Raw genomic sequence first — 57671 nt, forward strand, 5'->3', positions numbered from 1 at the left:
ACGTCTGGCCGTACCGCCTGCCCGTGGGGGTGCCGTGGGACGTGAGCCCGGGTACTCACCGCGTCCGGCGGCCCGCCGGTGCGGTCGCGAGGGCGACCGCACCGGCGGGCGTGGCCACGTCAGCGACGGGCCGGGCGGGGCGGTCCGCTCACCATCCGCGGCACTGGCCGGAGGCCGGGCCGCCGACCGTGTTGGCCACCCCGTCGTCCACCGGCGGCGGTTGGTTGCCCACGCACCGCAGCGGCCCGTCGATCCGGTTGCCGGAGACCACGACCGGCGTGTCACCGGTGCGGCTGTCGACCACGCTGACCGGGCCGGTCACCCGCGTGCCGGCGATCAGGACCCGGCCGGTGACGCCGGTGACCGAGAGCGGGCCGTCGACCCTGCTGCCCGTCAACTCCACCACCGTCGCCCCGGTAGCGGTCACCGGGCCGTCGACGGTGGCGTCGAGCGCGACCAGCGCCGCGCCCTTCGCGACGTTGACCGGTCCGGACACCACGGCGCCCGGCGCGAGGCAGGTCACCCCACCGTTGACCGGCAGCGGACCCCGACGCTCACCGCTGACGACCTGGGCGCAGGTCTGGTCGGTGACCTCCAGCGTCACCGGCAACGTCGTCAGCGGGTTGGACGGGTCGTCGCTGGTGACGCAGAGCTGGGCCCGGTAGGTACCGGCGCCCAGCCCGGTGCTGTCCATCGAGAGCGTCACCTCGGTGGACCGGCCGGCACCGGTGCCGGCCGACGTGCGGGACGCCGTCAGCCACGGCACCTCGTCGGGCGTCACGCACGGCTGCAGGTCGGGCAGCCGGACGTGGGTGATGAACCGGGCAGCACCCTTGTCGTTCTCGACCTCGACCAAGCGGCCGGAGCGGTCGATCTCGTGGACCCCCTTGGAGCTGGTGGTCAGGATGTTGCCGTTACCGAGCGGGTGGACGCCCTGGTATCCGCTTCCGCCGGGCGGCGTGTAGACGCCGATCAGCTTGCCGTCGCGGTCCATCTCCCAGACTCCCGGGGTGGAGCCGCTGCCCCAGCTCGCCGCGAGCACGTTGCCGTTCGGCAGCTCCACGAGCTGGCCGGGCCAGCTCAGCCCCTGGAAGAAGCGGGCATTGGCGGCGGAGCCGTCCTTCTTGAAGCTGTGGATGGCGTCACTGTCGCTGGCCGAGACGAGCACGTCGTCGCCGCGGAACAGGATGCCCCACGGTCCCTTCAACCCGTCGGTCCCTGGCGCGACGAACGTACCCAGGAACTTCCCGTCGGCGTCGAACTCGACCACCGAGTTGGCGTTCGCCTGGGAGGCGACCGTCACCAGCACGGTGCCGCGCGGCGAGAGCGCGATGCCCCGGGTGTTGCCCATGACCGTCGGATCTCCCGCACCGCCGGCGGGGGCGAAGACGCGCCGGAAGCTGCCGTCCAGGCCGTGCTCGGTGACCACCGAGTTGACCTGGTCGGACATGAGGAAGCCGCTGCCGTCCGGCTTGGCGATGACCTGGAACGGCGTGTAGAGGTTGCTGGTCGGGTCGAACTTGAAGTGCGGGATGAACTGCGGGTCGATCTGCTTGCCGGTCTGCGGATCGAACGCCATCACCCCACGGGTCGCGCTGCCCGAGTTGGGGATCAGCAGGACACCGTCACGCAGGAGCTGGATCCGCTCGTCGCTCGGGCCGGCGTCCGGGTCGTCCAGCCGCCAGTCCAGCACGCCGTGCCCGGCGTTGCGTACCGCGAACTTCTGGCTGGTGACCAGCCCGGCCGGCTGCCGCGCGGAGAGCGACTTCGGTGCCACCTCGATCTTCGGTACCGGCACCACCGTCAGTTCCAGCGCGATCGTCGTCGTCGGCTGGTCCTGGTCGTTGCTGGCCAGGCACAGGTCGGCCCGGAACACGCCACCGTCGTCCAGGCCGGTCGAGTCGAGCGTGATCTGGATGTCCTGGCTCTTGAACGCGCCAAGGGTGCCCTGCGCCGGGGTCACCTTGACCCAGGTCGGCCAGGCGCAGTCGGCGCCGTCGCCGGTCGCGCGCCAGGTGAGTTCGGCGCCGCCGGCGTTGCCCACCTTGACGGTGTGGCTCTCGCTCTGCGCGACGTCCATGCTGGAGCTCAGCTCGGTCTTGTCGACCGTCAGGTCCGGGGCCGCGGGAAGGACGGCGACCGGGAAGTGAGCCTGGGCGATCGGCTGCCCGTCCGGCGCGTGCCGGGCGTCGGTGGTCAGGTTGATGGCGCCGAAGAGCCAGTTCTTGCGGGCGGTCCCGGTGACGTCCACGGTGACGGTCAACTGCTGGCTGGCGCCGGGCGCCAGGGTGAACTGCGTCGGCGCAACCGTGATCCGCGCCCCGGTCGGGGCCTGCGGCGCCACCTGGTAGGTCGCGGCCACCTTGGCCACGCTGGACACCGTCCGGGTGAAGGTGCAGACCTTGAGGCAGTGGTGCTCGACGACGGCCGGCAGGTTCAGCGTCTGCGGGTCGCCACCGGCGTCGGGGTTGGCCGCGACGAAGTTCGCGGCGGTCTCGTCGAGCACGATGCCGGTCCGGGCGGCCTGGGCCAGGTTGATCCGGCCGGAACCGATGTCGAACGCGTCGGCCGGCGTGCGGCCGTCCTCCTTGACCACCCCGTCGCGGTCCGCGGTGACCGCCAGCGCGGACCGGATCCGCGTCGGCGACCAGTCGGGGTGGAGCGCCGCCAGCAGCGCGCCGGCGCCGGCGACGTGCGGCGACGACATGGACGTGCCCTGCATGAAGGCGTACGTGGCCGGGTTGTCCTTCGCCGCCATGGTGGCGGCGAGGATGTTGCGGCCCGGGGCCGCCACGGTGGGCGCGAGCATGTCGAACTTGCTGGGTCCGCGCGAGCTGAAGTCGGCCACGACGTCGGTCCAGTCGCCGTCGCGCAGCACCTCGCTGCCGGGGTCGACGCGCACGGTGACGGGGCCGTCGGTGGCCGCCGCGTGGTCGCGCAGCCGCTGCCCGTCGGCGAGGGAGACCATCACGGCGGGGATGGTGGTCCCGGCGAGCGCGCCCATCGTGATCGGCGGGCCGCTGTACTGGTTGTGCACGACCACGCCGGTCGCGCCGGCGGCGGTGGCGTTCTTGACCTTCACGGAGAAGTCGCAGCCGCCCCGGGGCAGCAGGGCGACCTTGCCGCTGAACGCCGCTGCCGGGAACGAAACGCAGGCCTGCACGTTGTTCGCGTCGACGGCGCCGGAGTACCGGATCTCACCCTCGATGGGCGGGTTCGGCGAGTTCTCCCCGATGACGGCGGCGATGCCGGTGAGCGCCGCCGGGACGGGCGTCGGGCCCGTCACGTCGAGCCGGTGGGCGATGACCCGCTCGTGGCTGACCGCGGCCACGGACATGTTCCACGGCGCGGTCTTCGCGACGGTGCTGGCGCCCGGGCCGCTGTTGCCGGCGGAGGCGGCGACGAAGATGCCGGCCGAGTACGCCTCCAGGAACGCCTGGTCGACGAGGTCCTTCCACGGGTCGTCGCGACCGGAGATCGAGTAGTTGAGGACGTCCACGCCGTCGGCGATCGCCTGGTCCACGGCGGCGATCGTCGCCGAGGAGAGGCAACCGAGGGCCATGCAGACCTTGTAGGAGATGACGTTGGCCCGCGGCGCGACCCCGGAAACGGTGATCTTGTGCGTGCTGGTGCCGACTGTCATGGTCGCCTCGTGCCGGTTGCCGGCGGCGGTCGAGGCGGTGTGGCTGCCGTGGCCGTTGTCGTCCCGGGCGTCGGTGCCGACCATCGACCAGGCGCCGATCAGCTTGTCGTTGCAGATCGCCTTGTGCTGGGGATGGGTCGGGGCGCAGACGCCGGTGTACGTGCCCGCGCCGTACGGGTTGGTGTGCCGGTAGCCGCCGCCGTCCACGGCCGCGAACGACGGGTGCTCGGGGTTGATGCCCGAGTCGAGGATCCCCACGATGGCACCCTCGCCACGGGTGCCGACGTTCTCCGCCGTCCTGCCCTCCCACACCGCGGGCGACTGGATCAGCGCGTTGCTGGTGTCGGTCGTCAGCTCCAGGACCTCGTCGGGTACGACCGCGCTGACCCCCGGCAGGCCGGACAGGTGCGCCGCCTCGTCCGCGCTGACCTCGACCGCCAGGCCGTTGACCACGTTGCGGTAGATGTGGGCGACGCGCACGGAGCGCCCCAGGGCGGCCTCCATCTCGTCCACCAGGGTGTCCTGCCGCTGCGCCAGTTCCCTGGCGTAGCGGGTGCTCGCCGCGGACCGGGTGTCGACCCTGCCGGCGCGCGCCCTGGTGCCCCGCGTGGCGGCCACCAACGACGGCTTGTCCATCTTGACCAGCCAGAGCCCGCTCGCCGGCTGCGGCTGGCCGGACGCAGGTCGAGGCGGCGCCTCGGGTGCCTGCCGGCTGGCCGGCAGCGGTGCGCGGGAGGGCGCCGCGGCGGCGGGCACGGGGGCGACGGCGAGCAGCATGGTGCTCGCCGCGGCCGCCGCGACCAGACGGGCCGGTGCCCGCCAACGGGAGGGGAACGTTCTTCGGGCAGGCTGTGCCACGGTGAGCTCCTAGGTCACTTCAGCGGCGCGATGGGGGTCCCGCTGCCTCGCCAGAGCCGGGGAGTGCCTGGTGCGGCTGGATGCGATCGTGTGAAACCTAGGTGATCACGAGGACCGAGGCAATGGTGTACGTCCATCCGTGCACCTCACCGGCGCCGCCGGCCGGTCGTGAGGAACACCCGCCCGGCTGTCGGCTCGCCGGTGTCGGCGTGGCGGGCGCGCCCTCCGATAGGGTCGGGCCGACTCAGTGACGTGGCAGGCCGAGAGTGACGAGCAGGTCTTCGTGCAACTGGAACCAGACGACGTGGTAGGACGCGAGGTCGTCCGTCACGTACTCCGACGCTCCGGACGCCGCGCGGGTGAGGGCGTGGGTGAGGCGGGCTCGGTAGCGCTGGAAGCGCGGCAGCGCCACGGCCAGCCGCACGCAGACGACGTCCGCCCGCCGGTGGAACTCGGTGAGTCGGTCCAGGACCCGGCGGTCGTGGGCGGGATCGGCGTGGTCGTTGGGGATCGCGAGCCCGCCAACGGATCGCATCTGCCAGGCGGTGCAGAGATCGAGCAGCTCGGGGTTGAGCAGCAGAAAATCGTCGTACGCCGTGGCCACGGCGGCGCGGGCGCCGGCGGTGTCCAGCTCGACGGCGACGCGTTCGGCGTCCGCGGCCCGGCCCGCCCCGGTGAGACCCCATCCGCCGAAGTCGCCCGGAACACGCGTGACCAGGCCGGCGACCGCCAGATCGATCAGCTCCGACTCGACATCGGACTCGGACAGCCCGGTCGCCTCGGCCACCCGCCCGGGACTCGCGAACCCGATGCAGCGCAGGGTGTGCAGGACCAGCAGGTCCGTACTGGTCGGATGAGGCAGGCATGGCACCACGACAGGCTACCCGCATGACCTGGATCCACCCGCTGTCGGCGGAGGTCGGCGAGTCAGCCGACGTGCTCGGCGGCAAGGGACACGGCCTCGTCGTCCTGCGACGCCTCGGCCTGCCCGTACCGCCCGGGTTCGTCATCGGCACCGCGGCCTGCCGCGCCTTTCTCCGCGACGGGCGCCTGCCCGACGGCCTCGAGGCCGAGTTGGCCTTCGCCGTCGCCGGTCTGGAGTCCGCCACCGGGCGACACCTCGGCGGGCCGGACCGGCCGTTGGTGGTGTCGGTCCGCTCGGGCGGCGGTGCCCCAATGCCCGGCATGATGAGCACGACGCTGAACCTGGGCCTCACCGCCGCGGCCACGGCGGGGCTGGCGGCCGAGACGGGCGACCCACGGTTCGCGCTCGACTCGCGCCTGCGGTTCCTGTCCAGCTTCGCCTGCACCGTGCTCGGGCTGAGCGCGGAACGGCTGGACGCGGTCGTACGCGAGGCGACCCGCCGCGCGGCCGGCGGTGCGCAGGCGCGTCTCACCGCGGCGATCCGGGGCGTGGAGGCGCTCGTTCGCGAGCAGGCCGACGCGGCGGTCCCGGACGATGCGGCGCGGCAGTTGCGGATGGCCGTCCGGGCCGTCCTCTCGTCCTGGCACACGCCGCGCGCCACGACCTACCGCGACCTGCACGGCATACCGCACGATGCCGGCACGGCCGTCACCGTGCAGGCGATGGTGTTCGGCAACCGCGACGAGAACAGTGGCTCCGGCGTCGCGTTCAGTCGGAATCCCAGCACCGGTGAGCCGGTTCCCTTCGGCGAGGTGCTGTTCGGCCGCCAGGGCGACGACGTCGTCTCGGGGAGGTCGACGACCCGGCCGCTGCCGGACCTGACCGAGCGGGAACCGGCGGTGTGGGCCGACCTCCTGGCGGCCATGACTCGGATCGAGGGGCACCACCGCGATGCCTGTGGGGTGGAGTTCACCTACGAGACAGGCCGGCTGTGGCTCCTCCAGGTGCGCCCCGGTGGCCTCGCCGGACGCGCCGCCGTTCGTGCCGCCGTCGACCTGGCCGACGAGACGGTGATCAGTCGCCGCGAGGCCGTGCTCCGGGTGTCCCCGCAGCATCTCCACCACGCTCGCGCGCCCCGGATCGATCCGACGGACGGGATCGACGTGGTCGTCCGTGGGCTGGGAGCCTGCCCGGGCGTCGCGGTCGGCAGGGTGGTGACCACCTCCGACCGGGCGGTCCGGATGGCTGGCGGCGGCCCGGTCATCCTGATCCGTCCCCACACATCCCCGCTGGACATGCACGGCCTCGCCGCCGCCGCGGGAATCGTCACCGCCCGCGGCGGCCCGGCCAGTCACGCCGCGGTGGTGGCGCGGGCGATGGGCAAACCGGCGGTCGTGGGAGCCACCGGTCTCACGGTCGACGTCGCCGGCGCCTGCGTGCGCGCCGGCGGACGGACCTTCCCGGAAGGCACGCTCGTCACCGTCGACGGGGCCGGCGGAGAGGTGGTCGTCGGCAGCCCTCGTGTCGTCACGGCCCCGGACGTCCACCTGCGCCGCCTGCTCGAATGGGCCGACGAGTGCTCGGGGGACGACTCGGACCGCGACGACACGCAGCGCCTGGCGGCGGCCCATGCCGCCCTTCGGCACGCCTGACCCCGGTTCCGGCGCCACCGGTCCGCCGGCGGCTCCTGACGGCGGGGTCGGTCGGCACCGGAGACTTCCTGGCGGCATCCGCCTCCCTCATGCGACGGTCCGCGCTCCTAGTGAGGGCTCGGCTGTCGGGCCACCTGGTCGCCGCGGCCGACGCCGGCCTCGAGCTCTCTCATTCTGAAGCGGAAGTCCGCCAGGTCGCTGTCGTGGAACCGCCAGAAGAACCAGGACGGCATCCGTGGCTGCTGCCGTCGGATGTGGAACAGCACGTCCTGGATCTGCCGGGCGAACCCGACGAACTCCGGCCCGGACACCGCCGGCGGGGAGCCCGCGTCCGCGCTGACGGCCCGCAGCAGGCCGAGGACGCGGGTGCGCTCGTCGGTGTTCGACATCTGCGCTCGGTAGGTGTCCACGCACAGCAGCAACAGGCCCAGCGAGGGGATCAGCCACCCGCTGATCAGCTGGACGACCGTGCTGCCCTCGGCGATGGCCAGCAGGACTCCGACCGCGCACCAGAGCACCACCACGGCGATCATGAGGTGGGCGAACCGGCGACGCACGCGCGAGCCCCAGGCGAGGTTCTGCTCCAGACAGAACAGGACGTCGAGGGGTGCGGGAAGCGCCGCGACGAGGTAGTAGTCGCGCAGTCGTTCCTCCCGGCCGCGAAACCGGCGGCTGAGCCGACTCACCTCGTCCTCGGACAGCCGGTCGCCGACCGCCACCTGGTTCCACGGCAGGCCGAACAGCCTGACGTCGAACATCTCCTGAAGGGTGGCGCTCGTCCGCAGGTGCCGGCCCGCCCACGGAACGATCGCCGTCGCGTAGACCACCGCCCATGCCGCGCCGACGAGCGCCACCGGCGCGGCGGCGGCCGGGAACGCCACGGTCAGCAGGCCCAGGGCGGCGACCACCGCCGAGAGCACGAGGCTCAGCGCCTGCGCGTGCTGGGTGCTGCGGTGGACCACCGCGATGGCGCGGAGCAGGGTCAGGGACGGCTCGTCGTTCTGCCGTCGCGCGATCGGCCGAGAGACCGACACCTGTCCTCCCCGGAGCCCGACACCGCCTGCGATCTCCGATCCGGCGCGCCGGCGCCGGTCGACGACGAGCCGGGCTCGACGAGCCCCGCACCCATCGCGACCGTCACGGTACCGTCTGTGCGCGAGGGTTGTACATCGTCGCCCTGCGCCGCCGTCGTCGTCCGCGCGGTCGCCGCCTCCGTCGCCCGCGCGCTCAGCCGGCGGGCTTCGGGCGCGTCCTCATCGCCGGGTCAGGTCGGCCAGCCAGCGGTCCAGGGCCGCCGGGGAGCGGAACAGCAGCACCGGCGGTTTGGCCGGGTCGGCCTGCCAGGCGCGCATCCGCCGCCGGGCCCGGCCGAACGCGGTGACGTGCCACACCAGGATCGAGTCCCGGGACAGCACGCTGCCCAGCGACTCGCGGTTGCCGTTGCAGATCTCCTCGCCGCTCAGCAGCCGGTGCACCGTGCGCCGCAGCAGCCGCCAGAAGGAGAGCCAACGCGGATAGTCCAGGCCGACGACCAGGTCGGCGCGGGCCAGCACCACGTCCCGCCACCCGTGGTACGCCCCGTCCAGGATCCAGCGGTCGCGCCGGCAGATCGCCTCGATCCGGCTGTGCTGCTCCGCGACCGGCACCTCGACCCAGCCGGGCTGCCACAGCAGGTCGTCGACCGGATACCACGGCAGCCCGAGCCGCTCGGCCAGCCGTGCGGCCAGGGTGGACTTGCCGGCGCCGTACACCGCGTAGACGAGGATGCGGGCCGGTGCGGTCATCGCGGCAGCGTACGCCGTCGGTTGGTCGGGCGCGCGGCGCGATCCCGCCGGGTGCCCGGTCGTCCGCCGCGGCCCACCGGCACGTGGCCGCACGGCGGGCCGCGGCCGGGCGGCGGGACCCGGGTCATACACTCACCCCCTGGTCACGCGGCCGGACGCGGTCGACGTCGGGGGCGGCGAGCCACCCGAGCGGGGGCGGCCCCGGGGGCGGTCACCGGCGTCCCGGTCGGCCAGGAGTGGGTCGCCGGTTCGCGGACCGGCAGCGGTGCGCCAGAGGGGCGGGCCGGCATCGAAGGGACTGCTGGTGGGGCGACGAGGCAACGGGAGCCGGCGGCTGCGGGTCGCGGCGGGGACGGTCGCCGTCCTGGCCGCCACGACGGCCCCCGGTGCGGCCGCGGCCGATCCGTCACCCGCTCCGGTCCCCGGGACGCCGGTGTGCGAGGTGCGTGGTGGCCGGCTGAGCGAGATCTCCGGGATGGCCACCACGGACCGCGGGTTCGTCATGGTCAACGACGGGGCGGACGACGAGGCCCGCCGCCGGATCTTCTTCCTGGACGACCGGTGCGCCGTCGTCCGGACGGTGTCCTATCCGTCCCGTCCACGCGACACCGAGGATCTCGCCGTCGGCGCGGACGGCACGGTGTGGGTGGCGGACATCGGGGACAACGACCGCTCCCGGCAGACGATCGCGGTGTGGAAGCTCCCCCCGGGAACCGACCGGCCGGTGTTGTACCGCATGGCGTACCCGGACGGCCCGCACGACGCCGAGGCACTGCTCGTGACCGACGACGACCGCCCGGTGGTGGTGACCAAGTACTCGGCCACCCTGTACGCCCCGAGCGCGGCCCTGCGCCCGGGCACGACGGCGCCGCTGGTGAAGGTGGGGCAGGTCCGGCTGCCCGCCTCCACCACGAGCAACCCGTTCGGGGCGCTCGGCCGGACGGCGGTCACCGGCGGCGCCACCGCACCGGACGGCCGCCGGGTGGTCCTGCGCACCTACGCCGACGCGTACGAGTTCGACGTCGCCGACGGCGACGTGGTCGCCGCGCTGACCGGCGGGACCCCCCGGGTCGTCGCGCTGCCCGACGAGCCGCAGGGCGAGTCGGTCACCTACGACCGCGACGGGCGGTCCCTGCTCACCGTCTCCGAGACCGCCGGCCGGCCGCCGGGGACGATGCCCGGGATCCTGCGCTACCCGCTGCCGGCGGCCGTCCCGTCCCCCGCGCCGACCGCCACGCCCGGTCCGACGACCCCCGCCGCCGCCGGCGCCGGGGCCGCCCGCTCCGGCGGCGGGACCTACCTCGTGGCGGCCGGAGCAGTCGGGCTGGCCCTGATCGCCGTGGGACTGGTCGCGCTGGCCCGGGCACGGCGCGCCAGGTCGCGCTGACCCGCGCGCCGGGTCGCCCTGACCGACCGCCGCGCGCCGGGTCGCGCTGACCGTCCCGGCTGCCGGGGACGCGCGCCGGGTCAGGCGCCGTCCCCGGGTGACGGGCCCGCGGCGTGGAGTCCGGTGAGCAGGGCGGCCAGCAGGTCGGTGCGCGCACCGATGCCGGCGGCCGAGACCCACTCCTGCCGGGCGTGCGCGCCCCCACCGGGCGGGGCGAGCCCGTCGATGGTGGGACGGCCGAGCGCACCGGTCGTGTTGGTGTCGGCGGCGCCGTCCGCCGGGCGGCCGGCGAGACGCTGACCGAGGCCGGCGGCGATTCCCACGACACGGTCGAGCAGGTGCGCCCCCGCCTCGTCGGGCCGCCAGGTGGGCCGGTGCGAGAGCAGCCGGGTGGTCAGCCGGGCGCGATCGCGCACCGGTCGCAGCGACTTCAGGCCGGTGAGGACGGCGTCCTCGTTCTCGGGGTCGGTGAAGCGCAGCCCGAGGTCGGCGTGGGCCTCGCCGGCGACCACGTTGGTCCGCCCTCCGCCCGCGACGGTGCCGGCGTTGAGCAGGACCGGCCGGTCCGCGACGAGTGCGCGGACCCGCACGAGCTGGTCGACGAGCTCGTCGATGGCGTTGACGCCGGCGTCGGGGTCGAGCGCGGCGTGTGCCTCGACCCCGGTGACCTCGATGCGGACCCGGGTGCTGCCGCGCCGGCCGGTCTTGAGGTCGCCGCCGGGGTGCGGCGGTTCCAGGCCGAGCACCGCGCGGGCCCGCGCCGCCTCGGCCCGGACCAGCCCGGTGGCGGTGGGCGAGCCGGTCTCCTCGTCGGCGACGACGACGACCCTGATCTCGGGGTGCGGGGCGCCCTGCCGCGCGACGCGGGCCGCCGCCGCGAGCAGTGCGACGATCCCGGCCTTGGTGTCGTACACGCCCGGGCCACGGACGGTGTCTCCCTCGACGGACCACGGCATGGTGGACAGCGTGCCGACCGGCCAGACGGTGTCGTAGTGGGTCAGCAGCAGCACCGGGCCGCCCGGGACCCCCCGCGCCGGAAGGGTCCAGACCAGATGGTCGCCGCCGGGGTGCGACTCCCGGGCGGTGTCGAAGCCGGCGTGCGCGGCGTCCGCGTCGAGCACGTCGGCCAGCGCGGCCAGCGCCCGGCGGTCACCGGTCGGTGACTCGTGCAGCGTGTAGCGGTGCAGCGCGGCGAGCGCGCCATTGAGCTCCGGCGATGAGTACGACACATACGGACACTATGTTCGGCCCGACACCTTGTCAACGAGCGCATAGTGCGGCAGCCTGAGGGACATACGATCGCTATCTTTCGAGGGGTGAGTCGATGGTCGGTGACACCCGCAGGATCGTGGCCCGTGACCTCGCCGGGCTCGCCGAGTGGACGGCGGCATCGGCGCTCTACCGGGCCGTCTTCGGTTACGAGGGCCCCGAGCACGCCGTCAGCCCCCGCCTCCTGGCCGCGCTGCGCGAGAACGCCGGCACCGCGGTCGGCGCGTTCGACGAGGACGGCTCCCTCGTCGGCTTCTGCTACGGCTTCACCGGAGTCGAGCACGGCGAGCTCTACCACTACTCGCAGGCCGCGGTCGTCGACGCGCGGGCGCAGGGGCGCGGCGTCGGCCGCCTGCTCAAGCACGCCCAGGCCGACGCCGCACGGCGCGCGGGCGCGCACACGATGCGGTGGACCTTCGACCCGTACGCGCTGCGCAACGCCCACTTCAACCTGAACGTGCTGGGCGCCGTCGGGATCCGGTTCCTGCCCGACTTCTACGACGACGGCGGCAGCGACCGGGTCCTGGTCCGGTGGGACCTCGACCGGGCCGGGGACGCCAGCCCGACGCCCGCGCCCGCCCCCGGGCACGCGGCTGTGGACTCGCCCGCCGACGACCGTACCGCCGCGCCGGGGCCCGACGACCGCGCGCGGCTGCGCCGGGAGCTGGCCGGCCGGTTCGCCGCGGGCGGGCGGCTCGTCGGCGTAAGGCGGGCGGACACCCCCGGCCGCGTCAGCTACCTGTTCGAACGGGACGAGGCATGACCATGACGAGATCGACGCCCGCGGAGCGCTTCGACCGCAACGTGCAGCGCAGGTCGGCGCAGGTGCTCAAGCAGCGGGTCCTGGAACAGCAACGCGCCGAGTTCGCCAGGGCGCTGGCGTGGGCCGCCGGGCAGGACGCGATCGAACGGGCCGCGGCGCTCATCGTGTCGGCCCGGCGCCGGTACCTGCTCGGCCACGGCAAGTCGCTCGGCTACGCGTCCCTGCTCGCCGCCGACCTCAGCGCCGGGCTCTCCGGCGTCCACCTCGTCGACGACGCGGCGCTGCGCTCCCTCGACGTGCTCGGCGACATCCGGCAGGGCGACCTGCTCGTGGCCGTCTGCATGGCGCGCTACCGGCGCGAGACCATCGACGTCGCCGCCGCGTACGTCCGCCACGGCGGTCGGCTGGTCCTCGTCACCGACGCCGAGGACGCGCCGTTGGCCGACAGCGCCGCCGCCCGCATCGTCATCGGCACCGACAGCGCCTCGTACGCCAACTCCCCCACCTCGGTGGTGCTCGCGCTGCACCTGCTCGCCACCCTGACGATCGCCAGCTCGAAGGGGGCCGGGCGCCGCCTGCGCGAGCGCGACGCCCTCGCCGCCGAACTCGGCCTCTACGCGGAGCAGCCGTGACCGGCCGGAGGCGGATCGAGGTGGTGGAGCTGCGCCGGGTCCGCCTGCCGCTCGTGCACCGGTTCCAGACCAGCTCCCACGCCAAACGCGAGCTGGAGCACGTCCTGGTCACGCTCACCGACACCGAAGGCGCCGTGGGGTGGGGCGAGATCGCGTCGCCGAGCGGCCCGTTCTACGGCGCCGAGACCGTCGAGAGCTGCTGGGCCGTCGCCCGTGACCACCTCGCGCCGCTGGTCCTGCGGACCGCCTGGGAGCACCCGGCGGACCTGGCCGCGGCGCTCGGCCGGATCCGGGGCAACCACTTCGCCCGCGCCGGGTTCGACGTCGCCGCCTGGGCACTCTGGTCGGCCGCCGAGGGCACCTCCCTCGCGCACGCGCTGGGCGGCACGCGCGGCAGCGTCGAGGCGGGCGTCTCCCTGGGCATCGAACCCACCGTCGACGACCTCCTCGCGCAGGTGCGGCTGCGGGTCGACGAGGGCTACCGCAGGATCAAGCTCAAGATCGCGCCCGGCTGGGACGTCGAACCGGTGCGGGCCGTCCGCGCGGCGCACCCGGACGTACCGCTGCACGTCGACGCCAACGGCGCCTACCAGGACGTCCCCGAGCACCGGGCGGTGCTGGCGGAACTCGACGGCCTGGGCCTGCTGATGATCGAGCAGCCGTTCGCCCCCCGGGCCCTCGTCGCGCACGCCGCCCTCCAGGACCGCATCGACACCCCCGTCTGTCTCGACGAGTCCGTGGAGGAGGTGGACGACCTCGTCACCGCGCTCCGCCTGGGCGCCGTACGCGTCCTCAACGTCAAGGTCTCGCGGATGGGTGGGCTGACCCACGCCGTCCGGGCGCACGACCTCGCGCGCGAGCACGGCGTCCCGGTCTGGTGCGGCGGCATGCACGAGTTCGGGATCGGACGGGCCGCCAACGTCGCGCTGAGCGCACTCGCCGGCTTCACGCTCCCCTCGGACGTCTCCGGCTCCGACAAGTACTACGCCCGTGACGTCACCACCCGCCCGATCGTGAGCACCGACGGGCTCGTCGAGGTGCCCACCGCGCCCGGGCTCGGGTGGGACGCCGACCTGACGTACATCGGGGAGAGGACCACCGACCGGCTCGTGCTGCGCGCCGACGGCGCGACGTGACGCTCCCGGCGCGGCGGCCACCCGGGTAGCCTGACCGGCACCATGGACGGTCACCGATTCGCCGTGTCCCGGCTCCTGCCGCCGCCCGGGCTGCCCCGGGCCATCGCGTACCAGTCCGCCATGGTCGCCGTCGGCAGCGGCACCTTCCTCACCGGCAGCATCGTCTTCTTCACCGAGGTCCTCGGGCTCAGCGCGGTGCAGATCGGGGTGGGCTTCTCGATCGCCGGGCTCGCCGGGGTGCTGACCTCGCTGCCGCTGGGCGCGCTGGCCGACCGGATCGGCGGGCAGCGGTCCTGGGCCGTCGGCGCGCTCGGTTCGGCGCTGACGTTCGCCGCCTATCCGCTCGTGACGTCGTTCGCGGGCTTCGTGGTGCTGATGGTGGTGGCCGCCGCCACCGACTCGTTCGCCAACGCCGGACGCACCATCTACACCGCCGACGCCATGCCGGCCGGGGACCGGGTGCGGACGATGGCCTACGCGCGCTCGTACCTCAACGCCGGGTTCACCGCCGGCACCGGGCTCGGCGCCCTCGCGCTGGCGTTCGACTCCGCCGCCGCGCTCGTCGCCATGGTGCTGCTCAACGCGGCGTTGTCACTGCTCAACGCCGGCCTGGTGACCCGGCTCCCGGCCGCCCCGGTGGTGCGCCACGACCGGGCGGCCACCGCCTCGCGGTGGGCGGTCCTCAAGGACCTCCCCTACGTCACGACCGCCGCGCTCCTCGCCGTCATGATGTTCCACGCGGTGATCCTCGTCGAGATCCTGCCGCTCTGGGCGATCACCCACACCGACGCCCCCAAGCCGCTGCTCGGCGCGATGCTGGCCCTCAACACGGTGCTGGTGATCACGTTGCAGGTGCCGGCGGCGCGCGGCGCGGACTCGCTTCCCGGCGCGGCCCGCCTGATCCGCCGGGGCGCCCTGGTCACCGCGGTCGCCTGCCCGGTGGCCGCGCTCGCGGGCCGGACCGGCGGCGCGTGGACCGTCGTCGCGCTCCTCGGCGTCGTGGTGCTGGTGACCACCACCGAGTTGTGGTTCTCGGCGGCGCTCTGGTTCGTCCAGACCAACGTGCCGCCCGCCTCGTCGCGCGGGGTGTACCTCGGCACGGCACAGACGATCAGCTCGACGGCGGACGTCTTCGCGCCGGTCGGCCTGACCCTCCTCGCGATCCAGACCGGCGGCTGGGGCTGGTGGGTCGTCGCGGCGATCTTCGTGGGTTGCGCGCTCGCCGCCGGCCCAGCTGTCGGCTGGGTCGCCCGCACGCCCCGGATCGGCGGGGGCGACGCCGCGCCGCCGGGGGCGTCCACACCGGACTCCGAGCCCGTCGTACGACCCACCTCCGCCTGACGTCGGAAGATCGACCGATCCTTGACACGGAATCGACGTGGCTGAAATCCTTCCCGGCGAAGGGGGTCCGATGAGCGCTGACGACGACACCCGGACGTATGCCGTGGTCGTGAACGACGAGGAACAGTTCTCGATCTGGTGGGACGACCGGGAGCTGCCCGCCGGCTGGCGGCGCGAGGGCTTTACCGGGTCGCGCAGCGAGTGCCTCGCCCGGATCGACGAGGTGTGGACGGACATGCGGCCGCTGTCGTTGCGGCGCTGGATGGACGAAAACGCCGCCACCGGCTGACGCCGCACCGGACGAGGGCGCATGAACGACAGCTTCCAGCGGTATCCGGCCCTCGCCGTGCAACGCGGGATGGTGCTGCAGACCCTCCGGCAGCCCGCCGGCGGGGTGGACGTCCAGCAGGTCACGATGAGGTGGGACGCCCCGCCGGACCGGGACGCCTTCACCGCCGCCTGGCAGGCCGCGACCCGGCGGCACGCGGTGCTGCGCACGGCCTTCGAGGTCGACGGCGACCACGGCGTGGTGCAGGTCGTCCGGCCCACCGTGGCGCCGGACCTGCGGTGGCGGGAGACGGCGCTCGACGACTTCCTCCCCACCGACCGGCACGAGCCCTTCGACGTCGCCCGGGCGCCCCTGCTCCGGGTCACCACGCTGGGCGACCAGCACGTCGTGCTCACCTTCCACCACGCGATCCTCGACGGCCGCTCCACCCGGATGCTGCTCGACGAGGTCCTCGCCGACTACGCCGCGCGGCGCGCCGGCCGGCTGCCGGACCCGCCCCGCCGCCCGCCGTTCGCGGACTTCGTGCGCTGGTGGGGCGGCCGCGACCCGAGCGCCGACGACACCTTCTGGAAGGGATACCTCGCCGGCGCCCCGACGCCCCGGGCGCTCCCGGGCCGCCTCGACGCGGACCCCGGCGCGCGCGGCGTGCCGGCCTCGCACGAGGTCGCCCTGACCCGAGCGGACTCCGACCGGCTCCGCGCCACCGCCGCCGCAGTCGGCGTCGGGGTCGGCGCCGTGGTCCACGCGGCCTGGGCGCTGCTGCGCGGGGGCTACGGCGGGGTCGACGACGTCACCTTCGCGGTCACCAGGTCGTGCCGGTACGACAGCGTCCCGGACGCCGACCGGATCGTCGGGCTGCTGCTCAACACGGTGCCGCTGCGGGTCCGGCTGGATCCGGGGTGGACGGTGCGGCGACTCCTCGCCGACGTGGCCGACCGGATCCGGGGAATCCGCGAGCACCAGCTCACGCCGTTGCACACCATCCTCGACCGGGCGGGCCTCACCTCCGACACGCCGCTGCTGGACAGCCTGCTGGTGTTCGAACGGCAGCGGCTGGCCACCGCCCTGGCCGAGAGTGGGCCGGAGGCGGCCCGGCGCTCGGCGCGGGTGCACCGCATGCCCGGCTACCCGCTGACGGTGCACGCCTTCGACGAACCGGAACTGCGCCTGGGCGTGGTGTGGGACGACACCAGGCTGCTGGACGCGTCGGCGCGGCGGATCCTCGCGCAGTTGCACCACACCGTGCGCGAACTGGCCCAGCGGCCGGACGCCCGCCTGACCGACCTGGATCTCGGCGCCGCCGGGGAGGCGCCGCTGCGTGCCGCCTGGAACGCCACCCGGCGGCCCTACCCCCGCGACGCCTCCGTCCCCGAGGTCTTCGCGGCCCGCGTGGCCCACGACCCGGCTGCCACCGCGCTGGTGGTCGGCGACCGCGCGACCGGGTACGCGGAGCTGGACCGGACGGCCGACCGGCTGGCCTGGACGCTGCGCCGGCACGGCGTGACCGGGGAGGCCCCCGTCGCCGTGCTGCTCCCCCGGGGCGAACCCCTGATCCGGGCCCTGCTGGGCGTGCTCAAGGCCGGCGGGGCCTACCTGCCCGTGGACGCGGCCGCCCCACCGGCCCGGATCGCGGGCCTCCTCGCCGCCAGCGGCGCCCGCCTGCTGCTGACCACCGGCGAGGCCGCCGCCGGCCTGCCCGACCTGGGGCCGGTCCGGGTGCTGGACGTCGACGCGCCGGCCGGGGAACCGGCGCCGCCCGGCCCGCCGCCGGGGCGGATCCACCCGTCGCAGCTCGCCTGCGTCCTGCACACCTCCGGCTCGACCGGCACACCCAAGCGGGTCGGGATCACCCACCGGGGCGTGGTGCGGCTGGTGACCGACCCGGACTTCGCCACCCTCGGCCCCGGCGAGCGGGTGCTCCAGTTCGCCCCGACCGCGTTCGACGCGTCCACCTGGGAGATCTGGGGCGCGCTGCTGACCGGCGCCACGGCGGTGGTCGCGCCGCCGGACCCGGTGGACCTCACCCGACTGACCGCGCTGATCCGCGCCGGCGGGGTCACGGTCGCCTTCCTCACCGCCGGGCTCTTCCGGCAGCTCGCCGAGGAGGACGTCACGGCGCTGGCAGGCGTCCGGCAGCTGCTCACCGGCGGGGACGTGGCCGACCCGGGCGCGGTCCGCGCCGTGCTCGCCGCGCGCGGCGGGCTGCCGCTGGTCAACGCGTACGGGCCGACCGAGAACACGACGCTGACCAGTTGCCACCTGATGAGCGGCCCCGGCCCGGTGGGCGACCGGGTGCCGATCGGCCGCCCCGTGCCGCAGACCACCGTCCACGTGCTCGACGACTGCGGTCGGCCGGTGCCGGTCGGGGTCGCGGGCGAGCTGCACACCGGCGGCGACGGGCTGGCCCGCGGCTACCTCGGTGACCCGGCGGCGACCGCCGGGGCGTTCGTGCCCGATCCGGAGGTGCCCGGCGGGCGCCTCTACCGGACCGGTGACGTCGTCCGCTGGCGCGCGGACGGGGTGCTGGAGTTCCTCGGCCGCCGCGACGACCAGGTGAAGATCCGGGGGTTCCGGGTCGAGCCGGGCGAGGTGGAGGCGGTGCTCAGGGCGCACCCGCAGGTCGCCGCGGCGGCGGTGTGCGTCCGGGGCGACGGGCCGGAGCGACACCTTCTCGGCTACGTCACGCCGGCCGGCGCGGCGGTCCCGACGCCGGCGAGCCTGCGTGACCACGTCGCCGCCCGGCTGCCGGCCCACCTGGTGCCGGCCGCGTTCGCCGTCCTCGACCGGCTGCCGCTGACCGCGTACGGGAAGATCGACCGGGCGGCGCTGCCGGCGCCCGACCCCGCCGAGCGGGATCCGGACGTCGCCGGGCCCGCCTCGCCGACCGAACACCGGCTGGCCGGGCTCTGGGCCCGGCTGCTGCCCGGCGGGCGCCCGCCCGAGAGCATCGGGCGGGAGAGCAGCTTCTTCTCCCTCGGCGGCAACTCGCTGACGGTCACCCGGCTGATGTTCCGGATCCGCGAGGCGTTTGGCGTGGAGCTGGGCGTGGGCCCGTTCTACCAGGCGCCGACCCTGGCCGCGACGGCGGCGGCGATCGACGCGGCGACCGGATCGGCGCCGGGCGGGCGGGCGGCGACCGGGCCGGCCCTGCGCCGCCGCGACCGGGCCGCGCACCGGACCGGGCAGGACCGGCCCGCGCACCTGGCCCGGCTGACCGACGGATGGGCCCTGTGGCGGACCGTCTGCCTGCGGGGCGCGGGACTCCCGGTCGACCTGCTGGCCCCGCTCGGCGACGCGGAACTCGCCGCCGCCGCGGACGGCGTGGTGGCGGCCCGGGCCGCCAGGGACCCGGCCGGCATCGCCCACGCCGAGGCGGCGTACGCGGCGGCGTACCCGGCGGCGGTCGGCCGGCTCGCGGGCGCGCTGCACGCGGTGGCGTCCCACCCCCGGTTCCGCGAGGCGGTGGCCTGGCAGAACCCGCACGCGCTGCGCACCGGCGTCGACGCGCTGCTGCGCCGGGGCCCCGGCGCCCCGACCCGCAACACCAAGCACCGCCAGCACGAGGCGCTGGTCACCAGCTACCTCCAGCGCTACTGCGCGAAGAACGACACGATCGGGTTCTTCGGGCCGGTCGGCTGGGCGCGCATCGAGCCGGGCGCCGGCGTGCGGGTCGACCCGGCGGACCCACCGGCGCTGCTCGCCGGGCGGACGGTCTACCTGGAGGGGTGGGCGGTCGCCGCGGTGCTGGCCCCGTACGCGGTCCGGTTGCGCCCGTGGCTCGTGCCCCGCCTCATGCCCTTCCTGGAGCTGGCCGGGACGACGCTGCGGGTGCCGCTCGCCCCGCCGGTGGCGCTGACCGACGCCGAGGCGGCGGTGCTGCGCGCCTGCGACGAGGTCCGCGACGCGAACGAGGTCGCCAGCGCCGTGCTGGCCGACCCGGGGTCGGGACTGCGCTCGACGCGGGAGGTGCACGAGGTGCTGGAGACGTTGGCCGCGGCCCACCGGATCGCCTGGCAGCCGGAGGTAGCGCCGCACGACACCCGGCCGGAGCGGAGCATGCGGGCCCGGCTGGACCGGGTCACCGACGAGGCCGTACGCGGGCCCGCGCTCGCCGCCCTGGACGAGCTCTGCGCCGCCCGGGACGCGCTCGCCTCGGCGGCCGGCGACCCAGAGCGGCTGACCGGCGCGATGGCCGGCCTGGAGGCCACGTTCACCCGGCTGGCCGGGGTGCCCGCCACCCGGCGCGCCGGCACGATGTACGCCGGGCGGACCCCCGTCTACGAGGAGTGCCTGCGGGCCGGCACGGTCGGCATCGGCGAGGCCGGCCTGGACGGGATCCGCGACGCGCTGGGCCTGGTGCTGGAGAGCGCCCGCTGGTTCACCGCCGCCGGTGCGGCGCTCTACCAGCGCCTCTGCGCGGACATCCACCGACGCCGCGCCGCCGAGCTGGGCACCGACGTCGTCCCGCTGGCCGACTTCTGGCTGCTGGCCGGCGAGGCGCTGTTCCACCCGCCGCAACGGCTGACCGCGCTGCTGACCGCCGCGCTGCACCGGCGCTGGGCCGACGTGCTGGCGCTGCCGGCGGGCCGGCGGCGGATCCGGCTCACGGCGGCGGAGCTGGCCCCGGCGGTGGCCGCCGCCTTCCCGCCGGGACGGCCCGGTTGGCCGACCGCGCGGCAGCACAGCCCGGACCTGATGCGGGCCAGCGACGAGTGGGTCCTCGGTGAGCTGCATCCGGGCGTCAACACCCTGCGGTACGCCACCTGGGTGGCCTACCACCCGGAGGCGGACGCGCTGCGCGCCGCGCTGGCCCGGGACGTGGGCGCCGGGGCGGTCTATCCCGCCGAGACCGGCCAGGAGGGCGGCGTGCCGACCAGGCAGAGCAACGCGTTGACCGGGCCCGACGACATCCGGTTGGTGTTCGCGCACGACTCGTTCGGGCACGACCCCCGCCGGAGCCTGCGCGTCGGCGAGTGCGACCTGGTCGCCACGGCGGGCGGGCTGCGGGTACGGTCGCGCGACGGGCGGTTCGACGTCGACCTGATGCACGTCCTCGGCGACGTGGTCGGCGCCGGGCTGTCCCAGCTCTTCCGCGTCCTGCCCCCGGCGGCGCACCAGCCGAGGGTCACCATCGACTCCCTCGTGGTCAGCCGCGAGGCGTGGACGCTCACCGCCGCCGACCTGGCCTTCGCCGACACCCGCGACGAGGCGCTGCGGTTCCGGCAGGCGCGGGCCTGGGCCGCCGCCCACGGCCTGCCGCGCCACGTGTTCCTGCGCTGCGCGGGCGAGCGGAAGCCGGTCCACGCCGACCTGACCAGTCTCGCCTCGGTCGACCTGGTGTCCCGGTCGGTCCGCCGGGCCCGTCGGCACGCCGGCGACGACGCCACCGTGAGCGTGGTGGAGATGCTGCCGGCGCCGGACCAGCTCTGGCTCACCGGGCCCGACGGCCGGTACACCGCCGAACTGCGGGTCGTCGCGGTCGACGGGCGGGGGCGCTGAGATGGCCGTCTTCGAGTTCCCGACGTCGGCCGCGCAACGGCGGATGTGGCTGCTCGACCAGCTGGACCCGGGCCAGCCGACCTACCACGTCGGATGGGCGGTGTGGCTGGACGGCCCGCTGGACGTGGCCGCGCTCGACGGGGCCTGGGCCGCGGCGGTCGCGCGGCACGAGATCCTGCGCACCACCTTCCGGGCCAACGGCGGGCGACCGATCCAGGTGATCGACGACGACGCCCCCGCGACCGCCCTCGAGGTCGTGCCCCTGGACCGGCTGCCCGAGGCGGACCGGGAGGCGGCGGCGCGCGCCGCGCTGCGGGAGCACGCCCGCACCCCGCTGCCGCTCGACCGTGGCCCGCTGACCCGGGCCACGTTGCTGCGGCTCGCCCCGCAGCGGCACGTCCTGGCGCTGGTGGCGCACCACGCGATCGTCGACGGCTGGTCGTTCCGGCTGCTCTTCGACGAGATCTCCGCCGACTACGAGGCGCTACGCGCCGGCCGGCCGCCCGTCTCGGTCGAGCCGCCCCTGCAGTACGCGGACTTCGCCCTCTGGGAGCGGGAACACACCGACGCGGGCGGCCACGCCGAGGCGGAGGACTTCTGGCCGGCCGAGCTGGCCGGCGCTCCGCCGGAGGTGCCGCTCCCGGTCGACCACCCGTACCCCGAGCGGCTGTCGCCGGCCGCCGCCGAAGTGGCGGTGCCGGTCGACGGGGAGCTGGCCGGGGCGCTGCGCCGCCTGGCCGGGGAGCGGGGCAGCACCCTCTTCGCCGTGCTGCTGACCGCGTACGCGGCCCTGCTGTCCCGGTTGAGCGGCGCGGACGAGGTGCTCATCGGCGTGCCCGTGGCCGGACGCACCCGGATCGAGACCGAGCCGATGCTCGGCCTCTTCGCCAACACCGTCGCGATCCGGGCGGCGCTGCACGGCGACCCGACGCTCGCCGAGCTGCTCGACCGGCTGCACACCGCCACCGCACGCGCCCAGGCCCACCAGGACCTGCCGTTCGCCCGGGTGGTCGAGCTGTGCCGGCCGCAGCGGCACCCGTCCCGGGCGCCGCTGGTGCAGGTGATGTGCACGGTCGAGGAGGCCCTGCCACCGCTGGAGCGGGGGGCGCTGCGCTGGCGGCCGGAGCTGGTGCCCACCGGCACCGGCAAGTTCGAGCTGGAGCTGGCCGCCGTCGCCGGCCCGGACGAGCTGACGGTGCGCCTGCGGTACCTCACCGGCCTCTTCGCCCCGGCCAGCGCGGGCCGGTTCGCCGACGCCCTGGCGGCGATCCTGGCCGCGCTGGCGTCCGCCCCGCGGACCCGCGTCTGCGACGTGGACCTCCTCTCCCCGGCGACGGCGGACCTCGTCACCCGGGTGTGGCCGGCGGCCCGGTCCGGGTCGGTCCCGCCGCCGGGGAGCACCGCGGCGGCGCTCGTGACCGGGATCGACGCCGGCGACCGGGTGGTGATCGCCGGCGACGACGCGACCCTGACCGGCACCGCGCTGCGCGGGCTCGCCGGCCGGATCGCCACCGGGCTGCACGGGCTCGGCGTACGGGCACAGGAGACCGTGGGCATCGTCCTGCCGCGGGGAGCCCGACCGCTCCCGGCGCTGCTGGGCGTCTGGTGGGTCGGGGCGGCGTACCTGCCGCTCGATCCGACCCATCCGCCGGGGCGGCTGCGCGGGATGCTCGCCGACGCCGGGGTGCGGGTGGTCGTCACCGACAGCGGCGCCGTCCCCGCGCCGCTGCTGGCCGAGCTGGCGGCGTCGGTGACCCTTCTCGACCTGGCCGGGCCGGAGCCGACCGGGGCGGAGGCCGAGCCGGCGGTGCCGCCGCCGTGCGCGGTGCCGGCGACGGCGGCGGCGTACGTGCTGTTCACCTCGGGGTCCACGGGCCGGCCGAAGGCGGTCACCGTCACCCAGGGCGCGGTGGCGCACCTGCTGCACGCGTTCCGCGAGATGGTCCCGCTGGGGCCGGCCGACCGGGTGCTCTCGGTGAGCCCGTTCGCGTTCGACATCGCCCTGCTGGACCTGCTTCTGCCGCTGCTGTGCGGGGCGTCGGTCGTGGTCGCGGGCGACGACGACGTGATCGACGGCAACCGGCTGCGACGGCTGCTCACCACGGCCGGGGCCACGATGCTCCAGGCGACGCCGACGACCTGGCGGATGCTGGTCGCGGCCGGCGGGGTGCCGGCGGGGGTGCGGTTGCGCCTCAGCGGCGGGGAGGCGCTGCCCCGGGGCCTCGCCGACGCCCTGGCGGAGCCGGGCGCCCGCCTGTGGAACCTCTACGGCCCGACCGAGACGACCGTCTACTCCACCGGGGCCGAGGTCGAGCCGGGGTCGGCGCCGCCGGACCTGGGCCCCGCCCTCGCCGGCAGCCGGGTCTACGTGCTGGACCGGTGGCTGCGGCCGGTGCCGCCGGGCGTCGTCGGCGAGGTCTGCATCGGCGGCGCGGGGGTCGGCCGGGGCTACGCCGGCGCGCCCGGCTGGACCGCCGACCGGTTCGTGCCCGACCCGTTCACCCCCGGCGGACGGCTCTACCGCAGCGGCGACCTGGGCCGGTGGCTGCCGAGCGGCCGGATCGAGCCGCTGGGGCGGGCCGACCGGCAGGTGAAGGTGCGGGGGTTCCGGGTCGAGACGGCGGAGGTCGAGGCGGTGCTGCGCGGCCACCCGCAGGTCCGCGACGCCGTCGTGACGACCGTGTCCGACGTGGAGCACGACGGCGTGCGGCTGGTCGGGTACGTGGTCACCGACCCGCCCGCGACCGACCCGCCGGCGGGGCTGGCCGAGCACGCGCGCCGGTTCCTGCCCGCGCACATGGTGCCGGCGGTCTTCGTGGCGCTGCCCGAGGTGCCCCGGACCTCCCGCGGCAAGCTGGACCTGCGCGCCCTCCCCCCGCCCGGCAGGGGCTCCGGCTCCGGCGAGGCGCCGGTCGCCCCGCGTACCCCGCTGGAGCGGGAGCTGGCGGGGCTGGTGGCCGACCTGCTGGGCCTGCCCGGCCCGGTCGGGGTCGCCGACAACTTCTTCGTGCTGGGCGGGCACTCCGTGAAGGCCACCCAGCTGATGGCCCGGGTCTGGACGGCGTACGGGGTCGACCTGCCGGTCCGCACGCTCTTCGACGACCCGACCGTGGCCGGGCTGGCCGCAGCGGTCGCCGCCGCCGGGGCGGGAGGGCGCGCGGGGTTCGACGCGAGCCCCGCCGGCGCCGCGCCGCCGGGGGCCGGCGCTCCGGCTCGGCCCGACGGCGCGGGATATCTCGACACGTTGACCGACGCCGACGTCGACGACCTCCTCGCCGGGATGGACCGGCCGTCGAGGTGGGACGGGTGAGCGCTCCGCCGCGGCCACCGGCCTGGCTGGCGGCGGCGCTCGCCGCGCTCGCCGAGGGCCACGACCCGGCCACGCTGGCGGCCTGGCGGCGGCGGGTGGACGGGGAGCTGGACCGGCTCGCCGGCCGGGTGCCGTTCCGGGTGGTGTACGACTGGCACGCGCGCGTGCTCGCCTCGACGCCCGGCGGTGACGCCGGCCGGACGGTGGGCGACCTGCTCCGCCGGGCGCTGGCCGGTGACCCGGCCGGGGCGGACGAGTGGCGCGGCGCGCTCCGGCCCGCCCTGCGCGAGCTGTACCGGGCCGCCTACCCGTACGCCGACGCCCGGGCGGTCGCGTACGCCAACGCCCACGCCTACGCGACCGCCAACGGCTACGGCCCCGACGAGGCGGTCGGGTTCGCCGCGCACTACGCCGACCTCAGCACCGGGGCCAACGCGGAGGCGTTCGCCGACGCCAACGCCATCGCCAACGCCGACGCGCTGGCGGGCGCCCTGGCGCTGGCCGACGCGCCGGCGTACGCCGGGACGCACCCGGCCGCCCTGGTGCGCGCGTACGCCCTGGCGGTGGCGCACCGGGCCGGCGCGGCGGGCGCGCCCCGCGTGCGCCGGGCGGCGTACGGACGGCTCGCCGACGCGCTGGCCGAAAGTCTGAGTCGGGTGTCGGACTGAGGTCCCCGGACCCGTCCGTCGGTCCCTGGTCTCGGCCTGTCGAGTCGTCTACTGTGGATCCACTTCGGCCGATGTCGGGTGGCGGGACTGGCCAGCGGGGAATCGAGGGGGCACACTTGCCGGACGACAACGCGATCCGTGTCCCGGCCCCCGGTCGCGTCCCACCGGCGCGGACATCCGCCGAGGTCGAGCGCCTGCCGGACCGCTCCGGCCTCCTGCCGCTCTCCTTCGCGCAGCGGCGGTTGTGGTTCCTGGAACGCCTCGGCAGGGTCGGTCACGCCTACCACATGCCCCTCGCCCTCCAGCTCGACGGCCGGCTCGACCGGGACGCGCTGCGGGCGGCCCTGGACGCCCTGGTCGCCCGGCACGAAGTCCTGCGTACCCGCATCGTGCCCGACGGCGCGGAGGCGGGCCAACGCATCGACCCGCCCGGGGACGGGTTCCCGCTGCGGCTCGACGACCTGACCGGGCACGCCGATGCCGCCGCCGCCCTGGCCCGGCTTCAGCAGGAGGAGAGCACCGCCCCGTTCGACCTGGCCGCCGGCCCGCTGTTCCGGGGCCGCCTGGTGACCCTCGCCCCGGACCGGCACGTGCTCCTGCTGACGATGCACCACATCGTCTCCGACGGCTGGTCGCTGGGCGTCCTGACCCGTGAGCTGGGGGTGCTGTACGCGGCGCACCACGAGGGCCGGCCCGACCCGCTGCCGCCGCTGCCGGTCCAGTACGCCGACTACGCCGCCTGGCAACGCCGCTGGCTCACCGACGGCACCCTGCAACGCCAGGAAACCCACTGGCGCCACACCCTCGCCGACGCCCCCACCCTGCTCGAACTACCCACCGACCGACCCCGCCCCACCGAACAGGACCACCACGGCGCCCACCTACCCGTCACCCTCGACACCCACCTCACCACCGCCCTCAAAACCCTCACCACCCGCCACGGCGGCACCCTCTACATGACCCTGCTCACCGCCTGGGCCATCGTCCTGTCCCGCCTCTCCGGCCACCACGACCTCATCATCGGCACCCCCACCGCCAACCGCCGCCGCGCCGAACTCGAAAACCTCATCGGCTTCTTCGTCAACACCCTCGCCCTACGCATCGACCTCACCGACAACCCCACCGCCACCCAACTCCTACACCGCGTCCGCGACCTCACCCTCACCACCCTCGACCACCAGGACCTCCCCTTCGAACAAGTCGTCGAAGCCGTCAACCCCACCCGCAACCTCGCCCACACCCCCCTGTTCCAGGTCATGTTCGCCTGGCAGAACAACGAGGACGTGGACCTGGACCTGCCCGGTGTCGAGGTCACCGCCCTGCCCAGCCCGTGGACCAGCGCGAAGTTCGACCTCACCCTCTCCCTGGCCGAGCACGACGGCCGCTTCACGGGCAGCCTCGAGTACGCCACCGCCCTCTTCGACACCGCCACCGCGCAGCGGCACGTCCGCTACCTGCGCCACGTCCTCACCCAACTCGTCGAAGACCCCGACCAGCCGATCGACCAGCTCACCCTGCTCGATCCGGCGGAGCGCCGCGAACTCCTCGCGGCCTGGGACGACGCGACCGCGTACCCGGCCGGGCGGACGATCCCCGCGCTGTTCGCGCAGCGGGTCGCGGCGACACCGGACGCGGTGGCGGTGACCTTCGAGGGGACGTCGCTGACCTACCGCGACCTCGACGCGCGCGCCAACCGGCTGGCCCACCACCTGCGCGAACACGGCGTCGCCTCCGACACCCTCGTCGCGGTCTGCCTGGACCGCTCACCGGAGCTGATCGTCGCGCTGCTGGCCGTCCTCAAGGCCGGCGGCGCGTACGTGCCGCTCGACCCGACCCATCCCGCCGAGCGCCTCACCGAGCTGCTGCGCGACAGCGCCCCGGTCGCCGTCCTCACCCACGGCACGACCCGCGCCACCCTCGACGGCCTGACCACCGCGCCCCTCGTCGACCTCGACGCCGACGCGCACCGCTGGGCGGACCGCCCCACCACCGACCCCGACCCCGGCACCCGACCCGACCACCTCGCCTACGTCATCTACACGTCCGGCTCCACCGGCCGGCCCAAGGGCGTCATGGTCGAGCACGCCAACGTGGTGCGGCTCTTCTCGGCCACGGCCGGGTGGTTCAGCTTCGGTCCGACCGACGTGTGGAGCCTCTTCCACTCCTTCGCGTTCGACTTCTCGGTCTGGGAGATCTGGGGGGCGCTGCTGCACGGCGGCCGGCTGGTGGTCGTCCCTCGGCTGGTCAGCCGCTCCCCCGCCGACTTCCACCGACTCCTCTGCGACGAGGGCGTGACCGTCCTCAACCAGACCCCCAGCGCGTTCCGCAGCCTGATCGCCGCCCAGGCCGACAGCGCGCGGGGCCACCGGCTGCGTACGGTGGTCTTCGGGGGCGAGGCGCTGGACCCGACGATGCTGCGGCCGTGGTACGCGGACGCGCGCAACGGGCGCACCGAACTGGTCAACATGTACGGCATCACCGAGACCACCGTGCACGTGACCTACCGGCCGTTGACCCCGGCCGACGCCGAACGGCCGGGGTCGAGCCCGATCGGGCGCCCCATCGGGGACCTGCGGCTCTACGTGCTCGACGGGCGGCTCGAGCCGGTGCCGCCCGGGGTCGTCGGTGAGCTGCACGTCGGCGGGGCGGGGGTCGCGCGGGGCTACCTCGACCGGCCCGGGCTGACCGCGGCACGCTTCCTGCCCAGCCCGTTCGTCGCCGGCGACCGGCTCTACGCCACCGGCGACCTCGTCCGCCACCGCGCAGACGGCGGTCTCGAGTACCTGGGCCGCAACGACTCCCAGGTGCAGATCCGTGGCTACCGCGTCGAGCTGGGTGAGATCGAGGCTCGGCTGGCCGCCTGTCCCGGCGTACGCGACGCGGTGGTGTCGGTCACGACGGACGCCGCGGGCGAGCCGCGCCTGGTCGGCTACTACACCGCGTCGGTGCGCCGACTGACGGCCGAGGCGCTGCGGACCCGGCTGGCCGGTGTCCTGCCGGAGCACATGGTCCCGGCCGCGTACGTGCGGGTCGCCGAGTGGCCGCTCACGCCCAACGGCAAGCTCGACCACCGGGCGCTGCCCGCACCCGACGGGTCGGCCTTCGCCACCCGGCACTACACCGAGCCGGTCGGTGCGACGGAGACCGCCCTCGCCGCCATCTGGGCCGAGGTGCTCGGCGTCGAGCGGGTCGGCCGGCACGACAACTTCTTCGCGCTGGGCGGGCACTCGCTGCTGGCCCTGCGGGTGCTGGAACGGATGCGCCGCCACGGCCTGTCCGCCGACGTACGCGCGCTCTTCTCCTCGCCGGTCCTGGCCGACCTGGCCCACGCGGTGGGTGCCGGCGCGGACCGGGCCGAGGCGACCCCGGACCCGATCCCGGCCGGCTGCGACCGGATCACCCCGGACCTGCTGCCGCTGGTGGAGCTGAGCCAGCCGGAGATCGACGCGATCGTCGCCACCGTGTCCGGCGGTGCGCCGAACGTGCAGGACATCTACCCCCTGGCCCCGGTGCAGGAGGGGATGCTCTTCCACCACCTGATGGCCCGCGACCGTGACCCCTACCTGGTCACCACCGTCCTCCGCTTCGCCGACCGGGACCGGCTGGACCGCTACCGCGCCGCGCTGGAAGCGGTGATCGCCCGGCACGACGTGCTGCGCACCGCGGTGGTGTGGCACGGGATCAACGAGCCCGTGCAGGTGGTGTGGCGCCGGGCGCACCTGCCGGTGCAGGAGGTCACGCTCGACCCGGCCGGCGACGACCCGGTGCGGCAGCTCCGCGCACACGTCGACCGGCGGTACGGTCGCCTCCCCCTCGACCAGGCTCCCCTGCTGCGGCTGGTGGCCGCGCGGGACCCCCGCGACGACGGGTGGCTGGTCGTGGAGCTGATCCACCACATCGTCGACGACAACACCTCCCTCAAGCAGCTGCGGGCCGAGGTCCGCGCGTACCTGGCCGGCCAGGGTGACCGACTGCCGCCGCCGCTGCCCTTCCGCGACTTCGTGGCGCGGATCCGGCGCGGCGCGGACCGGGCCGAGCAGGCGAGCTTCTTCCGCCGGATGCTCTCCGACGTCGACAGCCCGACCGTGCCCTTCGGCCTACGGGACATCCACGGTGACGGGCACACCATGCGGGACGCCCGGGTGTGGCTCGGCCCGGAGCTGACGCTGCGGCTGCGGCGGCGGGCCCAGGCCCTCCAGGTCGGGGTGACCAGCCTCTTCCACGTCGCCTGGGGCCAGGTGCTGGCCCGGGCCAGCGGGCGTCGGGACGTCGTCTTCGGCACCGTGCTCTCCGGCCGGATGGACGGCGGCGCGGGCAACGACCGGGTCCTCGGGCCCTTCCTCAACACGCTCCCCCTACGGATCACGCTCGACTCCACCGGCGCCACGGAGTGCGTGCTCCGCACCCACGAGGCGCTGACCGGGCTGATCCGGCACGAGCACGCGTCGCTGGCGCTGGCCCAGTCGTGCAGCGCGGTGGCACCGCCGGCGCCGCTCTTCACCGCCCTGCTGAACTACCGGCACGCCGAGGTGCTGGCCGAGTCCGACACCCCCGCGCCCGAGCCCGGCGCGGACGACCTGACCTACGTGGCCGCGCAGGAACGCGGCAACTACCCGCTCGCGCTGGACGTCGACGACCTGCGGGACGACGTCGTGCTGACGGTCGCCGCCGCTGCCGGGGTGGCGCCCGACCGGGTCTGCGCGATGGTCGCCCGGGCCCTGGCGACGCTGGCCGAGGCGCTGGAGCGGACGCCGGACGCGCCGGTGGGCGGGCTCGACGTGCTGCCCCCGGCCGAGCGACGCCGGCTGGTCGAGGAGGGGAACGACGCCACGGTGGCGTACCCGCCGGGGCGCTGCGTGCACCACCTCATTGAGGCGCAGGCGGCCCGCGACCCGGAGGCGGTGGCCCTCGTCCTCGGCGACGAGCGGCTCACCTACGGCGAGCTGAACACGCGGGCCAACCGGCTGGCCCACCATCTCCGCGCGCGGGGCGTCGGGCCGGACCGGCTGGTGGCGATCTGCGTCGAGCGGTCGCTGGACACGGTGGTGGGCCTGCTGGCGGTCCTCAAGGCGGGTGGCGCCTACCTCCCGCTCGACCCGGCCTACCCCGTCGACCGGCTCGCCGCCATGCTGCGCGACAGCACGCCGGTGGCGGCGCTGACCCACGGCCCGGCGCGCGAGCGGCTGCACGCCGCGCTCGCCGGGCTCGACACCCCGGTGGTCGACCTGGACCTCGACGCGGCGGCCTGGGCGGGGCTGCCGGTGACCGACCCGGTCGTCGACGACCTGGGCGCGCACCACCTGGCGTACGTGATCTACACGTCCGGCACCTCCGGCGCCGCCAACGGCGTGCTGGTGGAGCACCGGCACCTCGTGGCCGTCGCCGCCGCCTGGGAACGCCTGCTCGACCTGCGCCCGGGCCTGGTGCACCTGCAGATGGCGAGCTTCTCCTTCGACGTCTTCACCGCCGACGTGGTGCGGGCGCTCGGCTTCGGCGGGCGGCTGGTGCTCTGCCCGCGTTCGCTGCTGCTGGACAGCGCGGGCCTGTACGCCCTGCTGCGCCACCACGACGTGGACTTCGCCGACTTCGTGCCGGCGGTGCTCAACCCGTTGACGGACCACCTGGCCGCCACCGGCGGGAGCCTCGCCGGGTTGGAGACGGTGGTCTGCGGCTCGGACGCCTGGAGCGCCGCCGACGCCGCCCGCCTCCGCGCCCTGTGCGGCCCGCGGGTGCGGATCGTCAACGCGTACGGCGTGACCGAGGCGGCCGTCGACAGCACCCTCCACCTGCTCCCGACCGACGGCCTCGCCGAGGCGTCCTGCCTGCCGATCGGCCGGCCGCTTCCCAACGTGCGGGTCTACCTGCTCGACGACGAGGGCGAGCCGGTGCCGGACGGGGTGGTCGGCGAGCTCCACATCGGTGGCGCGGGCGTGGCGCGCGGCTACCTGAACCGGCCCGACCTGACCGCGCAGCGCTTCCGGGCCAGCCCGTTCGTGCCGGGCGAGCGGCTCTACCGCACCGGTGACCTGGCTCGCCGCCTGCCGGACGGGGAACTCGAGTTCCTGGGCCGGGACGACTTCCAGGTGAAGATCCGGGGCTTCCGCGTCGAGCTCGGCGAGATCGAGGCACGGTTGGCGGCCACCGAGGGCGTCCGCGAGGCGGTCGTCGTGGCGCGCCCGGACGCCGGCGGCCACCAGCGGCTCGTCGCGTACGTGCTCACCGGGGCGGGACAGGCGCCGGACGCCGCGCGGCTGCGGGACCGGCTCGCCGGCGAGCTGCCCGACCACATGGTGCCCGCGGCGTACGTCCGGCTGGCCGCGTGGCCGCTGACGCCCAACGGCAAGCTCGACCGGGCGGCGCTGCCGGCACCGGACGGGGAGGCCTTCGGCCAGCGTGGGCACGTCGAGCCGGTCGGCCTGCTGGAGACCATGGTCGCCGGCGTCTGGGCCGAGGTGCTGGGGGTCGGGCGGGTCGGCCGGCACGACGACTTCTTCGCCCTGGGCGGCCATTCGCTGCTCGCCATGCGGCTGGTCTCCAGGATCCGGCAGGTGCTGGGGCGGGAGGTCTCCCCGGCGGCGCTCTTCGCGGCGCCGGTCCTCTCCGCCTTCGTCGCCCGGCTGACGCCGGACGGGCGCGACGTGCTGCCGCCGATCCGCCCGGTCGACCGGGGCGGCCCGCTGGAGCTCTCCTTCGCGCAGCGGCGGTTGTGGTTCCTGGAGCGGCTCGGCGGCCTCGGCCACGCCTACCACATGCCCCTCGCCCTGGAGCTGGCCGGTTGGCTCGACCACGACGCGCTGCGGGCGGCCCTGGACGCCCTGGTCGCGCGGCACGAGGCCCTGCGCACCCGCCTCGTGCCCACCGGCTCCGACGTCCACCAGCACGTCGACCCGCCCGGGACCGGTTTCACCCTGCACACGCACGACCTCACCGGGGCGCCCGACGCCGCCGCCCTCCTGGCCCGGCTCCAGGACGAGGAGTTCAGTGCCCCGTTCGACCTGACGACCGGTCCCCTGATCCGGGGCCGCCTGGTGACCCTCGCCCCGGACCGGCACGTCCTGCTCGTCACCATGCACCACGTCGTCTCCGACGGCTGGTCGCTGGGCGTCCTGACCCGTGAGCTGGGGGTGCTGTACGCGGCGCACCACGAGGGCCGGCCCGACCCGCTGCCGCCGCTGCCGGTCCAGTACGCCGACTACGCCGCCTGGCAACGCCGCTGGCTCACCGACGGCACCCTGCAACGCCAGGAAACCCACTGGCGCCACACCCTCGCCGACGCCCCCACCCTGCTCGAACTACCCACCGACCGACCCCGCCCCACCGAACAGGACCACCACGGCGCCCACCTACCCGTCACCCTCGACACCCACCTCACCACCGCCCTCAAAACCCTCACCACCCGCCACGGCGGCACCCTCTACATGACCCTGCTCACCGCCTGGGCCATCGTCCTGTCCCGCCTCTCCGGCCACCACGACCTCATCATCGGCACCCCCACCGCCAACCGCCGCCGCGCCGAACTCGAAAACCTCATCGGCTTCTTCGTCAACACCCTCGCCCTACGCATCGACCTCACCGACAACCCCACCGCCACCCAACTCCTACACCGCGTCCGCGACCTCACCCTCACCACCCTCGACCACCAGGACCTCCCCTTCGAACAAGTCGTCGAAGCCGTCAACCCCACCCGCAACCTCGCCCACACCCCCCTGTTCCAGGTCATGTTCGCCTGGCAGAACACCGACGACGGCGAGCTGACCCTCCCGGGCGTGCGGGTCACCGCCCTGCCGCCGCCCCACACCACCGCCAAGTTCGACCTCACCCTCGCGCTCACCGAGCACGACGGCCGCATCACCGGCAGCCTCGAGTACGCCACCGCCCTCTTCGACACCGCCACCGCGCAGCGGCACGTCCGCTACCTGCGCCACGTCCTCACCCAACTCGCCGAGGACCCCGACCAGCCGATCGACCAGCTCACCCTGCTCGACGAACGCGAGCGGGAGCAGGCGCTGCGCCAGGCCGAGCCGTCCCCGGTGGAACGGGGCGTCGCCGCCCGCTTCGCGCAGCGGGTCGCGGCGACACCGGACGCGGTGGCGGTGACCTTCGAGGCGACGTCGCTGACCTACCGCGACCTCGACGCGCGCGCCAACCGGCTGGCCCACCACCTGCGCAAGCACGGCGTCGCCCCCGACGCCCTCGTCGCGGTCTGCCTCCGCAGGTCGCCGGAGCTGATCGTCGCGCTGCTGGCCATCGCGAGGGCCGGCGGCGCGTACCTTCCCCTGGACCCGGCCCACCCCGCCGAGCGCCTGGCCCACCTGCTGGCCGACGGCGCCCCGGTCGCCGTCCTCACCCACGCCGCGACCCGCGCCACCCTCGACGGCCTGACCACCGCACCCGTCGTCGACCTCGACGCCGACGCACACCGCTGGGCCGACCGCCCCACCACCAGCCCCGACCCCGGCACCCGACCCGACCACCTCGCCTACGTCATCCACACGTCCGGCTCCACCGGCCGGCCCAAGGGCGTGGCGCAGACCTGGCGCTGCCTGGACAACCTGATCGACTGGCAGCTCCGCTACGCGGCGCCGGGCAGCCCGGCGCCGGAACGGGTGCTCCAGTTCGCCTCGATCGGCTTCGACGTCTCCGTCCAGGAAATCTGGAGCACCCTGTGCCAGGGCGGCACGCTGGTGCTGATCGGCGAGGAGCGCGGCCGGGACCTGGGCCAGCTGCGGCACGTCCTCGCCGAGCAGGGGGTGCGGCGGGCGTTCCTGCCGGCGGCCGTGCTGCACCAGCTGGCCGGCCTCACCGGGGCCGTGCCCCCGCTCGCGCCCGGCTGCGAGATCGTCACCGCCGGCGAGGCGCTGCGTGTCAACGACGACGTCCGCGCTCTGGTCGCCGGGCTGGGCGGCCGGTACCTCTACAACCAGTACGGCCCGACCGAGACCCACGTGGTCAGCCAGTTCGCGCTGGCCACCGCGGCGGCGGCCGACTGGCCGGCTCTGCCGCCGATCGGCCGGCCGATCGCCAACGCCCGGCTCTACGTGCTCGACGAGCGGTGCGAGCCGGTGCCGGCCGGCGTGCTCGGCGAGCTCTACATCGGCGGGGCCGGCCTGGCCCGTGGCTACCTCAACCGGCCGGCGGCGACCGCGGAACGGTTCCTGCCCGACCCGTTCGCCGGGCCGGGCGAGCGGATGTACCGCAGCGGCGACCTGGTCCGCCGCCGGGCCGACGGGACCGTCGAGTTCGTCGGTCGGGCCGACGACCAGGTCAAGGTACGCGGCTTCCGGGTCGAGCCGGGCGAGGTGGAGAGCGCCCTGCGGCGCGTGCCGGGCGTGCGCGAGGCGGCCGTCCTGCTGCGCGAGGACACCCCCGGCGATGCGCACCTGGTCGGCTACCTGGTCGGCGACGTCACCGCCGAGACGGCCCGCGAGCACCTGCGCCGCCGGCTGCCCGAGCACCTGGTGCCGACCCGCTGGGTGGTGCTGGACCGGCTGCCGCTGACCGCCAACGGCAAACTGGACCGGCGGGCCCTGCGCGCGCCGGAGCAGGCCGACGTCGCCACGGCCTACGTCGCGCCGCGCGACGAGCGGGAGGCCCGGATGGCCGCCATCTGGGCTGAGGTGCTGCGCCGCGACCGGGTCGGGGCGCACGACGACTTCTTCGCGCTGGGCGGCCACTCGCTCCTGGCGACCCGGCTCGTCCACGCGATCAACGAGCGGATGTCGGCGCGGCTGTCGCTGCGTACCCTCTTCCAGAAGCCGGTCCTGGCCGACCTGGCGGCCGAGCTGGCGGGGCCCGGCTCCCCCACCGTCGACGCCCTCCCGCCGCTCGTCGCCGACCCCGCCGGCCGGCACGAGCCGTTCCCGCTCACCGACATCCAGGAGGCCTACTGGGTGGGTCGCGGGTCCACCATCGAACTCGGCGGGGTCGGCGCGCACGGCTACAGCGAGCTGCGCCTGCGCGACTTCGACGAGGAGCGCTTCACCCGCGCGCTGCACCGGCTGATCGACCGCCACGACATGCTCCGCGCGGTCTTCCACGACGGCGTCCAGCGGGTCCTGCCGACCGTGCCGCGCTACGCCATGGCCCGGCAGGACCTGCGCGGGCTCGACCCGGAGACCGCCGGCCGCCGGCTGGGCGAGACCCGCGAGCGGATGTCCCACCAGGTGCTCGACGCCAGCCGCTGGCCGCTGTTCGAGTTCGCGGTGACGCTGCTCGACGGCGAGGCGCGCCTGCACGTCAGCATCGACGCGCTGATCCTCGACGCGGCCAGCGGGCAGATCCTGGAACACGAGCTGGCCCTGCTCTACGCGGACCCGGACGTCGACCTGCCGCCGCTCGCGGTGACCTTCCGCGACTACGTCCTGGCCGAACGGGAACTGCGGCGCACGCCGCGCTACGCGCGGGCGCTCGACTACTGGCGGGAGCGGGTCGGCACGCTGGCCCCCGCGCCGCAGCTGCCGCTGGAACGGCAGCCGGAGAGCGTCGAACGGCCGCGCTTCACCCGCTACGACGAGGTGGTGCCGGCGGAGCGCTGGAGCCGGTTGAAGGCCGCCGCCGGCCGGCACGGGGTGACCCCGTCGGTGCTGCTGGTGACCGCGTTCGCGCAGGTGCTGGCCCGGTGGAGCCGCCAGCCGCGGTTCACGCTGAGCCTGCCGCTGTTCAACCGGCTGCCGCTGCACCCCGGCATCAACGCGGTGATCGGCGACTTCACCTCGCTGGTCCTGCTGGAGGTCGACGTGGCGGCCGGGGCCGACTTCGTGACCCGGGCCCGGGCCGTGCAGGAGCAGCTCTGGCAGGACATCGACCACTCGGCGGTGAGCGGCGTACGGGTCAACCGTGAACTCGCCCGCGCCCGGGGCACCCGCCACGCGGCCCTGCCGGTCGTGTTCAACAGCACGCTGACCGAGGCGGCCCCCGACGTCGGCGACAGCGGCCTCGCGACGGCGCTCGGCGGCGAGGTCGTGCACGGCATCACCCAGACCCCGCAGGTGTGGATCGACCACACGGTCCTGGAGGCCGGCGGGCGGCTGCACGCCAACTGGGACAGCATCGACGAGCTCTTCCCCGCCGGCCTGGTCGCCGAGATGTTCGCGGCGTACCGGGCGCTGCTCGCGCGGCTGGAGGAGCCGGACGCCTGGCACACCAGCGTGGACGGGCCGCTCGCCCCGCCGGTGCCGGCGGCCCCGCCGACCGGTCGTGGGCTCCTGCACGAGCTGGTCGACCGGCAGGCGCTGGCGACCCCCACGGCGCCCGCGGTGCTCGCACCGGACCGGCAGCTGGACCACGCCACGGTGCGTGTCGAGGCGCGGCGGCTGGCCGGGCGGCTCCAGGACCGGGGCGTGGGGCCCGGCCAGCTCGTCGCGGTGCTGCTCGACCGCGGCTGGCAGCAGGTCGTCGCCACCCTCGCGGTCCTGCACGCCGGGGGCGCGTACCTGCCGCTCGATCCGGACTGGCCCGCCGAGCGGGTGGCCCGGGTGCTCCAGCGGGCCGGGGCGGGACTGGTCCTGGTGGGATCCGACCGGGTGGCCCTGCCCGAGGGCGTCGAGCGACTGGTGGTGGACGCGACCACCCTCGGCGCGGGCGGCCCGGCGCTGCGGCCGGTCGACCTGGCGGAGACCGACGTCGCGTACGTGATCTACACGTCCGGGTCCACCGGCACGCCGAAGGGGGTGACGATCGACCACCGCGGCGCGGTGAACACGCTCCTCGACGTGACCCGGCGCTTCGGCGTCGGGCCGGCCGACCGGGTCCTGGCCGTCAGCGCGCTCAGCTTCGACCTCTCCGTCTTCGACATCTTCGGCACGCTCGCGGCCGGCGCGGCGGTCGTCACGCTCGACCCCGAGCTGGCCCGTGACCCGGCCCACTGGCGGGACGTGGCCCACACCCACCGGGTCAGCGTCTGGAACTCGGTGCCGGCGCTGGCCGGCATCCTGCTCGACCACGCCGACGCCGGCCACCCGCTGCCGGCGTCGCTGCGGCTGGCCATGCTCTCCGGGGACTGGATCCCGCTCACCCTCCCCGACCGGCTGCGCAAGGCGCTGCCCGGGATCCGGGTCGAGAGCCTCGGCGGCGCCACCGAGGCGTCGATCTGGTCCATCCACCACCCGGTCGACGAGGTCGACCCGGCCTGGCGCAGCATCCCGTACGGGCGGGCGCTGGCCCACCAGGGCGTCCACGTGCTGGACGACGCCCTGCGCCCCCGGCCCACCTGGGCCACCGGCGACCTCTACATCAGCGGCGCCGGGCTGGCGCGGGGCTACTGGCGCGACGAGACGGCCACGGCGGCCAGCTTCGTCGTCCACCCCGTCACCGGCGAGCGGCTCTACCGCACCGGCGACCTGGGCCGGCTGTGGCCGGACGGGACGATCGAGTTCCTCGGCCGCGAGGACGGCCAGGTCAAGGTGCACGGCTACCGGATCGAGCTGGGCGAGATCGAGGCGGCGTTGGAGGGCCACCCGGGGGTGCGCGCCGCCGCGCTGCGGCTGCTCGGTCAGGCGCAGGGCGAGAAGCGGCTGGCCGCGTACGTGGTGCCCGACGGTCCCGCCCCCGACCCGGCCGCCCTGGTGGCATACCTGGAGCGGCGGCTGCCCGCGTACATGGTGCCGGCGTCGTTCACCGTCCTCGACGCGCTGCCGCTGTCGGCCAACGGCAAGGTCGACCGCGGCCAACTGCCCGACCCGAAGCCGTCGCCGGACGTCGCCGTCGAGGCGCTGGTGCTCACCGACCCGGCCGAGAACCGGCTGGCGGAGATCGTCGCCGAGATCCTCGACCTGCCCGTCGTCGCGCCCGACGCCAACCTGCTGCTGCTCGGCGCCACCTCGATCGACATCGTCCGGATCGCGAACGCCCTCTCCGGCGCGTTGGGCTTCCGGCCGAAGCTGGCCCGGCTGATGCGCCAGCCGACCCTCGCCGACCTGCTGCGGATGTTCCGGGAACACACCGCCGAGCGGGCCGTGGTCGCGACCGCGCAGCGGGCCGCCACCGTGGTCGAGGACCCGGCCGCCCGCGCCGCGTTCACCGCGGACGGGCGGGGCCGTCGCGGCTTCGCGCCCGACACCCCGGCGGTGGCGCTGGCCGCGCCGGCCGACGCGGCGTACGACCGGCGCTACACCGGCTACCGCTCGGTACGCCGCTTCGACGCCGACCCGGTGCCGGCCGAGGCGCTCGGCCGGCTGCTGGCCACCCTCTCCCAGCGGGAGGTCGACGGCCAGGCCAAGTTCCAGTACGGCTCGGCCGGCGGCACCTACGCCGTGCAGACGTACGTCCTCGTCAAGGCGGGGCGCGTCGACGGCGTGCCGGGCGGGGCGTACTACCACGACCCGGCGGCGCACCGGCTGCTGGCGCTCGGCCGCGAGCGCGAGCTGAGCCCGGACGCCTTCGACTACTTCGTCAACCGGCCGGTCTTCGAGGCCGCCGCGTTCGCGCTCTTCCTGGTGGCGCAGCGCGCCGCCATCGAGCCCCTGTACCAGGAGCAGAGCCCGACCTTCACCGCCATCGAGGCGGGCGCCATGGCCCAACTGTTGACGATGGCCGCCCCCGAGAACGGTCTCGGCCTGTGCGGGATCGGCGCGGTCGACCCGGCGGAGCTGGCCGCCCTGTTCGACCTGGAGCCCTCCCACCGGCTGGTCTACACCCTGCTCGGCGGCGGCCGGCCGGGGGCGGAGCCACCCGAGCCCGACGCCGCGGCCACGGACACCATCACGGTGGAACTGTGAACGCCCACGAGCTGCTCGACACGCTCAACCGGCACGCGGTCGGGCTGCGGGTCGACGGCGACCGGCTGCGCCTCACGGGCTCCCGGGAGGTCCTCACGCCCGACCTGCTGGCCGAGATCAAGCTGCACAAGGAAGAGCTGATCGCGATCCTGACCGGCGCCGACGCGGACACGATCCCCCGCCGGCCGCGGCCCGACGCCCCGGTGCCGGTCGCGTTCGCCCAGCGGCAGCTCTGGTTCCTCGACCAGCTCTCCCCCGGCAACCCCTTCTACAACAACCCCGTCGCGTTCGACGTCGTGGGCGCCCTGGACGTGCCGGCGCTGGCCCGCGCCCTGAGCGAGGTGGTGCGCCGGCACGAGGCGCTGCGTACCGTCTTCACGCTGGTCGACGGGGAGCCCTGCCAGGTGGTCCGGCCGGCGGGGCCGGTCGCCCTGCCGGTCACGGACCTCACCGCGCTGTCCGGCGCAGAACGGTCGCGCCGCGCCGACGAGGCCGCCGAGGCGGAGGCCCGGGCGCCGTTCGACCTGGCCACGGGTCCGCTGGTGCGCAGCGCCCTGCTCCGGCTGGCCGCCGACGAGCACCGCTGGCTGCTCACCGTGCACCACATGGTGGCCGACGGCTGGTCCGTCGGCATCCTCATCGGCGAGGTCACCGCGCTCTACGGCGCGTACGCGCGGGGCGAGGCCGCCGCGCTGGCCGAGCTGCCCGTGCAGTACCCGGACTACGCGCTGTGGCAGCGCCGGCAGCTCGGCGGCGGCGAGCTGGAGCGCCAGCTCGGCTACTGGACGCGGGCGCTGGCCGGCGCGCCCGCGCTGCTGGCCCTGCCGACCGACCGGCCCCGGCCGGCGGTGCAGCGCTACCGGGGCGACTGCCACGGCACGACGGTGGACGCGGCGGTGCTGCGGGGGCTGCGGGAGGTCGGCCGGGCCGGCGACGCGACGCTCTTCATGACGCTCATGGCCGCCCTGTCGGTGCTGCTGTGGCGCCACAGCGGGCAGGACGACGTCTGCGTCGGCACCCCGTTCGCCAACCGCAACCACCGCGACGTGGAGGGCCTGATCGGCCACTTCGTGAACACGGTGGTGATCCGCAACCGGCTGGACCCGGAGCAGTCCTTCGCCGCGCTGCTGGCCGACGTCCGCCGGCACCTGCTCGACGCGTACGCCCACCCGGACCTGCCGTTCGAGCAGCTCGTGGACGCGCTCAAGCCGGAACGGCACACCAGCTACTCGCCGCTGTTCCAGGTCATGCTGGTGCTCCAGAACATCCCGCGCGGCCGGCTCGAACTGCCGGGCCTGGCGCTGCGGCCCCTGTCGAGCAGCACCGGCGCCGCGAAGTTCGACCTGTCGGTCGAGGTGATGGAGCACGCCGACGAGCTGCACGTCGTCTTCGAGTACAACACCGACCTCTTCGACGCCGCGACGATCGCCCGGCTGGCCACGCACTTCGGCCGCCTGCTCGGGCAGGTCGCGGCCGATCCGTCGGTGCCGGTCGGGGCGCTGCGGCTGCTCGGCCCGGACGAGCGGCGCCGCCTGCTGGTCGGGTTCAACCGCACCGCGCGACCGCTCTCCGGCCCGACGGACGTGGTGGCGCGGATCGCGGCGCAGGCGCGGCGGCACCCCGACCGGCTCGCCGTGGCCGACGACGGCGAGCGCCTGGACTACGCCACGCTGGAGCGGCGGGCCAACCGCCTGGCGCACGCGCTGATCGCCCGGGGCGTACGGGCCGATCAGGTGGTCGGCCTGCACGCGCGCCGCTCGGCCGGGCTGATCGTGGCCATCCTGGGCGTCCTCAAGGCCGGGGCCGCCTACCTGCCGCTGGACCCGACCCTGCCGCCGGAGCGGCTCGCCGGCATGGTCGCCGACGCGGCGCCGGCGCTGGTGCTCGGCGACGACGAACTGGCCGCCGTGGAGGCCGAGGGGCGCCACGACGGCCCGCCGGGCATCGTCGCGCACCCGGCCAACCTGGCCTACGTGATCTACACGTCGGGCTCGACCGGCCGGCCCAAGGGCGTCGCGGTCGCGCACGGCGGCGTCGTGAACCTGCTCGACCACTGGGTGTCGCGGCTCGGCGCCGCGCCCGGCGAGGCGGCGGCGCTCTGGTCGAGCGTCGGCTTCGACGTCTCGGTGCAGGAGATCTTCCTGCCGCTGACCACCGGCGGGGCCCTGCACCTCGTACCCGAGAAGCTGCGCGCCGACCCGGCGGCGCTGATGGGCTGGCTGCGCGAGCACCGCGTCGTGCAGGCCTATTTGCCCCCGGCCTTCGTCCGGTGGGTCGACGAGGACCCGGCGGCCCGCCTGGCCGGGCTGGCGCTGCGCCAACTGCTGGTCGGGGTCGAGCCGCTGCCCGAGCAGGGCCTGCACCGCATCCAGGAGGCCCTGCCCGGCCTGCGGGTCCTCAACGGGTACGGGCCGACGGAGACCACCGTCTACAGCACCGCCTACCTCGATCCGCAGCCGTCGGCCCGGCAGTGCCCGGTCGGCCGGCCGGTGGACAACACCCGCGTCTACCTGCTCGACGAGCGGCTGGAGCCGGTGCCGATCGGGGTGACCGGCGAGATCCACGTCGGCGGCGCCGGTGTCGCCCGGGGCTATCTGGGCCGGCCGGGGGCGACCGCCGAGCGGTTCGTGCCCGACCCGTTCGTGCCCGGGGAACGGATGTACCGCACCGGCGACCTGGCCCGGCTCCTGCCCGACGGGAACGTCGAATACCTCGGCCGCCGCGACGGCCAGGTCAAGATCCGGGGCTTCCGGATCGAGCTGGGCGAGATCGAGGCCGCGCTGCTGGACCGGCCGGACGTACGCGAGGCGGCGGTGCTGGTCGACTCCGACGCCGCCGGCGAGCCGAGGCTGGTCGCCGGCGTCGTCCGGGGCGGGGCGACACCGCTGCTGGTCAGCGAGTGGCGCGAGGCGCTGTCGCGACGGCTGCCCGGCTACATGATCCCGTCGCTCTTCGTGGAGCTGCCGCGGCTGCCGCAGACCGCCAACGGCAAGCTCGACCGGGCCGAGGTGCTGCGGCTGGCCCGCGGCGCCGCGCCCTGGCAGGTCAACCTGGCCAGCCCGCGCGACCAGATCGAGCTGACCCTCTACCAGATCTGGAAGCGCCTGCTGCTGCACCCGCAGATCGGCATCGGCGACCGGTTCTTCGACGTGGGCGGCACCTCGATCTCGGCGATCAAGCTGGCGCACGCCATCGGCGAGGCGTTCGGCGAGACGCTGCCGGTCCACGAGATCATGCTGCACCCGACGATCGAGGCGCTCGGCGGCCGGCTGCGCCGCGGCGCGTCGGGCCGGCCGCCGAGCAACCTCATCGAGTTCCGCGCGGGCGACGGCGCCGGCCGGGTCATCTGCGTGCACCCCGCCGGCGGCACCGCGTTCTGCTACCTGTCGCTGGCCAAGGCGCTGCCGGAGTCCCTCGGCGTGTACGGGATCCAGTCGCCGGGGGTGAATCCGGGCGAGGAGTTCCTGCCCACGGTCGAGGCGATGGCGGAGGCCTACCTGGCGCAGGTCGCGCACCTGCTGGACGGGCCGGTGGTGCTCACCGGGCTCTCCTACGGCGGTCTGGTCGCGTACGAGATGGGACGCCGGCTGGCCCTCGCCGGCCATCCCGGGCTGAGCGTGGTCCTGCTGGACACCCTGGGCACCGACGACGCGGCCCACCGGGGCGCGATCGAGCCGGTGGACATGGCCGAGTTCCGCGACAAGCTCGTCAAGTTCAACGGGATGTACCCCGGCATCGACGACGAACAGATCGACCAGTACCACCGCATCTACAACCACAACCGGTCGACCATGCGCGACTACGCGACCCCCGCGTCGCCGGCCCGGCTGGTGCTGTTGCAGGCCACCGCCGGGCGGGACGAGGCCTTCCTGCGCGAGGTGCGCGCCTTCTGGCGTCGGCGCGGCGAGGCCGACTTCCTGCTGGAACGGGTGCACTGCGACCACTGGGACATCCTGGAGAGCGCCGTGGTGCTGCGGGTCGCCGCGCTGCTGCGCGGCGAGGTGGACCGGATCTCCGACGCCCGCGCGATGACGCCGGCCGTACGGGAGGCGTGATGGCGCAGGATCCCGGTCTCGCCCGCGCCGTGCTCGCCCAGGCCCGCCGTACCCCCGACGCGGTCGCGGTGGCCGACGGCGACCGGCGCCTCAGCTACGCCGAACTGGACGCCGCCAGCGCCGCCGTCGCCCGGTCCCTGCGCCGGGCCGGGGCCCGCCCGGGCCAGGCGGTCGCGGTGCACCTGCCGCGCGGCTGGCAGCTGGTCTGCGTCATGCTCGGCGTCCTGCGCCTCGGCGCGACCGTGGTGCCGCTGGACCGGCAGAGCCCGCCCGAGCGCCGGGGGCACATGCTGCGCGACTCGGCCGCCGTGGCGGTGGTCCACGGCCCGGACGTGCCCGGCGACCTGCCCGACGGGGTCCGGCCGCTGCCCGTGGCGGCGCTGCTCGCGGCGGACGCCCCGCCCGACGGGAACGGGCGGCCGGCGCCGGAGGCCGCGCCCGCGCCGGTCGCGTTCGTGTTCTACACCTCGGGCACCACGGGCCGCCCCAAGGGCGTGGAGGTGCGCGACGAGGGCATCCTGCGGCTGGCCCGGCCCGGCTACGTCGCGCTGACCCCGGCGGCCCGCTACGCCAGCCTCGCCAACCCGGCGTTCGACGCGCTCAGCTTCGAGGTCTGGGTGCCGCTGCTGACCGGCGGCTGCTGCGTCGTCCTCGACGACGAGACGGTGGCGACGCCGCACCTGCTCGACGCCGCGCTGCGGCGGGAGCGGATCGACACGCTCTTCATCACGGTGGCGCTGTTCAACGCGGTGGTCGACGAGCTGCCGCACTGCTTCGCGGGGGTCGGCCAGGTGCTGGTCGGCGGCGAGCAGCTCAACGCCCGGCTCATCCGCCGCTGGTACCGCGACAACCCCGCCAGCCGCACCCGGCTGCACAACGTCTACGGGCCCACCGAGGCGACCACGTTCGCCCTGTGCCATCCGATCCCGCGCGACTTCGACGCGGAGGTGGTGCCGATCGGCCGGGTGCTGCCGGGCACCGACGCGCACCTGGTGGTCGACGGCGTCCGCCTCGCCGCGCCGGGCGAGGTCGCCGAGCTGTACCTCGGCGGCGCGGCGCTGGCGGCCGGCTACCGCAACCTGCCCGAGGAGACCGCCGCCCGCTTCGTCCGGCTGCCCTGGCTGGACGGGTCCGCCGACCGCCACTACCGCACCGGCGACCTCGTGCGCGCCGACGCCGCCGGCCGGATCGAGTACGTCGGCCGGGTCGACCGGCAGGTCAAGGTCCGGGGCTTCCGGGTCGAGCCCGGCGAGGTGGAGCGGCAGATCCTCGCCCACCCGGGGGTGCGGCAGGCGTACGTGTGCGCCCGGCGGGACCCGGCGCACGGGACGAACGAGCTGCTGGCGTACCTGGTGACGGCCGCAGACCTCTCCTTCGCCGAGTTCGACCGGCACCTGGGCGCGACGCTGCCGCCGTACCTGCGCCCGCACCGGGTCCACCGGGTCGGGGCGCTGCCGCTGACCGCCAACGGCAAGGTGGACTCCGACGCGCTGCTGCGACGCGACGACCCGCCCTGGCGCGAGGGGCGCGACGACCCGCACCCACGCGACGAACGCGACGGACCCGACGACCCACACCCACGCGACGAACGCGAGGGGCGCAACGACCCGCACCCACGCGAGGGTGCCGCCGCCGCCGACGCGGCCGGGACGGCGTGGCAGCGGGCGGTGCTGGGGCTGGCCGGCGAGGTGCTGCGCGTGCCCGACCTGCGACCGGACGACCGGTGGATCGCCAGCGGCGGGGACTCGCTGAAGGCGCTGCGGCTGCGCTTCGAGATCCAGCGGCGCTGGGGCGCCGAGGTGTCGCAGGCGGTGGTCCTGGGCGGCGACTTCGCCGAGCTGGCCGCGGCGATCGGCACGGCCCGCACCACGACCGGTTCGCCGTACCCGGTGCCAGCGCCCCCGGCCGGTGCCCGGTCCGCGCCGGCCACCTCCGAGCAGCAGCGGCTCTGGCTGTTGCAGCAACGCTCGCCGGCGTCCACCGCCTACCATGTGGGGCTCGCCTTCGAGCTGCGCGGCCGGGTCGACGTCGGCGCGCTGCGGCAGGCGCTGCGCCGGGTGGTGGCGCGTCATGCGGCGCTGCGGACCGCCTTCCGGACCACCCCCGAGGGGCTGCGCCAGGAGGTGGCCGAGCCCTACGACCCGTGGCGCGAGCCCACCGGGGATCACGACGGCGACGCGGCCGGGTGGCGGGAGCGCGCCCGCGCCCTCTTCGCCGTCCCCTTCGACCTCGGGCAGCCGCGCATGCTGCGGGCGTACTGGCTGGCCCGCGCCGGCGGCGGGGTGCTGCTGCTGCACCTGCACCACATCGCGGTCGACGGCTGGTCACTCGACGTCCTGTTCCGCGCGCTGTCGGCCGGGTACGCGGCGGCGCTGGACGGCGCGACCCTCGACGAGGACGAGGACGAGCCCGTCGCGACCCCGCTGGACTACGCCCGGTGGCAGGCCGACTGGTTCGCCCACCCGGCCTACCGGGCGCAGCGCGACGCCCTGCGCCGCCACTACGCCACCGTGGACGAGACCGCCGCGCCGCTGCGGCCGATCCGGGAGCGCGGCGACACCGGGGACCACCTGCTCCGGACCACCATCGACCCGGCGCGCCGCGGCGCCCTCGACCGGCTCGGCGCCGAGCTGGGACTGACCCGCTTCCCGCTGCTGCTGACGCTCTTCGGCTGGGCCGTGCACGGGGTGACCGGCCGCACCCATCCGCGCGTCGCCAGCCCGGTGGCGAACCGGCCCGTGGGCGACTTCGAGGCCAGCGTCGGCATGTTCGCCAACACGGTGCTGCTGCCCCTGGCGCTGGCCCCCCGCGAGGAGCTGCGCGCGCAGCTGCGGCGACAGGCCGCCGCCGTGCGTACGGTGCTCGACGCCCAGGACGTGGCCCTCGCGCACGCCGTCGCCGACCACGACTTCGGCGCCGACGCGCCGCTCTTCGACTTCCTCTTCGTGCTCGACAACACCGACTTCTCCACGCTGGCGCTGCCCGGCTGCGCGTCTCGCCCGGTCTGGCTGGCCCCGACCGAGGCCAAGTGCCCGCTCACCCTCTCGGTCGTCGAGCACGAGGCCGGCCTCGACTGCCTCTGGGAGTACGCCGACGACCACTTCGACGCCGCCGAGGTGGCCGCGGCGGCCGACCTGTTCCGGCGCGGCCTGGACGCGTTGACCGGCAACGGCGCCGTCACGCTGGCCGAGCTGGTGCGGCCCCACCGCGGCGGCCTGCCCGAGCCCGGCCGGGGTCCGCGTACCCCGGTGGCCTTCCCGACCGTGGCCGAGGCCTTCGCCCGGCGGGTGCGGGCGGAGCCGGCCGCCACCGCGCTGGTCGCCGGTGACCGCCGCCTCAGCTACGCCGACCTCGACGCGTACGCCTCGGGGCTCGCCGCCGAGCTGGTGCGGCGCCGTCCCGCGTCGACCGGCGGCCGGCACCACGTCGCCCTCTTCTTCGCGCCGTCGGTGGAGCACGTGGTGGCGCTGCTGGCGGCGGCCCGGCTCAACCTCACCGTGGTGCCGCTCGACCGGGCCTACCCGCCGGCGCTGCTCCGCCAGGTCCTGGGCCAGGTCGATCCGCTCTGCGTGCTGCTGGCGCCCGGCGACGAGCCCGCCCTCGACGTGATCGACGACGGTGCCCACCCCCGCCACCCGGTGGTCCTGTCCCCCTCCGCCACCCCCGTCGCCGCGTCGTACGCCGGCCGCCCGCTCTACACGCTCTTCACCTCCGGCTCGACCGGCGCCCCCAAGGGGGTCCAGGTCGGCGACGCCCTGCTGGTCAACCTGTTGCGGTGGCAGAGCGAGGCCGGCGGCCTGGCGGGCGAGGCCGCGACCCTGCAGTTCTCCATGCTCTCCTTCGACGTCTCCTTCCAGGAGGTCTTCGGCACGCTCTGCGGCGGCGGCACCCTGCACCTGCCCCGGCCCGGATGGCGGCAGGACATGCCGGCGCTGCTGGAGCACCTCGACACCGCAGGCATCGAACGGATCTTCCTGCCGTACGTCGCCCTGCAACTCCTGGCCGAGCACGGGGTGCGCCTCGGCCGGTATCCGTCGCGGCTGCGGGAGGTCGTCACCGCCGGCGAACAGCTGATCTGCACCGACAGCATCCGCCGCTGGTTCACCGGGCTGCCCGGCGCGCGCCTGTTCAACCACTACGGCCCCACCGAGACCCACGTGGTCAGCAGCCTCTGCCTCGACGGCGACCCGGCCACCTGGCCGACCCGTCCGGCCATCGGCCGTCCGATCGCCAACACCTGGCTGCGGGTGGTGGACTCCGCCGACGAGGTGGTGCCGCCGGACTGCCCCGGGCAGCTGCTGATCGGCGGGGAGCTGGTGGCGCCCTGCTACCTGGACGATCCGGCGCTCGACCGGGCCCGCTTCGTCGAGCTGCCCGGCCTCGGCTGGTTCTTCCGCAGCGGCGACCAGGCCCGCTTCGACCGGGACGGTCTGCTGCACTACCTGGGCCGCGACGACCAGCAGGTCAAGGTGAGCGGACACCGGCTGGAGCTGGGCCAGGTCGAGGCGGCGCTGCTGACGCATCCGGCGGTCGTCAACGCCGTGGTGGTCCGCGACCATCCGCACCTGGTCGCCTGCCTGCAGTTCCGGGGCGACCCACCGACCCCGGAGGAGCTGACCGGTCACCTCGCGGGGCTCCTGCCCGCGTACGTGCGGGTGGACCGGTTCCGATGGCTGGCGGAGCTGCCGCGTACCGCCAGCGGGAAGTTGGACCGCCGCCGCGCGCTGAGCGCGCCGGGCGAGGAGCTGCGGCCGGGCGCCGGCGCGCCGGCACCGGCCATGTCGGCCCTGGAGGCGCGGCTGGCCGGGCTCTTCGCGGAGGTCGTCGGCACACCGATCGGACCCGATCGCCGCTTCTTCGACCACGGCGCGGGCAGCCTCGACCTGATGCGCTTCCACCTGCGCTGCGCCGCCGAGGGGCTGCCGCTGAGCATCCCCGACCTCTTCGAGCACGTCACCATCCGCCGCCTCGCCCGGTTCCTCACCGGACAGCGGGCCGTCGCCTCCGCGCCGACGCCGATCGAGGCGACCGACGTGGCGCCACCGGCGGACGGGCCGGCCCGCCGGATGGCCGGGGTGGCGGTGACGGCGCCGCCCGGTGCCGAACCGGCGCGCGGCGCGGCCGGGGTGGAGCCGGCACCGGCGGACGAGGCGGCCCGCCGAGCGGCCGGATTGGCGGCCGGGCGGGACCAGGCCGCCCCGGGCCCGGCGGACGAGCCGGTCGCCGTGGTGGGGATGGCCGTCCGGCTGCCCGGCGCCGACGACCTGGCCGCCTTCTGGGCGATGGTGGCGGCCGGCGACCGGGGCATCGAGCACTTCGACGCCGCCGAAGGCCTGGTCGGCGCCCGCAGCCAGCTGGCCGGGCTGCTCGGCTTCGACCCGGGGCACTTCGGCATCAGCCGGCAGGAGGCGCGGCTGATGGATCCGCAGCAGCGGCACCTGCTGATGAGCTGCGTCCAGGCGTTGGCGCACGCCGGCATCGCCGATCCGGGCGGGCAGCGGGTCGGTCTGCTCGCCAGCTGCGGCGAGAACACCTACTTCCAGACGATGCTGCGCGAGGCCGATCCGGCGCGGCTGCCGGACTCCTTCCAGTTGGCGCTGCACCACGAGAAGGACTTCCTCGCCACGAAGGTCGCCTACCACCTGCGCCTGACCGGGCCGGCCTTCACCGTGCAGGCGGCCTGCGCGAGCTCGCTGGTGGCGGTCCACGTCGCGGCCGGGCTGCTGCGTCAGGGCGACAGCGACGTGATGCTCGTCGGCGGCGTGCTGGTGGACCCGCTGCTGACCGCCGGCTACCGCTACCAGCCGCAGCACATCTTCTCCCCGGACGGGCACTGCCGGCCGTTCAGCGACGACGCCGGCGGCACCGTCGGCGCCAGCGGGGTGGGGGTGGTCGTGCTCAAGCCCCTGCGGCTGGCCCGGCGCGACGGCGACACCGTCTATGCGGTGATCACCGGATCGGCCGTCAACAACGACGGGGCGGAGAAGCTCGGCTTCGCCGCGCCGTCGGTCGCCGGTCAGCGTGAGGTGATCCGTGCCGCGCTGCGTCGCAGTGGCCGGGCCGGCAGCGACCTGGGCTACGTGGAGGCGCACGGCACCGGGACGGAGCTGGGCGATCCGGTGGAGGTGGCGGCGCTGCGCCAGGCGTTCGACCTGGCCGGGTCCGGTCGCACCGCGCTGGCCTCGGTGAAGAGCCAGATCGGTCACCTCGGCGCGGCGGCGGGGGTGGTCGGCCTGGTCCGCGCCGTGCTGGCCGTGCACCACGGGCTGATTCCGCCGAACGTCGACTTCCGTCGCCTCAATCCACGGCTGGGCCCCGACCCGGCCCCGTTCTACGTCCCCACGAAGGCCCGGCCCTGGCCGCTCGACCGGCCGCGCGTGGCGGCGGTCAGCAGCTTCGGCATCGGCGGCACCAATGCCCACCTGGTCTGCGAGGCGGCCGAACCGGCCGGCACCGGCTCGGCGCCGCCGGGCCCCGGCGTACCGGTGCTGGTGCTCGCCAGCGGCAGCGCGGCCGGCCTGCGCGCCGACGCCGAGCGCATCGCCGACTACCTGGCGGCCCGGCCCGAGGCCTACCACCGGGTGCTGCGCCACCTGCAGGCCGGCCGGTCGCCGGGTCGCTGGCGGGCGGCGACCGGCTGCGCCGACGTGGCCGCCGCCGTGGCCTGGCTGCGCACCGCGACCGCCGTCGAGGTCACCCCGGTCGAGGCGGCGCCCGTCGAGGTCGGCGGCCCGGCCGGTACGCCGCCGGCGGCCACCCTCGTCGCCGCCTGGCTGGCCGGACGGCCGATCCGGTGGCCGGTCGGGCCGGCGCAGCCGCCCTGGGACTTCCCCCCGCCGGCCTTCGTGCTCGTCGACCACGAGTTCGCCCGCGCCGAGGCGCCGGCCGAGGCGAACGCCCCGGCCGGGCCCACGCTGCCCGCCGGCACGACAGCCCTCGCCGGTCCCACGTCGCCCGCCGAGACGACAGCCCTCGCCGGGGCCACACTGCCCGCCGGCACGACAGCCCTCGCCGGGGCCACGCTGCCCGCCGGGGTGGCGTCGCCGGCCGGGGACACGCCGGGCGACCAGCGGTGGCCGGCGCGGCTGCCCGAGGCCGAGTGGTTGCACCAGCCGCACTGGGTGCGCTGGCGGCACGCGGGGGCCGAGCCCGGCGCCCGCCGTCCAGCGACGCTCGTGATCATGGCCGCGGAACCACCGTCGCCGGCCGCGCTGCGCGCCTTCGCGGCGTCCCACGCCCGGGTGGTGGCCGTCACCGTCGCGGACGGCTTCGCCCGGCTCGGGCCGGACAGCTACCAGGTGGACCCGGCCGACCCCGACTCGCTGGGCCGGCTGCTCCCCGCACTGACCGACGCCACCGCCGCCGGGCCGGGCGGGGTCGACTGGCTGCACGCGCTGCCGCTGGCCGTCGACGGACCGGTCGACGCCGACACGCTGGCCCACTCGTACCGGGCCTGCGTCGACACCCCGGCGGCGCTGCTGGCGGCCGTCGCCGCGCTGCCGGGCCGGCCCCGGTTGCGGGCCTGGTGGCTGTCGCACCGGGCGCAACCCGTAGACGGCGCCGTACGCCGGCCCGAGCTGGGCCTGCTCGCCGGGGCGTGCGAGGTGGCACCCCAGGAGGGCGACGTCGAGAGCCACTGGGTGGACCTGCCGGGCCCCGATCCGGTCGACTGGGCGCCGGCGCTCGCGGCGCTGCTGACGGAGGAGACACCGCCCCGGCGACTCGCGCTGCGCGAGGGCTACTGGTGGGAGCAGGCGCTGCTGCCGGTCCGACCGCCGGCCGCGCCGGCCGCGCGTCCGCTGCCGCCCGGGCCGGCCGTGTACGTGGTGCTGGGCGGCACCGGCGGCATCGGGCGGAGCATCGCCGCCTGGCTGCTGGAGCAGGGCGACTGCCGGGTGATCCTGCTGGCGCGGCGCGGGCCGCTGCCGGCCGGGCTGGCGCCGTGGGCCGATCGCGTCGACGTGGTCGAGGCGGACCTGGCCGAGGCCGATCCCGACGAACTGGTGGCCCGGCTCGACGCCCGGGCCGGGCGAATCGACGGGGTGGTCCACGCCGCGGGGGTCGCGGCCGGCGGGCTGATCGGCCGACGGGACGCGGCCGCGATGCGGCGGGCCACGGCCGGCAGGACCCGCGGCGCGCTGCTCGTGGAGCGGCTGGTCGCGCGCCACCGGCCGGCGTTCGCCGTCTACTGCTCGTCGATGTCGGCGCAGCTCGGCGGGATCGGCCAGCTCGACTACGCCGCCACCAACGGGCTGCTCGACGGCTTCGCCCGGCACCGGGCGGACGGGACCGACGCCACGCTGCGGATCTGCGTCGACTGGGACGTCTGGAACGAGGTGGGCCTGGCCCGGGACGCCCTGCCCACCGACGCCCGGCACCGGGCACACCTGGCGGTCGGCCTCTCCGTGAACGAGGGGCGACGACTCTTCGCGCAGGCCCTGCGGCTGCGGCTGCCGCACCTGCTCGTCTGCACCACCGCGCTGGACCGGGCGCGGGAGTTCTACGCGCCATCGGCCGGCCCGCAGGTCGCGCCGCCCGCCGTGCCGCCCCGGCCGGCCGCCGAGCAGGTCGGCGAGTGGCTCTGCGACTGGCTGGGCACCGACCGGCTCGACCCGGCCGCGTCCCTCTACGACCTGGGCGCCGACTCGCTGCTGCTGCTGGACCTGATCGACCGGGCCAAGGAGCACTTCGGGGTCAGCCTCAGCCTGTCCCAGCTGAGCCACCGGGTGAGCCTGACCGAGGTGCTGGGGCTCCTCGGCGAGCCGGCCCGCGCCGCCGAGCCCGCCGTCGCGGTGGAGGTCTGGCAGGCCGGCCGGGGGCGTTCGGTGCTCTGCCTGGTCCATCCGGTCGGCGGCGACGTGCAGGCGTACCGGCCGCTGGTGTCGGCGCTCGGCCCGGAGCTCACGGTCTGCGTCATCGCCGATCCCGCGCTCGCCCGCCCCGAGCAGCCGGCCTGGTCGCTCGCGGAGCGGGCCGCGCGCTACCACGCCGCGCTGCGGGACCGCTTCCCGCCCGACGAGTGGCGCTGGCGGCTCGCCGGGTGGTCGTTCGGCGCCTGGGTGGCGGTCGGGATGGCGGCGGAGGCCGAGGCGGCCGGCCAGCCGGCGGACGAGCTGTTCCTGCTCGACCCGCCACCGCCGGACGCCGCGCCGGCCTTCCAGAAGTACGACGAGGAACGGCTCGCCGCCCTCTTCGCCCACGAGCTGGGGGCGGCGACCGGCGCGGACACCGCGGCGACGGCGTACGCGGACGCGCTGGCCCGCTGCTGCCGGGCGAACCTGGCGAGCATGGCGCGACACACCCTGCCCCGGCTGGCCGGGACACCCGGGCGGCTCTGGCTCGCGGGACGGCCGACGGCCGGCCTGCCGGCGCACGCCGCGCCGCAGGAGCAGGCCCGGCAGTGGCGGGCGCACCTGGCCGGGCTCGCCTGGCACCTCGTCGACACCACCCACTACGGCATCGTCGGGGCGCCGCACGTCCGGGCGGTGGCCGAGGCCATCGACGAGGCGGAGCCGGCCACCGACCCGAAGGCGGCACGATGAACCCGTACCAGTCGCTGCCGTCGCGGTCGTTCTGGCGCACCGCGGTCGCCGAGCCGGAGATGCTGGACATCGGTGAGGTGTGGACGCCGAAGTTCGCCCTCGCCCCGGACGATCCGGTCCTCACCGCCGGCTCCTGCTTCGCCCGCCACCTCGGTCCCGCCCTGCTCGACGAGGGGATGAACTGGCGGGAGGCCGAGCTGCCCCCGCCGGGGCTGACCGAGGCCGAGCGCCGGGCCCGCCACTACGGCGCGTTCTCCTTCCGCACCGGCACCATCTACACGGCCGCCACCCTGCGGCAGTGGCTGACCTGGGCGCTGGCGGGCGACACCGGGCCCGACGAGGTCTGGCGCGACGGCGACCGGTTCTTCGACCCGTACCGCCCCTCGGTCGAACCCGACGGGTACGACTCGGCGGAGGCGACCCTGGCCGCCCGCCGGTCCACCCTGGCGGCGATCCGGGGGGCGGTCGCCGAGGCGGGTTGCCTCATCTTCACCCTCGGGCTGACCGAGGCCTGGCGGGACGTGGTCACCGGCACCGTCCACCCGGTCTGCCCGGGCACCGTCCGGGGCACCTTCGACGCCGGGCGGCACGTCTTCCACAACTTCACCGTGGCCGAGGTGCACCGGGACCTCTCCGCCGCCGTCGCGCTGCTGCGCGCCGCCAACCCCCGGCTGACCGTCCTGCTGACCGTGTCGCCGGTGCCGCTCACCGCGACGGCGACCGGGGCACACGCGCTGACCGCCACCACGTACTCGAAGTCGGTGCTGCGGGCCGCGGCGGGCCAGCTGACCCAGGAGCACGACCACGTCGACTACTTCCCCTCGTACGAGCTGATCACCGGTTTCCCGTTCCGGGGGGTCTTCTTCGCGCCGAACCTGCGCGCCGTGACACCGGCGGGGGTCGCCTTCGTCATGCGCCACTTCTTCGACGCGCTGCAACGGCAACGCGGGGAGACCCGGCCGACGGATCCCGCCGCGTCGGGCCGCCGCCCCGACGCCGCCGACGGAGGTGACCTCTACTGTGACGACGCCGTCCTCGACCACTACCGCGCCGGCTAGGTTCCTGCTGCTGGGCGACTCGCACGCCGGGCCGATCGCCCGCGCGGCGGCCGCCGCCGGGTTGCCCTTCGTCGGTGGCCCGATCGGCTCGGGGCGCGACTTCAACGTCGGCTTCTTCGACGTACGCGACGACGGCCTGGTGTTCCGGGACGCCGCCGTGCAGGAACGCCACCGCGGCTTCCTGGCCGAGCTGGGCGTGGCCGACATCGGGCAGCTCGCCGTCCCGCTGGTCTCGACGTTCGGCCTGAGCGCCCACTTCTTCGCCACCACCGAGAACTGGCGGATCTACCGGGCGGGCGACGGCGCCTTCCCGGCGGGCTTCCTCTCCGGCGGGCTCTTCGACGACATCGTGCGCGCCATGGCCCGCGACGCGCTGGCCTTCTACCGCCATGCCCTCGACCTGGGGCTGCGCGTCCTCGCGGTGCTGCCGCCGCAGCGGGTGCCGGGGATGTCCGACCCCCTGGTCTTCATGGCGGCTCAGGAGACGATCCGCCGCGCGCTCGTCGCGCTCGGCGTGGAGATCGTGGATCTGCGGGCCCGGGTCACCGACGGCGCGGGCCGGCAGCGGGCCGCGTTCTGCGAGCCGGGCGACCCGATCCACGGCAACCTCGCCTTCGGCCGGCTGATCGTGGCCGACCTGCTGGCGCGGGGACTGTGACACCGAATCCAGGAGGGAACGAATGGAAGAGCACGTCCTTGCCGCCGTCGAGCGGGCGACGACCCGCCCGCCGGAGCGGTACGACACCATCAGCGTCCGACCGATCTCTCCGGTCATCGGCGCGGAGGTCTCCGGCCTCGACCTCGCCACCGAGCTGTCGGACGAGCAGCTGGCCGAGGTCCGGCGCGCCTTCCTCGCCCACCACGTGCTGGTCTTCCGCGACCAGGTGCTCTCCGCCGAGGACCACAAGCGCTTCGCCGGCCACTTCGGCGAGCTGCGCCGGCAGCCCCTCGCCGACCTCGACGGCGGCGACCCCGCCATCCTCGAGATCAGCGCCGGTCGGGACTCGCGGTTCGTGGCCGGCGAGGACTGGCACACCGACGGCACCGCCGAGGCCGAGCCGTCGCTGGGCTCGATGCTCTACGTCACCAGGACGCCGGAGATCGGCGTCGGTGGCGACACGCTCTGGGCGAACATGCACCTGGCGTACGAGATGCTCTCCCCGCCGATGCGGGCCTTCCTCGACGGCCTGACCGCGGTCCACGACGGCCTGATCCCGTGGCAGGGCCACACCCCGCCGCCGGAGTACGTCGTGCCGAAGAGCGAACACCCGGTCGTCGTACGCCACCCGGAGACCAGTCGCAAGCTGCTCTTCGTCAACGCCGGCTTCACCTCGCACATCGTGCAGCTCTCCCGGCACGAGAGCCGGGCGCTGCTGGACATGCTCTTCGGCTGGGTCGCCCAGCAGCCGATCCTGAGCTGCCGGGTCCGTTGGACGCCGAACACGCTGGTGTTCTGGGACAACCGCTGCACCCAGCACCACGCCGTGTGGGACTACTACCCGCACTCCCGCTACGGCCAGCGGGTGACCATCAACGGCAGCCGGCCGGCCGGGTAGCGGGGCCGCGTCGGGTCGCCGGCCGGGCTCGGGTGGCGGGGTCGCGTCGGGTCCCCGGCCGGGCTCGGGTCGCCGGTGGCGAGCGCCGGTCGACGGCCGCGGTCGGCGGACGGCGGACGGCGGTCAGCCGCGCACGATCTGCTCGGTGTAGGCCCAGTCGGCGTCGAGGGCGGCGTCGCGTTCGTCGGTCAGGCCGGTCAGGTCCGCGCCCGCCACGCCGCCGGCACCCGCGATCCGGTCCCGGAGGATCCGGGCCATGACCACGGCGGCCCGGGTGCCCTGGGCGGTGACGGGATCCAGGTGGTAACCGGCGTCGCCGACCAGGCACCAGCCCGGCCCGCTCATCGGCCGACGCAGCATGCGCATCCGGCCGGCGCCGCCGATCGAGGTGCTCCGGCGTCCCACGGCGACGGCCGGGCCGAGGTGCGGATCGTCGCGCACCATCCGCTCGAACGAGCGCCCCGGATGCCGGCCGGTCTCGTCGATCAGGCTCTGGTGCAGGTCCAGCGCCACGCACCACTGCTTGTCGCCGCAGGGGGTCGAGATGAGGACACTGCGGTCCTGCAACGAGAAGTACGAGCGGTCGGTGGGCAGCGGCAGGTTCTCGTAGTACGCCAGCAGCGCGAACCACGGTGACTCGACGACCCGGTAGGCGCCCGCCCCCACGCGTTCGGCGTTGCGCGACAGCCGGCCGTCGGCCAGCACCAGCAGGTCACAGGTGACCTCGCTGTCGACGCCACCGTGCCGCACGGTCGCCCCGCGCACCCGGCCCGCGTCGATCGTGAGGTCCCGCACCCGGGCCGGGCGCAGCACGGTGACGTTGCCCCGGCTGCGCGCCGCCGCCAGCAGCGCCGGGTCCAGCACCTCCCGGGGCACGCTCATCCGGTACGAATACGCGTCCTCGCGCGGGTAGACCCGCTCCACCACGTCCTCGCCGATGCGCTGGGTGTCGCCGTAGGTGCGCGGGGCGCCGCAGGCCAGGACCGTCTCCAGCAGGCCGATGTCGGCCCAGGCGAGGTTGCCGGAGCGGTCCCAGGTGGACTGCTGCGGCCAGAACGCGGTGGGCCGGGAGGCGTCCAGGACGAGGACCCGCTCCGCGTACGGCGCGAGGGCCCAGGCGGTGGACGCCCCGGCGATCCGGCCGCCGACCACGACGACCTCCCAGTGGCCGCCGATCACGCCGGCACCGACTCGGCACGGTGGCGCTCCGGCAGGCTCTCGACGTCGTCACGCGACACGGCTCAGTCTCCCATCCGGACCGGACCCGGGGAAGGGAGCGGCCCGGGCGGCCGCCCACTCGGTCGAGCACCTCGCGGGCGGGACCGGTCGCGGTGGCGGTGCCGTCGAGCCCGCCGGAAGCCACCGCGCGCGGAAACCGTCGGAGGGGCCTAGTTGTTACTGGCGGATTACCCAAGACCACTAAATTCACCCAGGTCAGCGGGCTGCCGTCCGGACGTGGGGTGCAATGTGAACAGTCAGACAATCGCGCGACCGGAGCCCAGACTCGAGGTTCGGGACCTGCGGTGGGGGCAGCTGTGGGCCGGTGCCCGGCTGCTCGCCCAGGCGTACGAGAACGGCGCCATCTGGGCCGCCGCCGGCTCGCTCCCCCGGTGGCAGCGCAAGTCCGCGCTGACCGCGCTGTACCTGGCCGAGCTGGTGATCGCCCAGCTGATGAGCTCGGGCATCACCCTCGCCGCGTACCGTGCCGACCGGCTCGACGGGATCCTCGTCCTCTACGGCGACGAGCGCACGACGCCGTGGTGGGGATGGGCGCTGCGCTCGGTGGCGTGCCTGCTGGCCGGGCCGCGGGCCGTGCGGGAGGCGGTGCGGATCTCCAACGCGCTCGACCGGATGCGCCCCAGCAGCCCGCACGTGTGGTTCGCGGTGCTCGGCCGGCGGGTCGACTCGGTCGGTGTCGGCTACGTCCTCATGCGCGCCGGCCAGAAGCGGGCCGAGGCCCTCGGCCTACCGGGCTACCTGGAGACCTCGGCCGGACCGGAGCAGGTGCAGATCAACGAGATGCTCGGCTGGACCTCCGTGGACGAGTACGTGCTGAGCACCGGAAGCGTCATCAAGACGATGTGGCGCGACGCCCCGGCGCGGTCATGACGGCGGCCGCACTGTGCCGCGGGCTGGACACGCTCTTCGCGGTCCCGCCGGAGCACCGGCTCGACGACGTCGACCGCGCCTCGGCGAGGCAGGTCCTCGGCTGCGACGACCACACGCTGTCCACGCTGCTCGACCGCGGGCTGCCGGCCAGCGGCGACCCGGGCGAGGAGCGGTTCGACTCGCGGGACCTGTTCAACCTGGCGCTGTACTCCGGCACCGGCACGACGGTGCCGGAGCAGGCGTTCGCCTACTCGCTGCGGTGGATGCGCTCGTCGACCGAGGAGCTGCTCGCGCCCCGCGCCTCCCGGTTCGCGACGCGGATCGCCTGCGCCGCCGAGGCGTGCGGCCCGGAGCCGACCAGCACGCTGGCCCTGCCGCGTCCCGAACGCCTCGGCGGTGCGGTGCACGACCTGACGGTCGAACCCGCCGGGGGCGCCGCCGGGCCGAGCGGCGACACCGTCACCCGTACGGCGTCGCAGCTCGCCGTCACCGCCACCGTCCACACCCGCGGCGAGTTGGCCGAGCTGCGCGCCCCGGAGC

Annotated in this window: 24 protein-coding genes (1 of these 24 cut by a window edge); 18 read left to right on the forward strand and 6 right to left on the reverse strand. The window is 75.5% G+C overall.

The genetic code is table 11. The features are described from left to right. Positions 1–148 precede the first annotated feature (148 nt). Positions 149–4501: a S8 family serine peptidase gene (locus AB0G08_RS01765; protein ID WP_358081641.1), complete on the reverse strand. Its 4353-nt coding sequence runs from the start codon at positions 4499–4501 to the stop codon at positions 149–151. Between the two features lie 244 nt (positions 4502–4745). Further along, entirely contained in the window at positions 4746–5372 is a 627-nt protein-coding gene (locus AB0G08_RS01770; RefSeq protein ID WP_358081644.1) for a transcriptional regulator, read from the reverse strand. Positions 5373–5389: 17 nt separating this feature from the next. On the opposite strand from AB0G08_RS01770, the gene AB0G08_RS01775 reads away from it, so the two are divergent. After that, the gene (locus AB0G08_RS01775; RefSeq protein WP_358081647.1) at positions 5390–7018 is read left to right on the forward strand and encodes a pyruvate, phosphate dikinase; all 1629 of its coding nucleotides are present in this window, start codon (positions 5390–5392) and stop codon (positions 7016–7018) included. Positions 7019–7125: 107 nt separating this feature from the next. On the opposite strand, the gene AB0G08_RS01780 is transcribed toward AB0G08_RS01775, so the two are convergent. Further along, complete coding sequence (locus AB0G08_RS01780) at positions 7126–8052, reverse strand: S-4TM family putative pore-forming effector (protein ID WP_358081650.1); 927 nt, start codon at positions 8050–8052, stop codon at positions 7126–7128. Between the two features lie 219 nt (positions 8053–8271). Continuing rightward, positions 8272–8802, reverse strand: a complete 531-nt coding sequence (locus AB0G08_RS01785) for an adenylate kinase (RefSeq protein WP_358081653.1) — start codon at positions 8800–8802, stop codon at positions 8272–8274. A 475-nt stretch (positions 8803–9277) separates the two neighbouring features. On the opposite strand from AB0G08_RS01785, the gene AB0G08_RS01790 reads away from it, so the two are divergent. Beyond that, positions 9278–10189, forward strand: a complete 912-nt coding sequence (locus AB0G08_RS01790) for a hypothetical protein (protein WP_358081656.1) — start codon at positions 9278–9280, stop codon at positions 10187–10189. 80 nt (positions 10190–10269) lie between these two features. Here the strand turns inward: AB0G08_RS01790 and AB0G08_RS01795 are convergent, their stop codons facing one another. Next, a complete protein-coding gene (locus tag AB0G08_RS01795; protein WP_358081658.1) occupies positions 10270–11418 on the reverse strand; it encodes a M20/M25/M40 family metallo-hydrolase in 1149 nt (382 codons plus the stop codon). Positions 11419–11513: 95 nt separating this feature from the next. On the opposite strand from AB0G08_RS01795, the gene AB0G08_RS01800 reads away from it, so the two are divergent. From AB0G08_RS01800 to AB0G08_RS01865, 14 genes are all read left to right on the forward strand, one after another. After that, on the forward strand, positions 11514–12221 hold the full coding sequence (locus tag AB0G08_RS01800) for a GNAT family N-acetyltransferase (protein ID WP_358081661.1): 708 nt from the start codon (positions 11514–11516) through the stop codon (positions 12219–12221). A 2-nt stretch (positions 12222–12223) separates the two neighbouring features. Beyond that, entirely contained in the window at positions 12224–12853 is a 630-nt protein-coding gene (locus tag AB0G08_RS01805) for an SIS domain-containing protein (protein ID WP_358081664.1), read from the forward strand. Further along, positions 12850–13989 carry an o-succinylbenzoate synthase gene (gene menC, locus AB0G08_RS01810; protein ID WP_358081667.1) on the forward strand — a complete coding sequence of 380 codons (1140 nt, stop codon included), beginning with the start codon at positions 12850–12852 and terminating at the stop codon, positions 13987–13989. Before AB0G08_RS01805 ends, menC begins: the two co-directional genes overlap by 4 nt. 42 nt (positions 13990–14031) lie before the next feature. Further along, positions 14032–15330: an MFS transporter gene (locus AB0G08_RS01815; RefSeq protein ID WP_358081669.1), complete on the forward strand. Its 1299-nt coding sequence runs from the start codon at positions 14032–14034 to the stop codon at positions 15328–15330. A 70-nt stretch (positions 15331–15400) separates the two neighbouring features. Next, positions 15401–15619, forward strand: a complete 219-nt coding sequence (locus tag AB0G08_RS01820; protein ID WP_358081671.1) for an MbtH family NRPS accessory protein — start codon at positions 15401–15403, stop codon at positions 15617–15619. Between the two features lie 21 nt (positions 15620–15640). Beyond that, positions 15641–21118 (forward strand): amino acid adenylation domain-containing protein, encoded by a 5478-nt coding sequence (locus AB0G08_RS01825; RefSeq protein ID WP_358081673.1) that lies wholly within the window; start codon positions 15641–15643, stop codon positions 21116–21118. Between the two features lies 1 nt (position 21119). Then, entirely contained in the window at positions 21120–24428 is a 3309-nt protein-coding gene (locus tag AB0G08_RS01830; RefSeq protein WP_358081675.1) for an amino acid adenylation domain-containing protein, read from the forward strand. Then, positions 24425–25096 carry a hypothetical protein gene (locus AB0G08_RS01835; protein WP_358081678.1) on the forward strand — a complete coding sequence of 224 codons (672 nt, stop codon included), beginning with the start codon at positions 24425–24427 and terminating at the stop codon, positions 25094–25096. Before AB0G08_RS01830 ends, AB0G08_RS01835 begins: the two co-directional genes overlap by 4 nt. Before the next feature lie 116 nt (positions 25097–25212). Next, a complete protein-coding gene (locus AB0G08_RS01840; protein WP_358081681.1) occupies positions 25213–38811 on the forward strand; it encodes an amino acid adenylation domain-containing protein in 13599 nt (4532 codons plus the stop codon). Beyond that, entirely contained in the window at positions 38808–42866 is a 4059-nt protein-coding gene (locus tag AB0G08_RS01845) for an amino acid adenylation domain-containing protein (protein WP_358081684.1), read from the forward strand. Before AB0G08_RS01840 ends, AB0G08_RS01845 begins: the two co-directional genes overlap by 4 nt. After that, positions 42866–52408: an amino acid adenylation domain-containing protein gene (locus AB0G08_RS01850; RefSeq protein ID WP_358081686.1), complete on the forward strand. Its 9543-nt coding sequence runs from the start codon at positions 42866–42868 to the stop codon at positions 52406–52408. The genes AB0G08_RS01845 and AB0G08_RS01850 overlap by 1 nt, the downstream gene beginning before the upstream one ends. After that, complete coding sequence (locus tag AB0G08_RS01855) at positions 52405–53466, forward strand: GSCFA domain-containing protein (protein ID WP_358081689.1); 1062 nt, start codon at positions 52405–52407, stop codon at positions 53464–53466. Before AB0G08_RS01850 ends, AB0G08_RS01855 begins: the two co-directional genes overlap by 4 nt. Then, on the forward strand, positions 53429–54124 hold the full coding sequence (locus tag AB0G08_RS01860) for a hypothetical protein (protein ID WP_358081692.1): 696 nt from the start codon (positions 53429–53431) through the stop codon (positions 54122–54124). The genes AB0G08_RS01855 and AB0G08_RS01860 overlap by 38 nt, the downstream gene beginning before the upstream one ends. A gap of 22 nt (positions 54125–54146) precedes the next feature. Then, positions 54147–55022 (forward strand): TauD/TfdA family dioxygenase, encoded by an 876-nt coding sequence (locus AB0G08_RS01865; RefSeq protein ID WP_358081695.1) that lies wholly within the window; start codon positions 54147–54149, stop codon positions 55020–55022. A gap of 123 nt (positions 55023–55145) precedes the next feature. Here AB0G08_RS01865 and AB0G08_RS01870 read toward each other — a convergent pair whose 3' ends face one another. Continuing rightward, positions 55146–56201: an FAD-dependent monooxygenase gene (locus AB0G08_RS01870; RefSeq protein WP_358081698.1), complete on the reverse strand. Its 1056-nt coding sequence runs from the start codon at positions 56199–56201 to the stop codon at positions 55146–55148. 288 nt (positions 56202–56489) lie between these two features. Between AB0G08_RS01870 and AB0G08_RS01875 the strand changes: the two genes are divergently transcribed. Both AB0G08_RS01875 and AB0G08_RS01880 read left to right on the forward strand, forming a co-directional pair. Continuing rightward, the gene (locus tag AB0G08_RS01875) at positions 56490–57131 is read left to right on the forward strand and encodes a hypothetical protein (RefSeq protein ID WP_358081701.1); all 642 of its coding nucleotides are present in this window, start codon (positions 56490–56492) and stop codon (positions 57129–57131) included. Continuing rightward, positions 57128–57671 carry the 5' portion of a hypothetical protein gene (locus tag AB0G08_RS01880; protein WP_358081704.1) on the forward strand. Its footprint extends 467 nt past the window's final position, so the window shows 544 of its 1011 coding nt (coding positions 1–544); the start codon lies at positions 57128–57130; its stop codon lies beyond the right edge, outside the window. Before AB0G08_RS01875 ends, AB0G08_RS01880 begins: the two co-directional genes overlap by 4 nt.

Origin of the sequence: Micromonospora sp. NPDC023644, from assembly GCF_040640115.1 — a bacterium.
In the GTDB taxonomy this organism is placed as follows: domain Bacteria; phylum Actinomycetota; class Actinomycetes; order Mycobacteriales; family Micromonosporaceae; genus Micromonospora.

Excerpts from the sequence above, each read along its gene's own strand:
- AB0G08_RS01815 (WP_358081669.1), top strand. The coding sequence starts at position 14,032 with ATGGACGGTCACCGATTCGCCGTGTCCCGGCTCCTGCCGCCGCCCGGG.
- AB0G08_RS01820 (WP_358081671.1), top strand. The coding sequence starts at position 15,401 with ATGAGCGCTGACGACGACACCCGGACGTATGCCGTGGTCGTGAACGAC.
- AB0G08_RS01850 (WP_358081686.1), top strand. The coding sequence starts at position 42,866 with ATGGCGCAGGATCCCGGTCTCGCCCGCGCCGTGCTCGCCCAGGCCCGC.
- AB0G08_RS01800 (WP_358081661.1), top strand. The coding sequence starts at position 11,514 with ATGGTCGGTGACACCCGCAGGATCGTGGCCCGTGACCTCGCCGGGCTC.
- AB0G08_RS01805 (WP_358081664.1), top strand. The coding sequence starts at position 12,224 with ATGACGAGATCGACGCCCGCGGAGCGCTTCGACCGCAACGTGCAGCGC.
- AB0G08_RS01865 (WP_358081695.1), top strand. The coding sequence starts at position 54,147 with ATGGAAGAGCACGTCCTTGCCGCCGTCGAGCGGGCGACGACCCGCCCG.
- AB0G08_RS01855 (WP_358081689.1), top strand. The coding sequence starts at position 52,405 with ATGAACCCGTACCAGTCGCTGCCGTCGCGGTCGTTCTGGCGCACCGCG.
- AB0G08_RS01790 (WP_358081656.1), top strand. The coding sequence starts at position 9,278 with ATGGCCACCACGGACCGCGGGTTCGTCATGGTCAACGACGGGGCGGAC.
- AB0G08_RS01825 (WP_358081673.1), top strand. The coding sequence starts at position 15,641 with ATGAACGACAGCTTCCAGCGGTATCCGGCCCTCGCCGTGCAACGCGGG.
- AB0G08_RS01785 (WP_358081653.1), bottom strand. The coding sequence starts at position 8,802 with ATGACCGCACCGGCCCGCATCCTCGTCTACGCGGTGTACGGCGCCGGC.
- AB0G08_RS01830 (WP_358081675.1), top strand. The coding sequence starts at position 21,120 with ATGGCCGTCTTCGAGTTCCCGACGTCGGCCGCGCAACGGCGGATGTGG.
- AB0G08_RS01775 (WP_358081647.1), top strand. The coding sequence starts at position 5,390 with ATGACCTGGATCCACCCGCTGTCGGCGGAGGTCGGCGAGTCAGCCGAC.